59 protein-coding genes and 1 tRNA gene (1 of these 60 cut by a window edge) are annotated in these 56299 nt (G+C 65.1%); 27 read left to right on the top strand and 33 right to left on the bottom strand.

The genetic code is table 11. The features are described from left to right. Window positions 1-687, top strand: the 3' portion of a protein-coding gene (locus PSO31014_RS20305; RefSeq protein ID WP_246176892.1) for a tyrosine-type recombinase/integrase. 267 nt of this gene lie to the left of the window's left edge; only the last 687 of its 954 coding nucleotides appear in the window; its start codon lies off the left edge, out of view; the stop codon is at window positions 685-687. A 76-nt stretch (window positions 688-763) separates the two neighbouring features. On the opposite strand, the gene PSO31014_RS20300 is transcribed toward PSO31014_RS20305, so the two are convergent. The 4 genes from PSO31014_RS20300 to acs all read right to left on the bottom strand — a co-directional run bounded on the left by PSO31014_RS20300 (window position 764) and on the right by acs (window position 5457). Continuing rightward, a tRNA-Ser gene (locus PSO31014_RS20300) sits at window positions 764-854 on the bottom strand. A gap of 87 nt (window positions 855-941) precedes the next feature. Further along, window positions 942-2960: a sodium:solute symporter family protein gene (locus tag PSO31014_RS20295; RefSeq protein WP_174976597.1), complete on the bottom strand. Its 2019-nt coding sequence runs from the start codon at window positions 2958-2960 to the stop codon at window positions 942-944. Further along, window positions 2957-3454 (bottom strand): DUF4212 domain-containing protein, encoded by a 498-nt coding sequence (locus tag PSO31014_RS20290; RefSeq protein WP_150553264.1) that lies wholly within the window; start codon window positions 3452-3454, stop codon window positions 2957-2959. Before PSO31014_RS20290 ends, PSO31014_RS20295 begins: the two co-directional genes overlap by 4 nt. A gap of 20 nt (window positions 3455-3474) precedes the next feature. Continuing rightward, entirely contained in the window at window positions 3475-5457 is a 1983-nt protein-coding gene (gene acs / locus PSO31014_RS20285; RefSeq protein WP_150553263.1) for an acetate--CoA ligase, read from the bottom strand. Between the two features lie 302 nt (window positions 5458-5759). On the opposite strand from acs, the gene PSO31014_RS20280 reads away from it, so the two are divergent. The 13 genes from PSO31014_RS20280 (at window position 5760) to hemP (ending at window position 16118) form a co-directional block, all read left to right on the top strand. Beyond that, window positions 5760-6686, top strand: coding sequence for a DMT family transporter (locus tag PSO31014_RS20280; RefSeq protein ID WP_281349136.1), 927 nt, complete (start codon window positions 5760-5762; stop codon window positions 6684-6686). A gap of 186 nt (window positions 6687-6872) precedes the next feature. Continuing rightward, complete coding sequence (locus tag PSO31014_RS20275; protein WP_150553262.1) at window positions 6873-7445, top strand: TIGR00645 family protein; 573 nt, start codon at window positions 6873-6875, stop codon at window positions 7443-7445. Between the two features lie 15 nt (window positions 7446-7460). Continuing rightward, a complete protein-coding gene (locus tag PSO31014_RS20270; protein ID WP_150553261.1) occupies window positions 7461-8984 on the top strand; it encodes a fumarate hydratase in 1524 nt (507 codons plus the stop codon). 287 nt (window positions 8985-9271) lie between these two features. Next, window positions 9272-9751 (top strand): bacterioferritin, encoded by a 480-nt coding sequence (gene bfr, locus PSO31014_RS20265; RefSeq protein ID WP_017233118.1) that lies wholly within the window; start codon window positions 9272-9274, stop codon window positions 9749-9751. Between the two features lie 112 nt (window positions 9752-9863). Further along, window positions 9864-10742 carry a glutamate racemase gene (murI, locus tag PSO31014_RS20260; RefSeq protein ID WP_150553260.1) on the top strand — a complete coding sequence of 293 codons (879 nt, stop codon included), beginning with the start codon at window positions 9864-9866 and terminating at the stop codon, window positions 10740-10742. 113 nt (window positions 10743-10855) lie between these two features. Next, entirely contained in the window at window positions 10856-11113 is a 258-nt protein-coding gene (locus PSO31014_RS20255; protein ID WP_150553259.1) for a (2Fe-2S)-binding protein, read from the top strand. Between the two features lie 433 nt (window positions 11114-11546). Continuing rightward, window positions 11547-12251, top strand: coding sequence for an energy transducer TonB (locus PSO31014_RS22855; protein ID WP_150553258.1), 705 nt, complete (start codon window positions 11547-11549; stop codon window positions 12249-12251). A 39-nt stretch (window positions 12252-12290) separates the two neighbouring features. Continuing rightward, window positions 12291-13028, top strand: coding sequence for a MotA/TolQ/ExbB proton channel family protein (locus tag PSO31014_RS20245; RefSeq protein ID WP_017233114.1), 738 nt, complete (start codon window positions 12291-12293; stop codon window positions 13026-13028). Between the two features lie 27 nt (window positions 13029-13055). After that, the gene (locus PSO31014_RS20240) at window positions 13056-13481 is read left to right on the top strand and encodes an ExbD/TolR family protein (protein WP_130025013.1); all 426 of its coding nucleotides are present in this window, start codon (window positions 13056-13058) and stop codon (window positions 13479-13481) included. Window positions 13482-13713: 232 nt separating this feature from the next. Next, entirely contained in the window at window positions 13714-14610 is an 897-nt protein-coding gene (locus tag PSO31014_RS20235) for a pirin family protein (RefSeq protein WP_150553257.1), read from the top strand. 168 nt (window positions 14611-14778) lie between these two features. Beyond that, window positions 14779-15189: an OsmC family protein gene (locus PSO31014_RS20230; protein ID WP_017233111.1), complete on the top strand. Its 411-nt coding sequence runs from the start codon at window positions 14779-14781 to the stop codon at window positions 15187-15189. Window positions 15190-15255: 66 nt separating this feature from the next. Continuing rightward, window positions 15256-15726, top strand: a complete 471-nt coding sequence (locus tag PSO31014_RS20225) for an SRPBCC family protein (RefSeq protein ID WP_150553256.1) — start codon at window positions 15256-15258, stop codon at window positions 15724-15726. 155 nt (window positions 15727-15881) lie between these two features. Continuing rightward, complete coding sequence (gene hemP, locus PSO31014_RS20220) at window positions 15882-16118, top strand: hemin uptake protein HemP (protein ID WP_150553255.1); 237 nt, start codon at window positions 15882-15884, stop codon at window positions 16116-16118. A gap of 413 nt (window positions 16119-16531) precedes the next feature. On the opposite strand, the gene PSO31014_RS20215 is transcribed toward hemP, so the two are convergent. The 3 genes from PSO31014_RS20215 to PSO31014_RS20205 form a co-directional block, all read right to left on the bottom strand. After that, window positions 16532-16942: a GlcG/HbpS family heme-binding protein gene (locus PSO31014_RS20215; RefSeq protein ID WP_150553254.1), complete on the bottom strand. Its 411-nt coding sequence runs from the start codon at window positions 16940-16942 to the stop codon at window positions 16532-16534. Window positions 16943-17061: 119 nt separating this feature from the next. Continuing rightward, window positions 17062-17850: a YdcF family protein gene (locus tag PSO31014_RS20210; RefSeq protein ID WP_150553253.1), complete on the bottom strand. Its 789-nt coding sequence runs from the start codon at window positions 17848-17850 to the stop codon at window positions 17062-17064. An 85-nt stretch (window positions 17851-17935) separates the two neighbouring features. Then, entirely contained in the window at window positions 17936-18424 is a 489-nt protein-coding gene (locus tag PSO31014_RS20205; protein ID WP_150553252.1) for a Dps family protein, read from the bottom strand. A gap of 242 nt (window positions 18425-18666) precedes the next feature. Between PSO31014_RS20205 and PSO31014_RS20200 the strand changes: the two genes are divergently transcribed. Then, complete coding sequence (locus PSO31014_RS20200) at window positions 18667-19368, top strand: thiamine phosphate synthase (RefSeq protein WP_246176891.1); 702 nt, start codon at window positions 18667-18669, stop codon at window positions 19366-19368. Between the two features lie 176 nt (window positions 19369-19544). Here PSO31014_RS20200 and PSO31014_RS20195 read toward each other — a convergent pair whose 3' ends face one another. Then, window positions 19545-20489, bottom strand: a complete 945-nt coding sequence (locus PSO31014_RS20195; RefSeq protein WP_017233103.1) for a LysR substrate-binding domain-containing protein — start codon at window positions 20487-20489, stop codon at window positions 19545-19547. 166 nt (window positions 20490-20655) lie between these two features. Beyond that, entirely contained in the window at window positions 20656-22947 is a 2292-nt protein-coding gene (recG, locus tag PSO31014_RS20190) for an ATP-dependent DNA helicase RecG (RefSeq protein ID WP_150553251.1), read from the bottom strand. 102 nt (window positions 22948-23049) lie between these two features. Between recG and queA the strand changes: the two genes are divergently transcribed. The 5 genes from queA (at window position 23050) to secF (ending at window position 28921) form a co-directional block, all read left to right on the top strand. Continuing rightward, the gene (queA, locus tag PSO31014_RS20185; RefSeq protein WP_150553250.1) at window positions 23050-24132 is read left to right on the top strand and encodes a tRNA preQ1(34) S-adenosylmethionine ribosyltransferase-isomerase QueA; all 1083 of its coding nucleotides are present in this window, start codon (window positions 23050-23052) and stop codon (window positions 24130-24132) included. A gap of 137 nt (window positions 24133-24269) precedes the next feature. Beyond that, complete coding sequence (gene tgt, locus PSO31014_RS20180) at window positions 24270-25400, top strand: tRNA guanosine(34) transglycosylase Tgt (protein WP_017233100.1); 1131 nt, start codon at window positions 24270-24272, stop codon at window positions 25398-25400. Window positions 25401-25624: 224 nt separating this feature from the next. Continuing rightward, window positions 25625-25891, top strand: coding sequence for a preprotein translocase subunit YajC (yajC, locus tag PSO31014_RS20175; RefSeq protein ID WP_246176894.1), 267 nt, complete (start codon window positions 25625-25627; stop codon window positions 25889-25891). Window positions 25892-26026: 135 nt separating this feature from the next. Next, window positions 26027-27919 carry a protein translocase subunit SecD gene (gene secD, locus PSO31014_RS20170; protein WP_150553248.1) on the top strand — a complete coding sequence of 631 codons (1893 nt, stop codon included), beginning with the start codon at window positions 26027-26029 and terminating at the stop codon, window positions 27917-27919. A gap of 24 nt (window positions 27920-27943) precedes the next feature. Then, window positions 27944-28921 carry a protein translocase subunit SecF gene (gene secF / locus PSO31014_RS20165; RefSeq protein WP_150553247.1) on the top strand — a complete coding sequence of 326 codons (978 nt, stop codon included), beginning with the start codon at window positions 27944-27946 and terminating at the stop codon, window positions 28919-28921. 185 nt (window positions 28922-29106) lie between these two features. On the opposite strand, the gene purB is transcribed toward secF, so the two are convergent. Continuing rightward, the gene (purB, locus tag PSO31014_RS20160) at window positions 29107-30480 is read right to left on the bottom strand and encodes an adenylosuccinate lyase (RefSeq protein ID WP_150553246.1); all 1374 of its coding nucleotides are present in this window, start codon (window positions 30478-30480) and stop codon (window positions 29107-29109) included. Window positions 30481-30703: 223 nt separating this feature from the next. On the opposite strand from purB, the gene PSO31014_RS20155 reads away from it, so the two are divergent. Then, a complete protein-coding gene (locus PSO31014_RS20155; RefSeq protein WP_150553245.1) occupies window positions 30704-31315 on the top strand; it encodes a glutathione S-transferase family protein in 612 nt (203 codons plus the stop codon). A gap of 8 nt (window positions 31316-31323) precedes the next feature. Here PSO31014_RS20155 and PSO31014_RS20150 read toward each other — a convergent pair whose 3' ends face one another. The 12 genes from PSO31014_RS20150 to PSO31014_RS20095 all read right to left on the bottom strand — a co-directional run bounded on the left by PSO31014_RS20150 (window position 31324) and on the right by PSO31014_RS20095 (window position 42142). Continuing rightward, window positions 31324-32385 (bottom strand): lytic transglycosylase domain-containing protein, encoded by a 1062-nt coding sequence (locus PSO31014_RS20150; RefSeq protein ID WP_246176889.1) that lies wholly within the window; start codon window positions 32383-32385, stop codon window positions 31324-31326. Then, complete coding sequence (locus tag PSO31014_RS20145) at window positions 32382-33533, bottom strand: EscU/YscU/HrcU family type III secretion system export apparatus switch protein (RefSeq protein WP_150553244.1); 1152 nt, start codon at window positions 33531-33533, stop codon at window positions 32382-32384. Before PSO31014_RS20145 ends, PSO31014_RS20150 begins: the two co-directional genes overlap by 4 nt. A 7-nt stretch (window positions 33534-33540) precedes the next feature. Continuing rightward, window positions 33541-34383 (bottom strand): type III secretion system export apparatus subunit SctT, encoded by an 843-nt coding sequence (gene sctT, locus PSO31014_RS20140; protein WP_150553243.1) that lies wholly within the window; start codon window positions 34381-34383, stop codon window positions 33541-33543. Window positions 34384-34388: 5 nt separating this feature from the next. Further along, window positions 34389-34655 carry a type III secretion system export apparatus subunit SctS gene (sctS, locus tag PSO31014_RS20135; RefSeq protein ID WP_017233091.1) on the bottom strand — a complete coding sequence of 89 codons (267 nt, stop codon included), beginning with the start codon at window positions 34653-34655 and terminating at the stop codon, window positions 34389-34391. A 19-nt stretch (window positions 34656-34674) separates the two neighbouring features. Continuing rightward, complete coding sequence (sctR, locus tag PSO31014_RS20130; RefSeq protein WP_150553242.1) at window positions 34675-35325, bottom strand: type III secretion system export apparatus subunit SctR; 651 nt, start codon at window positions 35323-35325, stop codon at window positions 34675-34677. A gap of 79 nt (window positions 35326-35404) precedes the next feature. After that, window positions 35405-36517: a hypothetical protein gene (locus PSO31014_RS20125; protein WP_150553241.1), complete on the bottom strand. Its 1113-nt coding sequence runs from the start codon at window positions 36515-36517 to the stop codon at window positions 35405-35407. Between the two features lie 16 nt (window positions 36518-36533). Further along, the gene (locus PSO31014_RS20120; protein ID WP_150553240.1) at window positions 36534-36980 is read right to left on the bottom strand and encodes a hypothetical protein; all 447 of its coding nucleotides are present in this window, start codon (window positions 36978-36980) and stop codon (window positions 36534-36536) included. A gap of 132 nt (window positions 36981-37112) precedes the next feature. Further along, window positions 37113-37523: a hypothetical protein gene (locus PSO31014_RS20115; RefSeq protein WP_150553239.1), complete on the bottom strand. Its 411-nt coding sequence runs from the start codon at window positions 37521-37523 to the stop codon at window positions 37113-37115. After that, window positions 37499-38863: a FliI/YscN family ATPase gene (locus PSO31014_RS20110; RefSeq protein WP_150553238.1), complete on the bottom strand. Its 1365-nt coding sequence runs from the start codon at window positions 38861-38863 to the stop codon at window positions 37499-37501. Before PSO31014_RS20110 ends, PSO31014_RS20115 begins: the two co-directional genes overlap by 25 nt. 1 nt (window position 38864) lies before the next feature. After that, window positions 38865-40940 (bottom strand): type III secretion system export apparatus subunit SctV, encoded by a 2076-nt coding sequence (sctV, locus tag PSO31014_RS20105; RefSeq protein WP_150553237.1) that lies wholly within the window; start codon window positions 40938-40940, stop codon window positions 38865-38867. Beyond that, entirely contained in the window at window positions 40937-41326 is a 390-nt protein-coding gene (locus tag PSO31014_RS20100; RefSeq protein WP_150553236.1) for a hypothetical protein, read from the bottom strand. The genes sctV and PSO31014_RS20100 overlap by 4 nt, the downstream gene beginning before the upstream one ends. Window positions 41327-41482: 156 nt before the next feature. Then, window positions 41483-42142: a two component system response regulator gene (locus PSO31014_RS20095; RefSeq protein WP_150553235.1), complete on the bottom strand. Its 660-nt coding sequence runs from the start codon at window positions 42140-42142 to the stop codon at window positions 41483-41485. A gap of 314 nt (window positions 42143-42456) precedes the next feature. Here PSO31014_RS20095 and PSO31014_RS20090 point away from each other — a divergent pair, with 314 nt between their 5' ends. From PSO31014_RS20090 to PSO31014_RS20070, 5 genes are all read left to right on the top strand, one after another. Further along, window positions 42457-42984, top strand: a complete 528-nt coding sequence (locus PSO31014_RS20090) for a hypothetical protein (RefSeq protein ID WP_150553234.1) — start codon at window positions 42457-42459, stop codon at window positions 42982-42984. A gap of 2 nt (window positions 42985-42986) precedes the next feature. Further along, window positions 42987-44603 (top strand): EscC/YscC/HrcC family type III secretion system outer membrane ring protein, encoded by a 1617-nt coding sequence (locus PSO31014_RS20085; RefSeq protein WP_150553233.1) that lies wholly within the window; start codon window positions 42987-42989, stop codon window positions 44601-44603. Further along, complete coding sequence (gene sctD / locus PSO31014_RS20080) at window positions 44600-45931, top strand: type III secretion system inner membrane ring subunit SctD (protein WP_150553232.1); 1332 nt, start codon at window positions 44600-44602, stop codon at window positions 45929-45931. Before PSO31014_RS20085 ends, sctD begins: the two co-directional genes overlap by 4 nt. After that, window positions 45906-46145 (top strand): EscE/YscE/SsaE family type III secretion system needle protein co-chaperone, encoded by a 240-nt coding sequence (locus PSO31014_RS20075; RefSeq protein ID WP_150553231.1) that lies wholly within the window; start codon window positions 45906-45908, stop codon window positions 46143-46145. Before sctD ends, PSO31014_RS20075 begins: the two co-directional genes overlap by 26 nt. A gap of 201 nt (window positions 46146-46346) precedes the next feature. Continuing rightward, window positions 46347-46760, top strand: coding sequence for an InvB/SpaK family type III secretion system chaperone (locus tag PSO31014_RS20070; protein ID WP_150553230.1), 414 nt, complete (start codon window positions 46347-46349; stop codon window positions 46758-46760). An 84-nt stretch (window positions 46761-46844) separates the two neighbouring features. Here PSO31014_RS20070 and PSO31014_RS20065 read toward each other — a convergent pair whose 3' ends face one another. The 11 genes from PSO31014_RS20065 to PSO31014_RS20015 all read right to left on the bottom strand — a co-directional run bounded on the left by PSO31014_RS20065 (window position 46845) and on the right by PSO31014_RS20015 (window position 55421). Beyond that, window positions 46845-47906 (bottom strand): TyeA family type III secretion system gatekeeper subunit, encoded by a 1062-nt coding sequence (locus PSO31014_RS20065; RefSeq protein WP_174976596.1) that lies wholly within the window; start codon window positions 47904-47906, stop codon window positions 46845-46847. A gap of 67 nt (window positions 47907-47973) precedes the next feature. Next, the gene (locus PSO31014_RS20060) at window positions 47974-48663 is read right to left on the bottom strand and encodes a hypothetical protein (protein WP_150553228.1); all 690 of its coding nucleotides are present in this window, start codon (window positions 48661-48663) and stop codon (window positions 47974-47976) included. Beyond that, window positions 48639-49325, bottom strand: a complete 687-nt coding sequence (locus PSO31014_RS20055) for a type III secretion system domain-containing protein (protein ID WP_150553227.1) — start codon at window positions 49323-49325, stop codon at window positions 48639-48641. Before PSO31014_RS20055 ends, PSO31014_RS20060 begins: the two co-directional genes overlap by 25 nt. Then, window positions 49283-50065 carry a type III secretion system inner membrane ring lipoprotein SctJ gene (gene sctJ / locus PSO31014_RS20050; RefSeq protein WP_217424931.1) on the bottom strand — a complete coding sequence of 261 codons (783 nt, stop codon included), beginning with the start codon at window positions 50063-50065 and terminating at the stop codon, window positions 49283-49285. The genes PSO31014_RS20055 and sctJ overlap by 43 nt, the downstream gene beginning before the upstream one ends. Window positions 50066-50121: 56 nt before the next feature. Beyond that, window positions 50122-50478: a type III secretion system inner rod subunit SctI gene (gene sctI, locus PSO31014_RS20045; RefSeq protein ID WP_150553226.1), complete on the bottom strand. Its 357-nt coding sequence runs from the start codon at window positions 50476-50478 to the stop codon at window positions 50122-50124. Further along, window positions 50475-50885 (bottom strand): DUF1039 domain-containing protein, encoded by a 411-nt coding sequence (locus PSO31014_RS20040; RefSeq protein ID WP_150553225.1) that lies wholly within the window; start codon window positions 50883-50885, stop codon window positions 50475-50477. Before PSO31014_RS20040 ends, sctI begins: the two co-directional genes overlap by 4 nt. Beyond that, window positions 50882-51100, bottom strand: coding sequence for a type III secretion system needle filament subunit SctF (gene sctF / locus PSO31014_RS20035; RefSeq protein ID WP_017233974.1), 219 nt, complete (start codon window positions 51098-51100; stop codon window positions 50882-50884). The genes PSO31014_RS20040 and sctF overlap by 4 nt, the downstream gene beginning before the upstream one ends. Continuing rightward, the gene (locus PSO31014_RS20030; RefSeq protein WP_150553224.1) at window positions 51097-51897 is read right to left on the bottom strand and encodes a helix-turn-helix transcriptional regulator; all 801 of its coding nucleotides are present in this window, start codon (window positions 51895-51897) and stop codon (window positions 51097-51099) included. The genes sctF and PSO31014_RS20030 overlap by 4 nt, the downstream gene beginning before the upstream one ends. Window positions 51898-52121: 224 nt before the next feature. Further along, window positions 52122-53723, bottom strand: a complete 1602-nt coding sequence (locus PSO31014_RS20025; protein ID WP_150553223.1) for an FMN-binding glutamate synthase family protein — start codon at window positions 53721-53723, stop codon at window positions 52122-52124. A 70-nt stretch (window positions 53724-53793) separates the two neighbouring features. Next, window positions 53794-54948, bottom strand: coding sequence for a tRNA 2-thiouridine(34) synthase MnmA (mnmA, locus tag PSO31014_RS20020; protein ID WP_150553222.1), 1155 nt, complete (start codon window positions 54946-54948; stop codon window positions 53794-53796). Continuing rightward, the gene (locus PSO31014_RS20015; RefSeq protein ID WP_150553221.1) at window positions 54945-55421 is read right to left on the bottom strand and encodes an NUDIX hydrolase; all 477 of its coding nucleotides are present in this window, start codon (window positions 55419-55421) and stop codon (window positions 54945-54947) included. The genes mnmA and PSO31014_RS20015 overlap by 4 nt, the downstream gene beginning before the upstream one ends. Before the next feature lie 461 nt (window positions 55422-55882). Between PSO31014_RS20015 and PSO31014_RS20010 the strand changes: the two genes are divergently transcribed. Continuing rightward, window positions 55883-56299, top strand: a 417-nt coding sequence (locus PSO31014_RS20010; RefSeq protein WP_484555847.1) for a Rossmann-fold NAD(P)-binding domain-containing protein, incomplete at its 3' end; no start/stop codon positions are given.

Raw genomic sequence — 56299 nt, 5'->3', positions numbered from 1 at the left:
GCGAAGGTGGCCGCGCGCCGTGAGGTCGAGGTGTTGTCGCACGCGCTGACGAAGGCTGTCGAGTGGGGCTATATCGACAGGCACCCGTTCAAAGGCGAGTTGCGCCTGGCTAGCATTCCGCCAAGGACTCGGTACGTCGAAGACTGGGAGATCGTCGAATGCTTCTCGCTAACGTCGAAGCGGAAGGCGGGCAGCGTCCTCGCGGTGCATGCCTACATCCGCGTCAAGCTGCTCACAGGATTGCGTCGCGGCGATCTGTTGCGGCTTCGTCTCGATGACCTGCACGAGGACGGGATCCACGTCATGCCAGCCAAAACGGCGAACAGCACTCGCAAGCGGTTGATCATCGAGTGGACGGACGCGTTGCGGGAGGCCGTCGAAGAAGCGAAGACCGTTAGGCCATCGCAAACATCCGAGTGGCTGTTCTGCACTCAACAAGGCGAGAGCTTTCTGAACGAGAGCACCGGCAGGGCCGGCTCATGGGACTCGATGTGGCAAGGATTTATGCGGCGGGTGCTGGCAGAGACAAAGGTCGAAGTTCGGTTCACGGAACATGATCTTCGTGCCAAGTGCGCCAGTGATGCCGAGACGCTTGAGCACGCTCAAACGCTTCTGGCGCATGCAGACAGTCGCCTGACCGCGAGGGTCTACCGCCGGAAGCCAGAGCGCGTCAAACCGCTGCGCTAGGGCGTCTGAATAGTAAACATCCGCCCTATAGTAAACGTACAAAGGGCTTCCACACGGGAAGCCCTTTGTTTATCTGTGGCGGAGAGACGGGGATTCGAACCCCGGATAGGCTATTAACCTATACACGCTTTCCAGGCGTGCGACTTAAACCGCTCATCCATCTCTCCTGAAGGTCGCAAATTATAGCAGATCATCGGCAACATCCCATACCCTTTCGCACGAACCCCACCAAAAAGTGCTTCCGCCCTGCATCCCTATGGGCGGCGAAGATGGTCCACCAGATGCCGGTCGCGCTCGCTCGGACGCCCACCCAGCAGGCTAAATACGATCGCCACCGCAAACCCCGCCGGCACCCCGAACGCCCCCGCTGAAATCGGATCCACCCCCCACCAGCGCGCCCCCACAAACCCCGTCAACCGTGTGAAGAACGGATACGTCGTCACGATGTAATACACACACACCAGCAACCCGCACACCATCCCCGCCGTCGCACCCAACCGCGTCGTGCGCTTCCAGAACACCCCCAGCACCAACGCCGGAAACAAACACGACGCCGCCAACGAAAACGCCGCCCCCACCAGGAACAAAATGTTCCCCAGATTCAGCGACGTCACATACGACGCAAACATCGCCACGCACAACAACAAGATCTTCGACGTCGTCACCCGCTTCTGGCTCGACGCATTGCGATCCACCATGTGAAAGTAGACGTCGTGCGACAACGCATTCGCAATCGTCAACAGTAACCCGTCCGCCGTCGACAACACCGCCGCCAACGCCCCCGCCGCCACCAGCCCCGAAATAACGTACGGTAGTCCCGCGATCTCCGGCCCCGCCAACACCAGCATGTCCGGCTGCATCCAGATCTCGCCCCACTGCACCACCCCGTCGCGATAGACATCCGAGATATCGAGCTGCACCGGCGTCGCATGCCGCCACTGCATCACCCACCCCGGCAGATTTTCATAACGCGCCCCGACCAGATGCAGCAGCACGTCGTACTTGAGCATCACCGCCAACGCCGGCGCACTCACATACAGGAGTGCCACGAAGAACAGCGTCCACCCCACGGAACTACGCGCGCCCTGCACCGTCGCCGTCGTGCCATACCGCGTCAAGATGTGCGGCAAGCTCGCCGTGCCGATCATCAGGCACACCATCAGCAACAGAAAGTTCAAGCGCTGCGCGTTGCGCGTAGCGTCGTCGTGCGCCGGGAACGGCTCGGTCATCGCGTGCTGCGGCTCGCTGCGCTCCACATACTGATTGCGCATCTCCAACCAACGGTTCTGCGCCTCGCCGACGTCGCGCGGGAACGCCTCCAGCTTCGCCTCCAGCACCTTCACGTCGCGCAATGGCCCGTTGCGACGCTTCGTATCCAGCAACTGCCGCTCCAGCTCCGCACGCTCACCATAAAAACTGTCCGGCAACCCGTCCAACCGGCGCTGCATCTGCTCCGCCTGCTCACGGTAGTAATCACGCACCTCGCGCTCAGGCACCGACTGCTGTACCTCGCGCTCCAGCGCCTCGACCTTGGCCAGTGCCGTGCCGTAGCTGAACTGCGGAAACCAACCGTTACCCGTCTGATGGCCGATCATCGCCGTCGGCACCAGAAACGCCGTGATCATGATGATGTACTGCGCCACCTGCGTCCACGTCACGGCGCGCATGCCCCCCAGGAACGAGCACACGAGAATGCCCGCCAGCCCAAAGAAAATGCCGATGGTGAATTCCACACCGATAAATCTCGACGCGATCAGTCCGACGCCCTGAATCTGCGCCACGAGATAGACGAATGAACACAGAATCGTCGAGAAGACCCCCAACGCCCGCACCACGTTGCTGTCGTAGCGCGTGCCAAGAAAGTCCGGCACCGTGTAGCGCCCCATCTTGCGCAAGTACGGCGCAAGCAGGAACGCCACCAGACAGTAACCGCCGGTCCATCCCATGACGTACGCCAGGCCGTCGTAGCCCGACACGTAAAGCGACCCCGCCAATCCCATGAACGACGCCGCGCTCATCCAGTCCGCCGCGCACGCCATGCCATTGAACACCGGCGGCACACGACGCCCCGCAACGTAGTACTCGGCAGCGTCCGACGTCCGGGAGATCAAGCCGATCACGGCATACACGGCAATCGTCACGAACAGGAACGCATAGCCGATCCACACGCCCGGGCCGTTGACCCGCTCGAGCAGACCCATCATCAACACGAACGCCAGGAAGCCCGCCGTGTAATACAGGTAGTAGCGCAACATCCTGCGCGTGAAACTCATCGGGAAGTCGGCGCCGACGCGGCGCGAGAGGGAGCGAGAGAGGAAGCGCTTCGCGATGCCGCAGACGCCGCTGCGTTGTTCATCCCGTCGCTATCCAGGCCGAGACTGTCGCGATGCGCATCGCGCAACGCATGCAGTTCACGATGGTAGCGCGCATCGTTGCGCCGCTGCAGCCACGCGTAGACGGCGATCAGGCCGATGTCGACCAGAATCGAACCCTGGGCGCCCATGTAGAACGGCAGCGGCCACCCGGCAAATCGCGTCTCGGCCCACTCGCGCGCCCAGAACTGCGGCACGAATGTCACCACGAAGCCGATCGCCATGAGCACGGCCACCCAACGCAATGTCCTGCGCCAGTGGCGCGCCGCAATGCCGGCGGCCGCCCCATGCCAGTCGACATCGGGCAGCGAGCCACCGGCAGCAGGCCCCGGCGGTCGGCTGACGCCCACCGGATCGGCCTTGCCGGCCGAGCCGGTCTGCGAGCGATTCACCATAGCCGCCCAGGCGCCCGTGCTTATTGCGCCTGCTTGAGCTGCTCCAGAATGGCCGGATTCTCAAGCGTAGACGTGTCCTGCGTAATCTCCTCTCCCTTGGCAATCACGCGCAGCAAACGGCGCATGATCTTGCCCGAGCGGGTCTTCGGCAGGTTGTCGCCAAAGCGGATGTCCTTCGGCTTGGCGATCGGCCCGATCTCCTTGCCCACCCAATTACGCAGTTCGATGGCCAGTTGCTTGGCTTCGTCGCCGGTCGGGCGCGAACGCTTGAGCACCACGAACGCCACGATAGCCTCGCCCGTGGTGTCGTCGGGGCGCCCCACGACCGCCGCTTCCGCCACGAGGGGATTGGCCACGAGCGCCGACTCGATTTCCATCGTGCCCATGCGGTGACCCGAGACATTCAGCACGTCGTCGATACGGCCCATGATCGTGAAGTAGCCGGACTTGGCGTCACGAATCGAGCCATCCCCCGCCAGATAGATCTTGCCGCCCAGCTCCGACGGGAAGTAGCTCGACTTGTATCGCTCCGGATCGCCCCAGATCGTGCGAATCATCGCCGGCCACGGACGCTTGATCACGAGCATGCCGCCCTGACCGTTGGGCACGTCCTGCCCGGTTTCGTCGACGATGGCGACCGCAACGCCCGGCAGACCCAACGTGCACGACCCCGGCACCAGCGGCGTGGCGCCCGGCAGCGGCGTAATCACGTGTCCGCCCGTCTCCGTCTGCCACCACGTGTCGACGATCGGACAACGCCCCCCGCCAACGTTTTCGTAGTACCACATCCACGCTTCCGGATTGATCGGCTCGCCGACCGACCCGAGAATGCGCAGCGACGACAGGTCGTACTGTTTCGGATGCACCGCCGGCGTCTGCTCGGCCGCCTTGATCAACGAACGGATCGCCGTCGGCGCGGTGTAGAACACCGTCACCTTGTGACGCCCGATCATCTCCCAGAACCGCCCCGCATTCGGATACGTGGGCACGCCTTCGAACACGATCTGCGTCGCCCCCACGGCCAACGGGCCGTAAGCAATGTACGTGTGACCAGTGATCCAGCCAATGTCGGCCGTGCACCAGAAAACGTCGTCGGGCTTGATGTCGAAGGTCCACTGCATGGTGAGCGATGCCCACAGCAGATAACCCCCGGTGCTGTGCTGCACGCCTTTCGGCTTGCCCGTCGAGCCCGACGTATAGAGGATGAAAAGCGGATGCTCCGCGCTGACCCACTCCGGTTCGCACTGATCCGATTGACCGGCAACGAGGTCCTGCAGCACTTCGTCACGCCCCGCGTGCATCGTCACATTGCCGCCCGTGCGACGGTAGACGATCACGGACTTCACATGGTCGCAGCCGCCCATCGCGAGCGCTTCGTCGACGATGGCCTTCAAGGGCAGCGCCTTGCCGCCCCGCATCTGCTCGTCGGCCGTGACGATCGCCACCGCCCCGGCGTCGATCACGCGCTCGTTGAGCGACTTGGCCGAGAACCCGCCGAAGACGACCGAATGCGTCGCGCCGATACGCGCGCACGCCTGCATGGCGACCACGCCTTCGATCGACATCGGCATATAGATGACCACGCGGTCGCCCTTCTTCACCCCCTTGGCCTTGAGCGCATTGGCGAAGCGGCTCACGCGCGCAAGCAGATCACGGTAGGTGACAGGCGTCACCGTACCGTCGTCGGCTTCGAAAAGTATGGCCGTCTTGTCGCCCAGACCCGCTTCGATCTGGCGATCCAGACAGTTATAGGAGGCGTTGATCTGACCGTCCGCGAACCACGTGTAGAACGGGGCATTGGTCTCGTCGAGGACTTGCGTGAACGGCTTGTGCCAGGCCAGATTCTCGCGCGCCTGGCGCGCCCAGAATCCCTCGTAATCCTTGTCGGCCTCGGCGCACAGCGCCTCGTAGGCGGGCATGCCGGAGATCTTCGCGTTGGCGACCAGCGCCTGCGGCGGCGCGAAGACGCGCTGCTCCTGCAATACCGATTCGATTGCTGCCATGAGATGTCCCCTCTTATAGATATGCAAAAATCATTGCAATCAAGCCAAAACAGATCGCTAACGCCACATTAAGACGAGCGACTTACTAACGCCTTACACTGGCCCAAGCGATGTCGTCGCGCCGCGCGCGGGACTCGCGCGAACGCGCTGCCGCATGGCGTCAGACTGTGGCGAATTCGCTACAATCCTACCCGCATCCCCCCTGACTCGCCACCCCGGACTCGCACGGAGCGCCCGTGAATTCGACATCTCCGTCCCAACCGCCCCCGCCTTCGCCCCCGACGACGTCGGCCTCCGACCGCCTGTTTGCGCGCTTTCCGAGTTTCGCCCTGGCCCTGGCGATGACCTTCGTGGGCGCCAACGTCGGCATCGGCAAGACCATGGTTGCCGTCATGCCGGTGGCCGCCTTCGCGCTGTGGCGCTTCGTGATCGCCATCGTCGCCCTCGCGCCCCGCTATCGGCCGTCAGCCATGCGGCGCGTCACGCGCCCCCAATGGCGCAATCTTTTCGTGCAAACGTTCTTCGGCACGTTTCTCTTCACCTTGCTCATGCTCTCGGGCGTACGGATGACGACGGCCACCGCCGCCGGGGTCATCACCGCGACGCTGCCGGCCTGTGTCGCCCTGCTGTCGTGGGGCGTGCTGCGCGAACGCCCGTCACGACGCACGTTGGTGAGCATTGGACTGGCGATTGCCGGAGTCGCCCTGCTCAACCTGTCGCGCGGCGACACGCACGGCGCCAGTGTCTCGGCGGGCGCCGGCAACGCCTGGCTGGGCAATGTGCTCGTACTCGGCGCCGTGGTCTGCGAAGCCATTTACGTGATCGTCTCGAAACGGCTCGCCGCCGAACTCTCCGCCATCGATATCTGCGCCTACACCCACCTGATCGGCGGCGCCATGATGCTCCCCTTCGGCGTGGCGAGCCTGATGGCGGTGAACTACGCAGCGCTGACGCCCGGGCATTGGGCGCTCATCGTCTGGTACGGTCTTGCCGCCAGTGTCTTCTCGTTTTTCCTGTGGATGCGCGGCATTCGGCACGTCAGCGCCCAACTCGCGGGGGTTTTCACCGCCATGGTGCCCGTGGCGGCGACCGCGTACGGCGTGATCTTCCTCGGCGAGCGGCTGGCCGCCGCCCAAGGCGCCGCGCTGGCCCTGACCGTCGCCGGGATCGTGCTCGCCGCGTTGCCGCGCGCCGGTTCACGCAAGACGCTATTACCCGCCCGGGATTGAATCGGACACAGCGCCTTCGGCCAGACGTTGTAAAATGCCCGCCAAGCCGAATGTCGCGACGCGATATCCGTAACCGGCAAGCCGGTCGCCGTATCGCCCGATGTCTTTCGATTTGATTTGCGTATCCAATAATTCCGGTCTGCCGCGGCAAGCGCTGGCCACTGTCACCACTTCGTCAAAACCGCCATGTCGACTCCCGGCCGCCCGTCCGACGCGCCGATGCGCCCCCTGCCCCGCATCATCTTCTTCAGCCGCTGGCTCCAACTGCCGCTGTATCTCGGGCTGATCGCCGCGCAAGGCGTCTACGTCTACAAGTTCCTGGCCGAACTCTGGCACCTGCTCTCGCACGCCACGACGTTCGACGAAACGCAGATCATGCTCGTCGTGCTCGGCCTGATCGACGTGGTGATGATCTCGAACCTGCTCATCATGGTCATCATCGGCGGCTACGAGACGTTCGTCTCGCGCCTCGGTGTCGAAGGCCATCCGGACGAGCCGGAGTGGCTCGATCATGTGAACGCCGGGGTGCTCAAGGTGAAGCTGTCGATGGCGCTCATCAGCATTTCGTCGATCCACCTGCTCAAGACCTTTATCGATGCCGCTCAGCAAACGCCCCACACGATCATGTGGCAGGTGATCATTCATTGTGTCTTCCTGCTTTCCGCCGTCGTCATGGCCGTCGTCAACAAGTTGACGAACGAGAGCCACGCCCCGGCGTACGCGACCCCGCAAGTCATTACCCCCACCCGTCCCCACTAAGTCGAGAGCCGTTTCATGTCTACCGTCATTAAAGAAGACGACGTCATTCAGAGCGTCGCCGGTGCCCTGCAGTACATCAGCTACTACCATCCGGACGATTACATCCAGGCACTGGGCCGGGCGTACGAGGCCGAGCAAAGCCCCGCCGCGCGCGACGCCATCGCTCAGATCCTGACCAACAGCCGCATGTGCGCCGAAGGCCGCCGCCCGCTGTGCCAGGACACTGGCATCGTGACCGTGTTCGTGAAGGTCGGCATGAACGTGCGCTGGGACGCCAAGCGCAACCTCACCGACATGATCAACGAAGGCGTGCGTCAGGCGTACATGCACCCGGACAACGTGCTGCGTGCCTCGATCGTGGCGCCGCCCGAAGCCGGCCGCAAGAACACGAAGGACAACACGCCCGCCGTCATCCACTACGAAATCGTGGAAGGCGACAAGGTCGACATCACGGTTGCAGCCAAGGGCGGCGGCTCGGAGAACAAGTCGAAGTTCGTGATGCTCAACCCGTCCGATTCGATCGTCGACTGGGTCGTGAAGACGGTGCCGACGATGGGCGCCGGCTGGTGCCCGCCGGGCATGCTCGGCATCGGGATCGGCGGCACGGCGGAAAAAGCCATGGTGCTCGCCAAGGAATCGCTCATGGACCCGATTGACATCCATGACGTGATCAAGCGCGGTCCGCAGAACTGGAACGAAGAGCTGCGTATCGAGTTGTTCGAGAAGGTCAACGCCCTCGGTATCGGCGCACAAGGCCTGGGCGGCCTGGCGACCGTGCTCGACGTGAAGATCCTCGACTACCCGACGCACGCGGCGTCCAAGCCGGTCGCCATGATCCCGAACTGCGCGGCCACGCGTCATGCGCACTTCACGCTGGACGGCTCGGGCCCGTCGTTCCTCGCCGCACCGTCGCTCGACGCATGGCCGAACGTGCACTGGGCACCGAATACCGAGACGAGCAAGCGCGTCGACCTGGACACGCTCACGCCGGAAGAAGTCGCCAGCTGGACGCCGGGCCAGACCCTGCTGCTCTCGGGCAAGATGCTCACCGGTCGCGACGCGGCACACAAGCGCATCGCCGACATGATCGGCCGCGGCGAGCCGCTGCCGGTGGACTTCAACGGCCGCGCGATTTACTACGTCGGCCCGGTCGATCCGGTGCGCGACGAAGTCGTCGGCCCGGCGGGCCCGACCACGTCCACTCGCATGGACAAGTTCACCGACATGATGCTGTCGAAGACGGGCCTCGCCGTCATGATCGGCAAATCGGAGCGCGGCCCGGCCGCCATCGAGGCGATCAAGAAGCACAAGGCTGCGTACCTGATGGCCGTTGGCGGTGCCGCTTATCTCGTGTCCAAGGCCATTCGTGCGGCGCGCGTGCTCGCGTTCGAAGACCTTGGCATGGAAGCGATCTACGAGTTCGACGTCAAGGACATGCCCGTGACGGTGGCCGTCGATTCGACCGGCGTCTCGGTCCACCAGACCGGTCCGAAGGAATGGCAAGCCAAGATCGGCAAGATCCCGGTCGCTGCCGAGTAATGCGCCGTAAGGCGACGTAGCGCGAAGTAGCGCGCCACAACGCGTCACCCGGTTGCCCCGGCCGCAGACAGCCGGGGCAGCGCCTGCTGGACCGAGCCCGGCCTTCGCCGGGCTTTTTTCGTCCGCTCGTCGCCGATCCGCGCCATGCCGATCTCACAAGAAGGAGCACGAATGGATCGCATTTCCATTTGCACCTTGGTTCACGAAAGGCCCGGCAAGGCTTGGCTTCCCAGCCTTTTCAGGCTACGCTTCAACCGCTCGCAAACCGAACAAGGCAGGGATTCCAAATGAAAGGCGACAAGAAAGTTCTCGAACTCCTCAACGCGCAGCTCACGAACGAGTTGACGGCGATCAACCAGTACTTTCTGCACGCCCGGATGTACAACCACTGGGGCCTCGCAAAGCTCGGCAAGCACGAGTACGACGAGTCCATCGGCGAGATGAAGCACGCCGACAAGCTGATCGAACGCATCTTCATGCTCGACGGCCTGCCCAACCTGCAAGATCTGCACAAGCTGCTCATCGGTGAGAACACGGAAGAAATCCTGAAGTGCGATCTGAAGCTCGAATACCTCTCGCAAAAGACTTGCAAGGAAGGGATCGCCCATTGCGAAAGCGTGAAGGACTTCGTCTCGCGCGAAATCTTCAACGAGATCCTGCACGACACCGAAGAGCACATCGATTGGTTGGAAACGCAAATCGAACTGATCGACAAGGTCGGTCTGCAGAACTATCAGCAGTCTGGCATGGCGTCGTTCGACGAATAAGGCCGTTCGCCGCAGCACGCGGACGCACCACGCATCGCCGCACCGATATCGGTTCGCAGGCTTTGCGCTAGAATTCCGGGGCCGGCCATTTGCCGGCCCTTTTTCGTTTGCCATGCCCTCCAACGCGCCCATTGGCGTTTTCGATTCCGGTCTCGGTGGCCTGTCGGTGCTTCAGGCCGTGCGCGCGCTGCTCCCGCAAGAGTCCCTGCTCTATGTGGCGGACTCCCGATTCGCTCCGTACGGCGAGCGCCCCGATGCGTTCATCGAACAACGCACACTGGCGATCGGCCGGTGGCTGCGCGAGCGCGGTGCCAAGGCACTCGTCGTCGCCTGCAACACCGCGACGGCGCACGGCGTGGCGGCGCTTCGCGCCGATGCCTCGTGGCCGGTTGTCGGCGTCGAGCCCGGCATCAAACCCGCAGCGGCAGTGTCGAAGCGCGGTGTGATCGGGGTCCTCGCTACCGCGGCCACGCTGCGCAGCGCCCGGTTCGCCGATCTGCTCGCGCGTCACACCGCACAAGGCCAACGCTTCCTTTGCCAACCGGGCCACGGGCTCGTCGAGCGCATCGAGGCCGGCGATGTCGACTCAGCTGACGTCATGGCACTGCTCGAACGATACGTGGAACCGATGGTGTCGCAAGGCGCCGACACGCTCGTGCTCGGCTGCACCCACTACCCCTTCCTGATGCCGGCCATCCAGCGACGCTTCGGCACGACGCTCTCCCTTATCGACACCGGTGCGGCCATCGCCCGGCAGCTTCAGCGGCGTCTCGAATCCGATGCCCTGATCGCCCCTCGTCTGCCCGACACCCGTGGTGACCTCCAATTGTTCGCCACCGCGAACGCGAGCGCGCTGCAGACGATGGCCGATCGGCTACTGCCCAACGCGCCACGCGTTCAGACCATCGAGATCGCCGACATTGCCGAGATCACGTCGGATGGCCCGGCCAGTCTCGATCCGCCTCCAAACCTTCCCATCATCTCCGCCTGAACCCGCGACTGCAAACCCCTGCTCGCGCAATGGAATAGGTCGACGACACTTGCAAAACATCATCACTTGAATAATAATTATTCTCATTAGTGTTACATTTTGACGTTTTCATCATGATCGTCTGCGTCTGCAAATCCGTCTCCGAACGCCAGATCAAGGCCTGCATCGACGCCGGTGCCACCTCGATGGAAGATCTTCAGATCGACCTCGGCGTTGCGCTGTGCTGCGGCAAGTGCGGCCCTTATGTTCAGGAAATGGTGTCCGGTGCGTCGCCGTGCTGCGGTCGCTCGTGCGGTGGTGGCTGCCAGTCGGCCCAAGTGACGACCCCCTCGGACATCGTGGTCGTGCGGGAACTGGCGCTGGCCGCCTGAGACGGCTCGCACCGTCACGCCCTCCCCCGATTGCCCTACGGCATCGGCATCGACTTTGCCGAGTGTTCTGCCTGGCTTTTTTTGATCCGCCTCTGCGGCCAAGTGTCGCATCGGCAACAGCGCCAGCCAACGGCGGCCTATGCGACGATTCGCAAGTGCCGCCCAGCGCCAGCCAGCGACTTCTCACCCACCGGAGGTGTCAAATGGAACTCCTGATTGGCTTTGTGTCGACGCTATGCTTGTCGTTTTTCCTGTTTCGAAAGTGAGTTCGCGCACGGCGCTCGATTCGTGGCGTCGCTGTGTTCGCCGACCGCGCCGCTTGGCGCGGTTTTCCTTTCATCGTACGTCCCGGCCTATCCCGGACGCCGAGTCGTCGCGCATCGCGCGGCGCTCACCGTTCATCGCCGCAATTTAGCGTACCCTAGCCGTTACCATGTCGACCGTGCTCCCTTCTGGCCTCACGCTCATGCCGAGCCGCGATCCGCTGATGTCGCCGCGTGCCGTCGCAATCGCGGCAGCGATCGTCGTCGCCCACATTGCCGCCCTGGTGGGTTTGTCGCACCTGCGCACTGCCCCGGAGCCGGCCACGATTGTGCCGACGGTCTTCACCGCCACCATCGTTCCGCCCCAACCGAGACCTGCGCCGCCGCAGGCATCCCCCCCCAAGCCCGCGCCCGAACCTCCGAAGCCGAAGGTCGCACCGCTGCCGCCCAAGCCTCGCGTATCGGCGCCCAATGCCATCGCGCAAAAGGCCGAGCCGGTGGCGCCGCCGCAACCAAGTGCCGAACCGGTGAAAGACACGGCACCCGTCGCGCCAGCGGCACCGCCCGCACCGGCACAGGCCGTCGCGCCGCCGGGCCGCGTCGAAGGGCTGAAACTCGAATGCCCGGATCCGCCGCTGATCTATCCGACGCAGTCACGCCGGCTCGGTGAGGAGGGCATCGCGACGGTAAGGATGGTCATCAACGTGCAAGGCCGAGTGGCGGAGGCAAACATCGTCAAGTCGAGTGGTTATCCGAGACTCGATAAAGCCGCCATCGAATCGGCCTACAAGATGCGCTGCGCCGCGCCAATGAAAGACGGACGCGCGGTGGAGACCACGGCGACGAAGCCTTTCAGATTCAACATCGACAATTAACGCAACCCTTCACGAATGGGATCTCCCGAGGAAAGCAAAATGCAAGAGTATGGTTTGAGCCACGTCTGGGCGCAGGGCGATTTCGTTACCCGAGCCATCGCAATCGTGTTGTTGGTGATGTCGGTGCTGTCGTGGACGGTCATCCTCATCAAGGGCACCCAGGTCTTCCGCCTGAGCCGCCTGACGCGCACCGCCGAGCCGGATTTCTGGCACTCGGAGAATTTCTCCGCCGGTCTGCAGAAGCTGGGCGAATCCGGGCAGAACAACCCGTTCCTCGCACTGGCCCTCGCCGGCCAGGACGCCGCCGAGCATCACCGCCAGAGTCAGCCGCACCTGCACGACAAGATGGACGTGAGCGACTGGATCACGCGCGCCCTGAAGAACTCGGTGGACGACACGGTGTCGCGCCTGCAAAGCGGCCTGGCCATGCTGGCGTCGATCGGCTCGACAGCACCGTTCGTCGGTCTGTTCGGCACGGTGTGGGGCATCTATCACGCGCTGCTGGCCATCGGTGCGTCGGGTCAGACGACGATCGACAAAGTGGCCGGCCCGGTGGGCGAGGCGCTCATCATGACCGCCTTCGGTCTGTTCGTCGCCATTCCGGCCGTGCTCGGCTTCAACGCCCTGACGCGCGCCAACAAGGGCATCGTGTCGAAGCTCAACCGTTTTGCCCACAGCCTGCACGCCTACTTCCTGACCGGCGCCAGCCTGCACCCGACACAGTTCGCGACCAACGTCTCGCCGGTGCGCAAGTCCACCCCGGCCAGCGCCAGCTAAACCGCCGCGCCAGACAAGGAATTCGCCATGGCTATGGGTTCATACAGCAGCGACGACGGTGCCGACGACGCCATGATGAGCGAGATCAACATGACGCCGCTCGTCGACGTCATGCTGGTACTGCTGATCATCTTCATCGTGACGCTGCCGGTCCTCAATCAATCGGTCAAGCTCGACCTGCCGCAGGCAAGCAGCCAGCCGGAAGACACCAAGCCGGCCAAGATCGATCTCTCGATCCAGGCCGACGGCACCGTTTTCTGGGACAAGCAGGTCGTCGACGAGACCGCGCTCAAGGCGCGTCTGGCGCAGGCCGCCGAAGCGCAGCCGCAGCCGGAACTGCACCTGTTCGCCGACAAGAACGTGCGCTACGAGAGCGTCGCCAAAGTGCTGTCGCAAGCGCAGACGGCCGGCATCACCAAACTCGGCTTCGTGACCGCACCCGACACGAAATAGGTTCGACGCCTTCACGAATCGCGCAAGCGCGGTGCTCGTCACCGCGCTTTTTTTCGCCGATCGAATTCGCAAACGACGTCGTGCGGCCACGTTTGGTCTGCATTGTTCCAATCGGGTAACAATCCTTCCTGCGTTACGGGCTACTCCCGGGGTCATGCGCCCCGATATAGTTTGGGCACGACATTGGACGCACAACGCCACCTCGGCGTGCGCCCCCACAGGAGGTTTCCCCATGAGCACCCCGTCCGCCCGCCCGATCGCCCGGGTCTTCACGGCAGCGCAAACGCAGGAAGGCGCCGGTTTTCACGTCAATCGCCCGTTCCCCACGCGCATGATGGCGGACTTCGATCCGTTCCTCCTGCTCGACGAAATGGGGCCAATGCAAGTCGCCCCCGGCGACGCCAAGGGCGCGCCCGATCACCCGCACCGCGGCTTCGAGACCGTGACGTACTTGCTTGCCGGCGAGATGGAGCATCGCGACTCACAAGGCCACGCGGGCAAGCTCACGCCGGGCGACGTGCAGTGGATGACGGCCGGTGCGGGCGTCATCCACTCCGAAATGCCCTCGCAGGCCTTTCAGCAGCGTGGCGGCGAGATGCACGGCTTCCAGCTCTGGGTGAACCTGCCGCGCACGGACAAGATGATGACGCCGCGCTACCAGGAACTCCCGGCGGCCGGCATCCCGAGCGCGACCAGCGAAGACGGCAAAGTGTCGGTGCGCGTGATTGCGGGCGAGGCGCTTGGCACGCGCGCCGCCATCGAAACGCGGACGCCGATTCTGTACCAGCACTTCACGCTGCAATCGCAGGGGGTGCTCGATCATTCGGTGCCCACGGACTTCAACGTGTTCGCCTATGTGATCGACGGCGAAGGGCAATTCGGCGACGACGCCACTGTGGCCAAGACGCATCAGATGGTCGTATTCGGCGACGCCGGCGAGCGCATTGCCGTGCGCAACGTTAGCGACAAGCCGATGTCGTTCCTGCTGATCGGCGGCAAGCCGCTGGGTGAGCCAGTGGCCCGCTACGGCCCGTTCGTGATGAACACGGAGGGCGAGATTCGTCAGGCGATTCTCGACTTCCAGGCAGGCCGCATGGGACGGATTCCGGCCTCGAGCACCACAGACTGAGGCGGCGGCGTCGGGGAGATCCCTGCCGTTCGTACCGGCCCGGTGAATTTGGGTCACAATGGCACGCAGAGTGCGCTGTGGCTCAACGTCTTCACCGGGCCGTTCATCATCTCTCGATACGTTCCATGACGTTCACCACAACGTTCATTTGCCCCCACAGGAGCTGCCATGGCTGCAGAAGCGATAGTCACCGCCCATTTGGGCGCCGCAGGTTTTACCACACCGCTCTCGGACGGCAAGCATGAATGGCTGGCCGACGAGCCCGCGGCGCTCGGCGGCGGCGACCTCGGCCCCGCCCCGGCGGCGTTGCTGCTCTCCAGTCTCGGCGCCTGCACCTCGATCACGTTGCAGATGTATGCGAGGCGCAAGGAATGGCCACTCAAGGAAGTGACCGTGACGCTCGCAATGAATCCGGACGGCAAACCGCCCGTCGGGACCACCCAAATCACGCGCAAAATCGAACTGGCCGGAGATTTGTCGGAGGAGCAGCGTCAGCGCCTCTTGGAAATCGCGAATGCGTGCCCAATTCACAAGGTGTTATCGGGCACCATTGCCATCGACAGTCTGTTGGTCGAGTAATATTCGGCGCGACGCCAGCATGCTGTCACTGCATGCCGGCCCGCACCGATGGACGGGGAGACTTTCTTGCAGTACGAACACCTGATCGAGGTCAACGACCTCCTGAATCCGCTGGCCTTCGCGTTGACGCGCAATCAACTGTGGCGCGGTCTCGTGCTGCGCGCCGAGCAACCGGAAACTTTCGTGCTCGGACTCGACAAGTGCATCGTGCACGAACGCACCGACGACTCGCTGACCCGCGAGCTGCGTTTCGGTGAGGCGGTAGTGCACGACCGGGTCGTCTTCGAGGCCCATCAGTCGGTGCGCTACGAGACGGCGGCCACCGATCAGCACGCAGGTGGCACCCTCACCATGCGTATCGAAGAACCGACGCCGACGCATTACTTCGTGCGCTTCATCTACAGCACCACACTGCAGGAAGACGCCGCCACGGCAGACACACGCTATAGCGAGTTCGTGAAGTCCGCTTATCGTGAGGCCGACATCGACACCGTCGGGCAGATCCGGGCGCTCGCCGAACAAGGCGCGCTTGGCTAAGCGGTCATCGACAAGCCATTCGCCGGACGTGGCGTGCCACCGTCCGGTGAATCCTCGATTAGGCACACCCTATTCTGAAACTACGGCGATAGCCATATTTCAATATAAATAGTAATGATTCTCATTTAATATTTGTCTCACAGTCAGCCATACGGATGAGCGAGATGACCGCAAGCCACACCCCTGCCCGCCCGACCCCGCCCGCCATGGAACCGCGCCGCACGTTGTCGGCGTCACGTGCGCAAACGGCAAAATCGGCCAGCCACACCACGGGCCGCGCGCTCACGAGCGATCACCTGCTGCAAGGCACGCAATGCGTGAATATCCTGCACAACGGACAGACGTATCAGTTGCGCGCCACGCGATACGGCAAGTTGATCCTGACGAAATAAGGCGCGCAATCCGTCACGAATTTTGGCGGTGGCACGACCACGACCGTGCCGCCCCCGTTACCGAGTTTTGTGGGGACCACCTCGCCTAAGAGGTGTTTGGCAGTAGCCAGCGAACGCAACGCAATCCCATGTAGTTACGGCAAGCCCCTCTCTACCTGCGTTGCGCGCCAGCCAAGCCACTTTTTTTGTCCATCCACACGCGTTTCATGAGTGTTCTCCTCGTGGCCCATCCTGCCAAGCCTCAGGGGGTGGCCATCCGGCCTGACAAGCCTTTGACCCGTCCGCGAGGGCGGGTTTTTCTTTGGTGCCGTCGAAAAAAAAGCATCGCCGAACCCATCGACGATGCTTTTTGTCCCTACGTTCCTACGGAACCCGGCGAGCGCGCGGGGGCGCTTATACCCGCCTATACGCGCTTATGCGCGCTTGACGACCGCCGCAATCCCTGCCCGCGCAATCTGGGCATCCTGCGTCGACTTCACTCCGGACACACCGACGGCGCCAATCACGTTGCCGTCGACCACGATAGGCACGCCGCCTTCGAGCATCGCGGTGTTCGGTGCGCTCAGGAACGCAAAGCGGCCGCCATTGATCATCTCCTCGAACGCGCCGCTTTCACGACGGCCGACCGCGGAGGTCTGCGCCTTGCCCAGCGACATCATGGCCGTGCTGGGCGCCGCACCGTCCATACGATACAGCGACAGCGCGTGACCGCCGTCGTCGACGATCGTGATGCACACGTTCCAGCCGTTCGCGGTGGCTTCGGCCACGGCGGCGGCGTTGATCTTCTGCACGTCTTCAACGCTCAGGACAGCTTTCGTCTTCATACGTCTCTCTCGTTTGAGGTTGGCAATTCACGGAGCCCGCACCCATGCGTGACTCCGGTTCGTTCATCGTCCCGCCTGCGATGCCGGTGCTTCGTGACGTCTCAACGGGGATGGAAAGCTCAATGTCCCACGGCTAGGGCCATCCATTCGCGCAGCGCCTGATGCGTGGTGCGCAAGCCACCGACGGTGGGCCACCAGCCGGGAATAACATCCGGTTCGAACGCGTTCGCATTGCAGCACGGTGCGGGTACCACCGTAAGTCCAGCACGTTCGAACTGGTCGCGAGCCCGGCGCATATGCCAGGCGCTCGTGACCAGATAAACGCGCGACACGCCGACGTTCGCCAGCATACGCGCGCTGAAAGTGGCGTTTTGCGCCGTATTCAACGATTGTCCTTCGATCCAGCGCACCGGGATACCGAATTCTTCGGTCGCGACTTGCGCCATCATGCGCGCCTCGACCACGTCACCAGTCGGACTGCCGCCCGAGACGAGCACCGGCAATTGTGTACGGCGAGCGAGCAGCGCACCATACCGCACGCGGGCCAACGTGGGGGCCTTCAGATCGGAATCGCGTTCCCGCCCGAATTCTGGCGCGTGACGGGTCGCCCCGCCACCAAGGATCACCACCGCCTGCGGCAGCGTCGCTGCCGCCCCCGGCGCCCCGCGCGCGGCATCGAGCGACTTGAGATCGATTGGGGTTCCGGCCTCCAGCGGACGGGCCAGTTGGCGGGCAAACCAAGGCATCGCCTGCACCCATAGCGCAAGTATCGCAACCACCGCCAGCGTTTTGCCTGCGCGCGGACAGCGCCGCCAGATGGCGAGGGCGCAGCCCGCTAGCAGCAGTACGTTGACCGGCGGCAGGAACAGGCTGACGAGAAGGGTGCGGGCAAGCCAATCGAGGGACATCCGGCCAGTGTACTGGACTGCACCGCCGTGCGCACCCTTTCTCTATGACATTTCCCGTTCGATAGCGGGGGCTGACGTTACGCGCTCAGGCCAGCAGGCTGCGCAGCATCCATGCGTTCTTTTCGTGCAGTTGCATGCGTTGCGTGAGCAGGTCGGCGGTCGGCTCGTCGGAGGCGGCGTCGACCGTCGGGAAAATGCCGCGCGCGGTGCGCGTCACCGCTTCCTGCCCGTCGACCAATTGGCGAATCATCTCTTCGGCAGCCGGCACACCGTCGGCTTCGGGAATCGACGACAGCTTCGCAAACTCCTTGTAGGTCCCCGGCGCCGGGTAACCCAGCGCGCGAATGCGCTCGGCAATCAGGTCGACGGCCAGGGCGAGTTCGTTGTACTGACCTTCGAACATCAGATGCAGCGTGTTGAACATCGGACCGGTCACATTCCAATGGAAGTTGTGCGTCTTCAGGTAAAGCGTGTAGGTGTCGGCCAGCAGATGGCTCAATCCTTCCACGATACGCTTGCGATCCTTCTCGCTGATGCCGATGTTCACGCTAGCCACATTGTTTTTCTTTGCCATGTTCCGACTCCGTTGGTTATGGTGCCCCCCGTCGTACTGCGGGGGACAGCTGGACTGAAATGAAAATGCCGGCGCAGGCCGACGAATCCCGGCTTCGGCAGGCATCGATCCAGTCTATCGGGATCGTGTGACGATACCCGGCACGTCTGGGTGTGATGCCTCTCACCCGCCGATGTTCCGCGCGAGCGCTCTCCGTACTTTCCTCGAGACGTGCGCGCCGGCATTCCGGTTACACTGCGCGCATGTCCGCAGACCCCGCAGATTCCGCCTACCGCCTGTCGATGCCCGACCGCCCGGCCGAGCACGACAAAGTGGACCGTGCCACGCCTCCCGCGCAAACGCCTCTGCCGCGCCAACTCCTGGTGACGCCCGATATCGCGTCGCGCACACAGATCGCCGGGTTCGCGTCACAACTCGCTCAAGCGCTCGCCCGCGGCATCCGTCTGGTACAGCTTCGCAATCGTTCGCTCGATGCCGACAGCTACCGGGCCTTGGCAGAGAGCGCCCTGGCATTGACCCATGCGGCAGGTGCGCAACTTATCCTCAACCCGCCGCAAAGCGTTGCGGATCTCTGGCTCGACGCACCGAACGGCGTGCATGCCAGCACCGTCCCGCAGGCAGACGGCTGGCACCTGACGAGCGCACGACTCATGGTCTGCGATGTTCGTCCCGCCGGCTGGAAGCGCGTCAGCGCCGCCTGTCACAACGCTGCACAGGTCGAACGCGCCACGCGTCTGCGCCTCGACTTCATCACGCTCTCGCCCGTGCTCGTCACCGCGACGCATCCGGACGCCAAGCCGCTTGGCTGGCCCGCGTTCTCCGCGCTCGCCGCGCAAACGTCGCTGCCGGTGTTCGCTCTCGGCGGCATGCGGGACGACGCCTTGTCGAGCGCGCGCCACGCCGGGGCCTACGGCATTGCCGCCATACGCGCCTTCTGGCCGTAGTCGACGCGCTCGGTCACGGCTTGCCGGGTTTCTGGGCCCTCCAGATTAATTCGCATTATGAAAACGGTCGAGTTAATCGTTTTTATGCGTTCGATAGCTAAAAACCATACGCCGCAGCACCAAGCTACGGCGTATTGCGCCTTCAAGCGGTAATGGAACGGGTGGGCCCCGGCGTATCAGTTCGACGTTGCCGGCAGATCGAGGGGAATCACGCCCGGCAGATGGCATCGGGCGATGGCTTGCGCCACGGCGTCGATGGCAGGCAGCCGCGTGAAGCTCTTGCGCCACGCCAGCACGACGCGACGGTCAGGCACCGGCGCCGAGAACGGCACATAGCGCAGCAGACTGTCGGGCGCCTGCGTCTCGGGCACCGACGTCTTCGGCAGCACGGTGATGCCTACGCCGCTCGCGACCATATGGCGAATGGTCTCCAGCGAGGAGCCTTCGAACGTCTTCTGGATACCGTCGGCATTCTGCGAGAAGCGCATCAGCTCCGGACACACGCCCAGGACGTGATCGCGGAAACAATGCCCGCTGCCCAGCAGCAGCATCGTCTCCTGCTTGAGATCGCCCGCGTCGATATGTTCACGCTCAGACCACGGATGCGAACGCGGCAGCGCCACGACGAACGGCTCGTCGTAAAGCGGGCGCACCATCAGGCCGCTCTCAGGGAACGGCAACGCCATGACCGCCGCATCGATTTCGCCCTGCTTGAGCAACTCGATGAGCTTGAGCGTGTAGTTCTCCTGCAGCATGAGCGGCATCTGCGGGGTGGTCTCGATCATCTGTTTGACGAGGGACGGCAGCAGATACGGTCCGATCGTGTAGATCACGCCCAGGCGCAGCGGCCCGGCAAGCGGATCGCGCCCCTGCTTGGCGATTTCCTTGATGGCGATCGTCTGCTCAAGCACTCGCTGCGCCTGGGCAACGATCTGCTCGCCGAGCGGCGTCACGCTCACTTCGGCGGCGCCACGCTCGAAAATCTGTACGTTCAGCTCGTCTTCGAGCTTCTTGATGGCCACCGAGAGCGTCGGCTGGCTGACGAAACAGGCTTCCGCTGCGCGACCGAAATGGCGTTCGCGCGCCACCGCCACGATGTACTTGAGTTCCGTGAGGGTCATGTCGTCCTAACCTGTGTAAATTAATCGAATCACCGCAATCGATAGATTTTGTTTTTTATAGCACAATCGAGCGGCGATTGCCCGTTTTCGGTCGACGTCCGCGTTGATGCCAGCGCGGAGGCTTCCGTCGATGCCGGGCCGCCCTGCCGTCGCGCAGACACCGGGGTCATGCCTTCAGATAGTCTTCCCGCGCCCCGAGCCAGCGCTCCAGGTGCGCCGCCACCGCGCCGGGATGCGACGCGAGCAGCACATCGGCCGCTTCCTGCGCGCCCGGGATCAACCAGGCGTCCTCGTTCAGATCGACGAAGCGCAACATCGCCGCGCCCGACTGCCGCGCGCCGAGAAATTCGCCCGGGCCGCGGATTTCCAGATCGCGCCGCGCAATGACAAAACCGTCGGTGGTCTCGCGCATCGTCTGCAAACGCGCCTTCGCGCCCATCGACAACGGTGACGCATACATCAGCAGGCACACCGATTCCGCCGAGCCGCGCCCGACGCGTCCGCGCAACTGGTGCAGTTGCGCGAGCCCAAAGCGCTCGGCGTGCTCGATCACCATCAGCGACGCGTTGGGCACGTCCACGCCCACTTCGATGACCGTGGTCGCCACCAGCAGATGCATGTCGCCACGCGTGAAGGCGTCCATCACGGCCGCCTTCTCCGCCGGCGCGAGCCGCCCGTGCACGAGTCCCACGCGCAACTCGGGCAGCGCCGCGACCAGTTGCGCATGCGTGTCGACGGCCGTCTGCAATTGCAGCGCCTCGCTCTCCTCGATCAGCGGACAAACCCAGTACACCTGACGGCCGGCCAGCGCCGCCGCCCGCACGCGTTCGATCACTTCCGGGCGCCGCGTGTCACTGATCAGCTTGGTGACAACGGGACTGCGGCCCGGCGGCAGCTCGTCGATCACCGAAACATCAAGATCGGCGTAGTACGTCATCGCGAGCGTTCGCGGAATGGGCGTCGCGCTCATCATCAACTGATGCGGCATGGCGTTGCCGCCCATGCCGGCGGTTTGCATCTTGCTGCGCAGCGCCAGACGCTGTGCCACGCCAAACCGATGTTGCTCGTCGACGACGGCCATGCCCAACCGCGCAAACGTGACGGTGTCCTGAATGATGGCGTGCGTGCCGATGACCAGTTGCGCGTCGCCGCTCGCCACACGTGCCAGGGCCTCGCGCTTCTCCTTTGCCTTCATGCTGCCCGCCAGCCACGCGACCTCGACGCCCAACGGCGCAAGCCAGCCCGAGAGTTTGCGCAGATGCTGCTCCGCAAGGATTTCGGTCGGCGCCATGATCGCCGCCTGATACCCCGCGTCGATGGCCTGTGCCGCGGCCAGCGCCGCAATGATCGTCTTGCCGCTGCCCACGTCGCCCTGCAGCAGACGCTGCATCGGATGGGGTTCGGCAAGATCGGCGCGGATCTCGGCCCACACGCGTTGCTGGGCGCCGGTCAGGCGAAACGGCAGCGCAGCCTCGAAGCGTTCGAGCAAGCCGCCCGGCACACGGGTGCCGAACGCAGGGGCCGCGAGCCGTCGACGCGCCGCCTGTGCCCGTTTGAGCGACAGTTGCTGCGCGAGCAACTCCTCGCACTTGATGCGCAGCCATGCGGGGTGCGAGCGCTCGATAAGCGCTGTCTCAGACACATTGGGCGGAGGGGCGTGCAGCAGGTGGACGGCGTCGGCCAGCGCCGGGAGCGGATGCTCGGGCCCCATGACACGCTGGAGCAGTCCTGGCGGCAGCAACTCAGGCAACGGCGTGCGCGCCATCGCGTTGTGGATCGCTTTGCGCAAATACGCTTGCGACAGGCCCGCCGCGCTCGGGTACACCGGCGTGAGGGACTCGGGCAGCGGCGCGGCGGCGTCCTGCACCACGCGATATGCGGGGTGCACCATCTCCAATCCGAAGAAGCCGCCACGCACTTCGCCGCGTACTCGCACACGCGTGCCGACGGCGAGCTGTTTCTGCTGGCTGCCGTAGAAATTCAGAAAACGCAGCACGAGTTCGTGGCCGTCGTCCGCAATACGTACGACCCACTGACGGCGGGGTCGGTAGGCCACGTCGCTTGACGTGACGACACCTTCCACCTGCGCCAGTTCGCTCGGCAGCACTTCGCCGATCTTGCGCAGGGTGGTTTCGTCCTCGTAGCGCATCGGCAGATGCAGAATCAGATCGATGTCGCGCTTCAGGCCGAGCTTGGCGAGCTTATCGGCCGTGCCCGAGCCGGTCGTCTTGCGCGCGGCGGCCTTCGCGTTTTTCGGTGACTTGGCGGATTGGGTGGACCTGGCGGGGGCCGCCTCATCCGCCCCTGTCGGTGGCTGGGCCGGTGCGGCCGGGCGCCGACCGCGCTTCGCTGCGGGACGTGGCGCGGCATCGGCCTGTGCACCGGCGGCATCGGCAAGATCCACGAGGTCGGCAGGGGCGTCGTCAGGCGCGGTGGCGGGCATTCTGCGTTCGGTCATGCAGTCGCGAGTCGGGGACGTTCGGCCGTGAGGCGCACACCGTGCCGGCAGGCCTTCGGACGAACCAAGTAAAATGTCGGTTGCTACGCATTGTAAACGCTGATGTATACCCTTTCCGATTTCGATTTCGACCTGCCGCCCGAACTGATCGCGCAGACCGCGCTTACCGAGCGCACCGCCAGCCGCCTGCTGGAGGTCGACGGCAGCGTCACGCCGCCGCATCTGTACGACCGGCGCTTCGCCGACCTGCCCAGCCTGCTCGCCCCTGGCGACCTGATGGTGTTCAACGACACCCGTGTCATCAAGGCGCGCCTGTTCGGCCAGAAGGCGAGCGGCGGCAAGATCGAGGTGCTCGTCGAGCGTGTCGTCGACAACCGCACCGTGCTCGCGCAGATCCGGGCGAGCAAGAGTCCGACGCCCGGCACCGTGCTGCATCTGGCCGATGCGTTCGACGTGACCGTTGGCGAGCGCGTCGAACCGTTCTACACGCTGCACTTCCCGGACGACTGCTATACGCTGCTGGAGACCTACGGCCGCCTGCCCTTGCCGCCGTATATCGCACACGACGCCGACGCCGCCGACGAAACGCGCTACCAGACCGTATATGCCCGCAACCCGGGGGCCGTGGCCGCACCGACCGCGGGGCTGCATTTCGACGACAGCCTCTTCGCCCGCCTCGACGCGCTGGGCGTGCACCGCGCCACACTGACGCTGCATGTGGGCGCCGGCACGTTCCAGCCGGTGCGCGTGGAGAACATCGGCGAACACAAGATGCACTCGGAGTGGTACGAGATCACGCCGTCGCTGGTCGACGCCATCGCCGCCACCCGGGCGCGCGGCGGCCGCGTCGTGGCGGTCGGCACGACGTCGATGCGCGCCCTGGAGTCGGCCGCGCAAGCTACGCTGTCTGCGGGTGGCGCGCCGGGCACCTTGCGCGCCGGCAGTGCCGAGACGGACATTTTCATCACGCCGGGCTACCGTTTCCAGTTGGTCGATCGGCTCATCACCAACTTCCATCTGCCCAAGTCGACCTTGCTCATGCTGGTGTCGGCGTTCTCGGGGATGGAGACGATCCGCGCGGCCTACCGGCACGCCATCGAGCAGCGCTACCGCTTCTTCAGTTACGGCGACGCGATGATCCTCTCGCGCGTGGCGCCTCACGACGCGCCGAAAGCCGCCGCCTGACCCGGCACGGCCGTCGGAACGGCGGCCGTGCGACCCGGTACAATAGCGCCTTGGCCGCGCATGGGGCGCCGGCCGCTTTTTTGACGTCCTGTGCGGGCGCCGGCTTGTGTTGCCGGTGGTGCCGGGGCGCACGACACATGCTCAAGTTCGAACTCATCACCACCGACGGGCAAGCCCGCCGGGGGCGCGTCACGCTCAACCACGGCGTGGTCGAGACACCCATCTTCATGCCGGTCGGCACTTACGGCTCGGTCAAGGCGATGTCGCCGGCCGAATTGGTCGAGAACAACGCCCAGATCATCCTCGGCAATACGTTCCACCTCTGGCTGCGCCCCGGGCTGGAGACGATTGCCGCGCACGGCGGGCTGCATCGCTTCATGGGTTGGGATCGTCCGATTCTCACGGATTCCGGCGGTTTTCAGGTATTCAGCCTCGGTGAGCTGCGCAAGATCAGCGAGGAAGGCGTGAAGTTCGCGTCGCCTGTGAATGGCGACCGTCTCTTCCTCTCGCCCGAAATCTCGATGCAGATTCAGCACGTGCTCAATTCGGACATCGTCATGCAGTTCGACGAATGCACACCGTACGAGATCGACGGCCGCCCGGCCACGGAAGTCGAGGCCGGCCAGTCGATGCGCATGTCGATGCGCTGGGCCAAGCGCTCCATTGACGAATTCAACCGTCTCGAGAACCCGAATGCGCTGTTCGGGATCGTGCAAGGCGGTATGTACGAACATTTGCGCGACGAATCGCTCGCCGGGTTGTCGGAACTGGACTTTCACGGCTATGCGATCGGCGGGTTGTCGGTCGGTGAGCCGAAGGAAGACATGATGCGCGTGCTCCAGCATGTGGCACCGCGGCTGCCGGCGAACAAGCCCCATTACCTGATGGGGGTTGGCACGCCGGAGGACCTCGTGGCCGGCGTGGCGGCGGGCGTCGACATGTTCGACTGCGTGATGCCCACGCGTAACGCCCGTAACGGTTGGCTCTTCACGCGATTCGGCGATCTGAAGATCCGCAATGCGTCGCACAAGACCGATACGCGCCCTCTGGACGAAACTTGCGGCTGTTACGCCTGTCGAAACTTCTCGCGCGCCTACCTGCACCATTTGCAGCGAGCCGGGGAAATTCTGGGCGCGCGGCTCAACACCATCCACAACCTGCATTACTATCTCACGCTGATGCAGGAAATCCGGGATGCCATCGAAGCGCACCGTTTCGACGCTTTCGTCGCCCAGTTCCGGGCCGATCGCGCGCGCGGCGTGCATTGACGGCCGGCGCGCGCCAGCGGGCACCGAAACCCCGGAGACCGGGGTTGGGCAGTGGTAAAATGCCGGGCTTGGATCCTGCATCCACGCACCGAAACACACGCCGCGCGTGTCCGGAGTTCCGGCCACACGTGGCTTTTACACGTCTTACATAAGGAGAACCGAACGTGCTGATTTCCAATGCCTTCGCTCAGACGGCAGGCGCCGCGAGCCCGACCAGCAACCTGATGAGCTTCCTGCCGCTGGTGCTGATGTTCGTGGTGCTGTACTTCATCATGATCCGTCCGCAAATGAAGCGCCAGAAAGAAACGCGCAACATGCTGTCGGCCCTCGCCAAGGGCGACGAAGTCGTGACCTCGGGCGGCCTGGCCGGCCGTATCACGAAGGTCGGCGAAACCTTCCTGACCGTGGAGATCGCCGAGAACGTCGAAATCAACGTGCAGAAGGGTGCGATCACCACCCTGCTGCCGAAGGGCACCATCAAGGCGCTCTGAGCCTTCGCGCCACTGCACGCGGCCGCCTTCAACGGCGGCCGCCGTGCATGGCGACGCCGGCCGTGGCGACCCACGTTGCCATGCCTGCCGGTCTGAAGCACGGTTTGCCACATGGCATCACCCTAGCCCGCTGCTATGAATCGCTATCCTCTCTGGAAGTACATCCTCATTCTGGTGGCGCTTGCCATCGGGGTGTTCTATACGCTGCCCAACCTGTTCGGTGAAACACCGGCAGTACAGATTTCCAGCGTCAAGGCGACCGTCAAGGTCGATGCCTCGACGCTCGCGCGCGCCGAAGACGCGCTCAAGGCGCAGAACATCGCCTATCAAGGCGCCGTGTTCGACAGCACGGGCAACAACCCGAGCGTGCGCATTCGCTTCGCCGACACCGACACGCAATTGCGGGCCAAGGACATGCTCCAGACGGCGCTGAACAGCGACCCGACGGACCCGACCTACGTCGTCGCGCTCAACCTGCTCTCGGCCTCGCCGGAATGGCTCACCCGAATCCACGCGCTGCCGATGTATCTCGGCCTCGACCTGCGTGGCGGGGTGCACTTCCTGCTGCAAGTCGACATGGCCGGCGCCATCACCAAGCGTCTGGACGCAAGCGCCGCCGATGCCCGCACGCTGCTGCGCGACAAGAACATCCGCCACAGCGGCGTGACGCGCACGGACAGCGGCATCGAAGCCGTCTTCAGCGACCAGAACGACGCCGAGCGCGCGCGCGGTGCCTTGACCGACGGCCTGCCCGATCTTTCCTACACGACGCAAGCCGGCCCGAACGGGACGTTCAAGGTCGTGGGCGCCTTCACGGAAGCCGCCCGTCGTGCGGTACAGGACAACGCCGTCAAGCAGAACATCGTCACGCTGCATAACCGGGTGAACGAACTCGGTGTGGCCGAGCCGGTGATTCAGCAGGAAGGCCCGGACCGCATCGTCGTGCAGTTGCCTGGCGTGCAGGACACCGCCAAGGCGAAGGACATCATCGGCCGCACGGCAACGCTCGAAGCGCGTCTGGTCGATCCGGACGCGCCGCGTCTCATCACGGCCGACACGCCGGTGCCGCCGCAGGACGAACTGTTCCTGCACGGCAACGGCGCGCCGGTGATGCTCAAACGTCAGGTGATCTTCAGCGGCGATCGCATCACCAGCGCCTCCGCGGGCTTCGACGATCACCAGCAGCCGTCGGTGAACATCAAGCTCGACGCCGCCGGCGGCCGCGTGCTGCGCGACGTCTCGCGCGACAACATCGGCAAGCCGATGGCCATCGTGCTGTTCGAGAAGGGCAAGGGCGAAGTGCTGACGGTGGCGAACATCCGCAGCGAACTGGGTCAGAGCTTCCAGATCACCGGCATGGGCTCGGCGCAGGGCGCCAACGATCTGGCACTGCTGCTGCGTGCCGGTTCGCTCGCCGCCCCGATGGAGATCATCGAAGAACGCACGATCGGCCCGAGCCTGGGCGCCGATAACGTGCATAAGGGTGTCGACTCGGTGATGTACGGCCTGATCGCCATCGCCGTGTTCATGATGGCGTACTACATGCTGTTCGGCGTGTTCTCGGTGATCGCCCTGCTGTTCAACCTGTTGCTGCTGGTGGCCGTGCTCTCGATGATGCAAGCCACGCTCACGCTGCCGGGGATTGCCGCTATCGCGCTCACGCTCGGTATGGCCATCGACGCGAACGTGCTGATCAACGAACGCATTCGCGAAGAACTACGCGCCGGTGCGTCGGCACAGAAGGCGATTTCGCTGGGCTTCGAGCATGCCTGGGCGACGATTCTGGACTCGAACGTGACCACGCTGATCGCTGGTCTGGCGTTGCTGGCGTTCGGTTCGGGCCCGGTGCGCGCGTTCGCCGTGGTGCACTGCCTGGGTATTCTGACCTCGATGTTCTCGGCCGTGTTCTTCTCGCGCGGTCTGGTCAACCTGTGGTACGGCGGCCGTCGCAAGCTCAAGACGCTGGCGATCGGTCAGGTCTGGCGCCCGGACGGTGCGAAAAACGCACCCGACGCAGGCGAGCAATAATCGCAGGCGCGAGAGGAAACAGTCATGGAATTTTTCCGCATCAAGAAAGACGTGCCGTTCATGCGGCACGCCCTGATCTTCAACATCATCTCGGCGCTCACGTTCGTGGCGGCGGTGTTCTTCCTGCTCACGCGGGGCCTGCACATGTCGATCGAGTTCACCGGCGGTACGGTCATGGAAGTGGCCTACACGCAGGCAGCCGATCTCGAGAAGATCCGTGACGAAGTCGGCAAGCTCGGCTATCGCGACGTGCAGGTGCAGAGCTTTGGCACCTCGCGCGACGTGATGATCCGCCTGCCGATCCAGAACGGTTCTGACGGCAAGCAGGTCACCAGCGCGCAGCAAAGCGACGCCGTGATGTCCGCCCTGAAGGCCGACGCCCCCGATGTGCAGTTGCGTCGCGTGGAATTCGTCGGTCCGCAGATCGGCCACGAGTTGTTCACGGATGGCCTGCTGGCGCTGACCTTCGTGGTCATCGGCATCATCATCTACCTGTCGTTCCGCTTCGAATGGAAGTTCGCGGTGGCCGGCGTGATCGCCAACCTGCACGACGTGGTGATCATTCTGGGCTTCTTCGCCTACTTCCAGTGGGAGTTCTCGCTGGCGGTGCTGGCGGGGGTGCTGGCGGTGCTCGGCTACTCGGTAAACGAATCGGTCGTGATCTTCGACCGGATTCGTGAGACGTTCCGCAAGATGCGCAAGGCGACGGTGCGCGAGGTGATCGACCACGCCATCACGACGACCATGTCGCGTACGATCATCACGCACGCGAGCACGGAAATGATGGTGCTGTCGATGTTCTTCTTCGGTGGACAGACGCTGCACTACTTCGCGCTAGCCCTGACCGTGGGTATTCTGTTCGGTATCTACTCGTCGGTGTTCGTGGCCGCGGCCATTGCGATGTGGCTCGGCGTGAAGCGTGAAGACCTCATCAAGCACAGCAACAAGGATGGTGAAGAAGGCGTCGATCGCAACGACCCGAACTTCGGCGCCCGAGTCTGACCGACTCACTGCGCTCCGTCAGGAAGACCGCCGGCATGTCCGGCGGTTTTTTTTCGCCGGTCCATTGCGCGCTCCGCGTTGGACAGTCGCTTTCCACGTTGCCCTGCGTCAGGCTGCCGTCACCATGCAAAACGGGCCGCAGAAGCGGCCCGTTTCGTTGAAGCGGGAAGGCGTGCTGGGCGCGCTCAGACCCGCTTGGCGAGCGATTCGGCGATACCGATGTAGTTCGCCGGCGTCATTTGCAGCAGACGCGCCTTCGCATCGTCCGGAATGGCCAATTGCTTGATGAAGTCCTGCAGCGCTTCGCGCGTAATGCCCTTGCCGCGCGTCAGCTCCTTGAGCTGCTCGTACGGGTTGGGAATGCCGAAGCGGCGCATCACGGTCTGTACCGGCTCGGCCAGCACTTCCCACGTATTGTCGAGATCGTCGTTCAGACGCTGCGGATTGACTTCGAGCTTGTCCAGGCCCCGCTTGCACGAGTCGTACGCCAACAGACTGTAGCCGAACGCCACGCCGATGTTACGCAGCACGGTCGAGTCGGTCAGGTCACGCTGCCAGCGCGAAACCGGCAGCTTGTCGGCCAGATGGCGCAGCACGGCGTTCGCAAGACCGAGGTTGCCTTCCGAATTCTCGAAATCGATCGGGTTCACCTTGTGCGGCATGGTCGACGAACCGATCTCTCCGGCCTTCGTCTTCTGCTTGAAGTAGCCGACCGAGATATAACCCCAGATGTCGCGATTCAGATCGAGCAGGATGGTGTTGGCACGCGCAACGGCGTCGAACAGCTCGGCCATGTAGTCGTGCGGCTCGATCTGGATCGTGTACGGGTTGAACGTCAGACCCAGGCGCTGCTCGATTACGGCCTTCGAGAAGGCTTCCCAGTCGTATTCCGGGTAGGCCGAGAGGTGGGCGTTGTAGTTACCCACCGCACCGTTCATCTTGGCGAGCAGCTCGACGCGGCGAACGCGCTCGAGCGCACGCGCCAGTCGTACGGCCACGTTCGCGAGTTCCTTGCCAAGCGTGGTCGGCGACGCCGGCTGACCGTGCGTGCGCGAGAGCATCGGCTGTGCGGCATGTTCGCGTGCCAACTCGCCAAGCTTGGCGACCAGCGATTCGAGTGCGGGCACGACGACCTTGTCGCGCGCGCCCTTGATCATCAAGCCGTGCGAGGTGTTGTTGATGTCTTCCGACGTGCAGGCGAAGTGGATGAATTCGCTCGCCTTTTCGAGTTCCGCCTGGCCCTGCACCTTCTCCTTGAGCCAATACTCGACAGCCTTCACGTCGTGGTTCGTGACCTTCTCGATGTCCTTGATGCGCTGCGCATCGGCGTTCGAGAACTGGGTGGCCAGGCTCAGCAGGAACGTCTCCGCTTCGGCCGAGAACGGGGCGATTTCGGCGAAACCGGCCTTGGACAGGGCGATCAGCCAATGGATCTCGACCGTCACGCGGTGGCGCATGAACGCGGCTTCGGACAGCCACGGACGCAGGGCGTCGGTCTTGCTGGAATAACGGCCGTCGAGCGGAGAAAGCGCGGTCAATGGGGAGAATTCGTCGGACATGGCACTGGGCACCGAAAAAGAAAATCGGGGGAGCCGGCGAGCCGCCAACTCGGAAAGGCCAGCATTTTACCATTCTCGGCCTCGCCCATCCCGGGACGAATCGATTTCACCGCAATTCGGGCAGGGCTCGCCCCATGGTGCGGCATACGCAACACGCATGCGCGAGCGCCCGGAGCCCACGTTATACTCTCCCCCGCCCTACCGCGATTTATCAAGGATTCACATGAAGTTGATCGGTGCCCTCGCCAGTCCCTACGTTCGTAAAGTCCGCATTGTGCTGGCTGAGAAGAAGCTCGACTACAAGCTCGAGCTGGAGAACGTGTGGGCCGACGACACCTGCATCCAGCAGTCCAACCCGCTGGGCAAAGTGCCGTGTCTGGTCATGGAAGACGGCGAAGCCGTGTTCGACTCGCGCGTGATCTGCGAGTACCTCGATACGCTCTCCCCGGTGGGCAAGCTCATCCCTCCTTCGGGCCGCGAACGCGCCGAAGTGCGCTGCTGGGAGGCCCTCGCCGATGGCGTGACGGACGCCGCCGTGCAGATTCGCGTCGAGGCGATGTTCCACGACGAAGCCTCGCGCTCGCTGGCGCTCATCGACCGCCAGCGCAGCAAGATCGACGAAGCGCTGCGAGCGATGGCGCGTGGACTCGACGAACGCCAGTGGTGCGCGAGCAACCGCCTCACGCTGGCCGACGTGGCCGTCGTCTGCGCGCTCGGCTACCTCGATTTCCGGTTTCCGGAGATCGCCTGGCGCGACGCACACCCCAATTTAGCCGATCACTTCGAACGCATGTCCGCGCGCCCCTCGGTCGTCGACACCGCCCCCACGCTCTAGTCCTGCTCCTATCCGCCTATTGCCGGGCCAGCGCCGCGCGACTGCCCGCGCGCGGGCAAGACGACCGCTGGCCGGTCGCGTCCGCGGCTGTCGGAGGCTTCCGCCGACGGGCTGCGTGTCAGCAGCGCCCCCACCCCTCGTAGCAAACGCCAGGCGCGTTCCCTCGCGGCCCCGTCCGAGGCGGCATCGCCGTGTTCCGTGGCAGGCGTTGTCGTGGTCTGCGCATTGGCATCGGCGAAGGCGGCAGCGGGCTGCATCGGCTGCACGCGGGGCGTGGGCGGTGTGAGCCCCGCAGGCGCCGGGCTGGCGTCGCGCAAGCGCGTATAGCCGGCCATCACCTTGCGCACGTAATTCTGCGTCTCCGGGAACGGCGGGATCTGACGCCCGTAACGCAGCACCGCACCCTCCCCCGCGTTGTAAGCGGCCAGCGCAAGCGTCAGGTCGCCATCGAAGCGCGACAGCAGCCAACGGACGTACGACGCCCCGGCGCGCACGTTCTCGGCGGGGTCTTCGAGACGTCGCACGCCGAAGCGCTCGCCGGTGCGCGGCAGCACCTGCATCAACCCAATCGCCCCCCGCGCGGACACCGCCTGCGGGTCATATCCCGACTCCGTGTCGATAATGGCGTGCAGCAGCGCCGCATCGACCGACGCTACCTGCGCCGCGCGTTGCACTAGCGAGTCGAAGGGGAGTGCGGGCTCGGCAGACGTCGTCGGTGCCACCGGGGCGCTGGCGACGATAGACGTCGGTGCGTCTGTGTTGCGGACGCTGGCGACGGTAGACGTCGGTGCGTCCGTGTCGCTGCCGCTGGCGACGGTAGACGTCGGGGCGTCTGTGTTGCGGGGGCTGGCGACGACAGGCGCTTGCGCGGGCCGCGCCAACGCGTCTGGCGTAGCGCGCAGCACGGGCACCACGAGCTGCGCGTCAGCCACTCGCGGGTGACGCGGCAGCAATCCCCCGTCCATTGCCCATGCGGACATCGACGGCCCCAGCACGCTCAACACGCTCAGCACGCCCCCCGCGAGCCGTGTGCGCCACCGGCGCGAATCCCGAATCCGGCGCCCACTCATGCGCCGTCTCCCGAGGACGAGCGCGTGGGCGTATCCTGCGCGTCGCTTCCGACGCCACCGTCCTGCGGCATCGCATCGGCGTCCGGCGTGGCGTTCGCCGCTTGCACCTCATAAGGCAGGTCGAGCGCGAGCCGCAGAATCGCGGCCACCGCGTCGAACAGATCGGGGGGAATCGGTGCGTCGATCTCGACGTCGTCCATCAGGCGGCGAGCCACGGGCACATGCTCGACGATCGGCACGCCTTCGCGCTCGGCGAGCCGGACGATGGTCCGCGCGCGTTCGTTGCGGCCCTTCTCGATCACCATCGGCACGGCCGTCTCGCCGGGCACGTAGCGCAGGCAAATCGCGATGTGGGTCGGGTTGCGCACCACGGCCGTCGACCGCTTCACGTTGTCCGACAGACTGCCGCTTTCGATCGTCTGCCGATGAATGTCGCGCCGCTTGTTCTTGATCTCCCGGTTGCCCTCGACCTCCTTGGATTCCCGCTTGATCTCGTCGTGGGACATCATCAATTGCTTGCGAAGTTGATACTTCTGATACGCGAAGTCGAGCCCGCCGAACACCACATACGCGATAACCAACACCGCCATCAGCCAGAACATCAACCGCACCGTGAGGGCAAGACCGCACGACGGCCCGCACTGCGGCAGCGCGGCGAGCGACGGCGTGTACTGCCGGATGAGATAGAAAAAGACCACGGCCAGCACGGCCACCTTGACGAGCGACTTGCCGAACTCGAAGAGCGACTGCATCGAGAACAGTTGCTTCGCCTTGGCGATGGGATCGATCCGTTCATACTTGGGACGAACGCTCTCGGGCGCCACGAGCATGCCGACCTGCAACACCATCGCGAGCCAAGTCGTCACGATCAACAGCACGGCAAGACCGCCCACGAAACGCACGAAGAGCAGCAACGACGGTCCGAGCATGCCGCGCACGGCGTCGTCAATCGGATCGTTGAGCCCCCCTAACATGCGCGCGACGAGCGCTTGCAGCGCATCGTGAAGCGCCGGGCCTTCGAACGTCAGCCACGCCAGCACCACGCCGAGTTGCATGCACACGGCAAGATCGGCGCTCTTCGCGACGCGTCCCTTCTTGCGCTCGTCTTCGATCTTCTTGGGGGTGGGCGGCTGGCTCTTTTCGCTCATGTCGGCCTCAGGATGCGGGCAGCGCGAGCGCGGCCCAGGCGCGAAACACGTCGGGCAGCCGATACCAGCCCTGCAGCGGCACAGCAACGGCAAACGGCAGACTGGCCACCGTCACCAGCAGCGCCATCGCGCTTTTCACCGGCATGGCGAGAAAAAAAACGTTGAGCTGTTGCGCGGCCCGGTTGATGAAGCCCATCGACATATCGACCAGCACCATCACGACCATCGCCGGCAGCGCCACCGCTACGCACATCACCTGCATCGCCTGCCAGAGCGCGAGCAGCCAGGCCACGCTGTCGTCATGCCATTGCCACGGCTGGCCAACCGGCAGCGCGGCGTAAGAGTCGTATAACGCGGTGAGTAAGGCCTGCGCCGCCGGGGTGACGAAGAACAACACGCAGAGCATCTGGGTGAGCGCGATGCCGAAGACCGACGACTGCGCCCCCATCAGCGGATTGAGCACGCTCGCCATGGACGCGCCGCGCATCGTGTCGATCACGTACCCCGTCATGTCGACGGCCCAGAACGGCAGCGCGGCGGCAAAGCCCAGCAGGCCGCCGATGCACAACTCGCGCAGCACCAGCATGCCCCAGGCGCCCCAGTGCGCCGGCATTTCCGGGCTTGCATGCACGAGCGACACCACCGGCAACGCCAGCGCCAGTACCAGCGCATTGCGCAACATGCCGGCGCCGAGCATGCCGACGGAGAACACCGGCAGCAGCATCGCAATGCCCAGCGGGCGGAGCATCGCCACGCCCCACGCCACCAACCAGCCGTACAGGTCGGCCCAGAGCGGCGAGAGCAAGGTGTCGACGACGGGCGCCATGCCCTGCACGAAGGAGGACGTCATGTCGCTCACCGCATCCGGCTGATCTGCTCGAACGCGTTACCCGCGTAATGCAGCAGCACGTGGCCCATCCACGCATAGGTGGCAGCCAACGTGACCGACACCGCGATGAGCTTGATGAGGAACTGCACGGTCTGGTCCTGCACCTGCGTAAGCGCCTGCACCAGCGAGACCAGCACGCCGACGGCCGCCGCCACCACCACGGTGGGCAGCGACAGGAGGAGCGTGAGCCAGAGCATCTCGCTCGTGAGATTGACGACGATGGCTTCACTCATGGGTGCGCTCCAGGCCGCGTCATGCGTAGGAGAGCATCAACTGTCGCACCAACTGCTCCCAACCGTTCATCATGACGAAGATCAGTAACTTGAACGGCAGTGCGATGGTCATGGGCGAGACCATCATCATGCCCATCGCGAGCAGGATGTTCGAGATCACCAGGTCGATCACCACGAACGGCAGGTACAACAGCAGCCCGATCTTGAACGCTTCGGCGAGTTGGCTCAGCGCGAACGCCGGCATCAGGACGAGCAGCGAATCGCTGCCCAGACGGTCGCGATGCGCCTCCGGCCATGTTTCACGGCCGACGCTCGCGAAGAAGTCGCGTTGTCTCGCATCGGTGTGACGGGTGAGAAACGCGCGGTAAGGCGTCAGGACGCTCGCATCGACATCGGCCACGAAATCCTTGGACGACAACGACACCGGACGCGCCTCGAGGTTGGCCTCGATGTCGAAGGCCACCGGGGCCATGATGAAACAGGTGAGCACGAGCGATAAGCCGTAAATCGCGATGTTGGGCGGAATCTGCTGCGTGCCGAGCGCATTGCGCAACAGGGCGAACACGACCGCCAGCTTCAGAAACGCGGTTCCCAGCACCACCAGCAACGGCATGATCGAGAGCAGCGAAAGTACGACAACGAGCTGCACCGGGTGGTCGAGCAGGGACATGCAAACTCCAATGAGCGTCGTTGACTACCGGGTTGGGCATCCGAGAGGTTAAGTCGTCTCCGGATGCACGCCCATCCGGTCACGACCCCAAATAGCGCGGGGGAGAATCGCGCTCACCGGGCGCATCACGCTCGGTGAGCGCGACCTCAAACGAAGCGTTCGCGGTGGATGCGTCGATCATGCTGTCGATGCACACCGCGAGTCGTCCGTCGTCGAAACGCAGCAAACGTCCGGCGGCCCACGGTGAGTCGTCATGCAGGAGCGTGATTCGATCGGCCGACAACGCGCAGGCGATTGCCTCGCTTTGGGAAACGGCATCGTTGCCGGAACGCCAGGCCGTCAGCAATGGAATGGGAAATTGCCTTTCCGCGACGAGAGCAGTCAAATGCACGGTGGCTGCATCCTGGCGCGCCCCTGCGGCCGTCGACAGGGTGTCGTGGGGTGAACTGGCGTTCGTGCCGTCGAGTTGCAGGACGCGCCGATCCAGCGGCCGGCCGTCACGCATGGGCATGGCGCAGTCGCCGTCCACGAGCCAGTACTCACCGCCTGCGATGTGAGCCGCCGCATCGAGTAGCACAGCGTCTCCCACCTGGAGCCGCTCACATTGCGCGCGGGGCAACGTCGCCCATCCCGCTACCAGCGCACATCGACGCGTCGGCAATCCCGACGGATCGAGCGCGATGTCGTCTGGTGTCGCCCGCTGGCAGCGTTCACGCAGCCATGACGTCGCACCGTCGAGATACATCAATGCCAACCGACGTCCCTCTCGCTGCAACACCATGCCCACACGCCACGTTGTCTCCACATCGGCGGGTGCGAGGGCCGTTGCGCGCGGCCATGACCCGGTATCGCGGGCGGCGTCGGCCGCACTGACCGCCGCGTCGAGCGACGTGTCCGCGCTCACGTCGCCCGTCGCCAGCGTGAGCGACGCCGCGCTGGCCCGCCACGCGGGCGGCAGCGCGTCCCACGACGGGACCGGCAGGCTCGGCGCGAGCCAGTCGCACCACTGCTGCGCGTCGCACCAGAAGCGCGTCTGGCCGACAACACCTTCGTCGACGCGCGCCGTCACGACCAGACCGTCCCCGCCCGCGAGTAGCCAGCCGACGCGGACTTGGGTATCGCCTTCGACAAAGGCCACGCAGCCGACGCCCATGAGCGCCGCGTCCAACGGCCCCGGCAGCGGGCCCGTCATAAACCCGACGTCCGACTCAGGGAACATATCGCGCCTCGACTTCGATCGTGACGGGCAACTTCAGGCGCGACGTCAGTGCGCGCTCGAGTCGCCCCCGATGCGCCAGCAAGCGCCGGTACATCGTGAGCCGCACGCAGAGCAGGCTCACCGTCACGCCCAGCCGTCCGCGCCGAGCTTCGACGACCAACGCGTCGAGCGCGCCACCATGCACCAACACGCGCAACGAACTGCCTCCGTCCCAGTTGGCATCCTGACGCGCGTGCCAGACACGCAACCAGCGCAGCACATCGGCGGGTCCGGACACGCACGCGGCAGGCTCGCATGACAGGGTGAATGTCCGTTCGTGACGGTCGCCGCTTCGCCTGCCATCGGGCGTAGGGGTGTCGCGCCGCTGAGACGACGATCGGTCGGACAAGCCGACGAGCGCATCGGCTGACGGGCCACTTCGTTGAATGGTACGCATCTTGAAGTCCTTTTGATGGCAATGGTGGTGAGCGCGTTTCGTTCGACGTAGGTGCGCAATCCCTTTGGCGCCGGGGAACGGAGCGAGCCCGTTCCGCGTCCTGCGGCCCATTGCCCGTTGCCCGTTGCTCATTTACCGGCGGTAAAGCGTCAGCAACTCCCGTAGCTTTTCCTGCTTACGTGCATTCGCTTGTAGACGCTCGCGTTGCTGACGCACTTCGGCGTCGGCAAGCTTCGCGTGCGCGAGCGCAGCGCTGTGCTGGTTGCGCGCCTCGCCAAGGGCGGCACGCTGCACTTCCACCGCACCCGGCGCGTCAGCGGCCTCGCGTCGCCCGTAGACGCCGCCGCGCGACAGCGCGTCCTGCCACACGCGACATTGCGCGTCGCACGCGCGCTCGCACGCAACGACCGTGTCGTTGGCATCGCGCGCCGCGGCCGTCACGCGGGCCAATGCGGCACGCAGGCCGGCTTCGCGGCGCCGGGCGAGGGCAGCCAACGCCACCAGGCCCTCGTCGTCCTTCAGTTCGCGAGATGTTCGAGCCATGCGCGCGTGTCGTCGAATGGCGCCACATCGTGCTGCGCCTGACAAAGAAAGGCACGGATGTCCGGGGCGCGGGCGAGCGCGTCGTCGGTCTCCGGATCGTTGCCTGGCTGATATTCGCCAACACGTACGAGCAACTCGACCTCCGCCGCCAGCGCCATCGCGCGCCTGACACGCGCCGCCGAGTCGACATGCTGCGCATCGGTCACCGACGACATCACCCGAGAGAGGCTCCTCCCGACGTCGATGGCGGGATAGTGATTTTCCTGCGCAAGACGCCGCGACAGCACGATGTGACCGTCGACGATCGAGCGCACCTCGTCGGCGAGCGGCTCGTCCAGGTTGTCGCCTTCGACGAGCACCGTGTAGAACGCGGTGATGCTGCCGCGCACGCCGGTGCCCGCGCGCTCCAGCAACCGCGGCAGGCGCGCATAGAAGCTCGGGGGCAACCCACTCGTCGCCCCAAGCGGCTCTCCGGCCGCCATCCCGATATCGCGCACGGCGCGCCCGAAGCGCGTCAGCGAATCCATGAGCAACAGCACGTCTTTGCCGTCGTCGCGAAATGCCTCGGCAATGGCCGTTGCGGTGTAGGCGGCCTTCATCCGCTCGAGCGCGGGACGATCGGACGTCGCTACGACACACACCGTCCGTGCACGCGCCTCGGGGGTGAGGGCCGTCTCGAGAAACTCGCGCACCTCGCGCCCGCGCTCCCCGATCAGCGCGACGACGATCACATCGGCCTGCGCGCCCTGGCACATCATCGCCAACAGCGTGCTCTTGCCGCCCCCCGCCGCCGCAAAGATGCCGAGTCGCTGGCCGCGACCGCAGGTGAGCATGCCGTCGATCGCGCGAACGCCGATGGGCAGGCACGCGGACACGAGCGCGCGCTTCATCGCGGGCGGCGGCTCAGTGTCCAGCGAGCGCCATGCCACGCCAGACGTCGGCGCCTCGTCGGCCGCCGTCGCGGGGACCAACGGCCGCCCCAGGCCATCGAGCACCTCGCCGATCAGGTGATCGCCGACGGCCACGCGCGACGACGTTCCCAGCGCCTGCACCAGCGCGCCATTGGCCACGCCGTTCGGCTCGGCATACGGCGCCAGCCAGACATGCCGCCCCTCGACCGCGATGACCTCGGCGTCGAGCAACGGCGAGACCACGCGGCATTGCTCGCCGAGCGCCGCGCCCGGCAATCGGGCGCGCATCGCATTCGGGGTGATCTTGTCGATGCGCCCGTAGCGCGCTTCACCGCCGGACGTCCGCCGCCACTCGTCACATGCCTCGCGCCGCGCGTCGAGCGTTCGACAAAGCGCATTGGCGATGCCTGCGGCGTCCGGGCGACGCATCTCAGTAGGCTCCCTGCACGTCGATCGTGCCCAGCACCCGCACATGCGGCTCGTCGGCGACTTCCTGGAACGACAACACGGCGAGATCGGCGCGCTCGCGCTCGACGAGCTTGCGCAGAAAACGCCGAACGTCCATGGCGGTGAACAGCACGGCTGGCGTGCCGTCATGCGTGGTCAATGCGCCGTCGATGGCGTTCAGAATCGCGTCGGTCTGCGCGGGATTCAGATCGGCATAGGACCCCGACGCCGTCTGCCGCACGGCGGCCCGCACGGTATCTTCGATGCCGCGTCCCACGTTCCATCCGGTGATGTGTTCGGCGCCTCGTCGAAAGCGTCGGGTGATGTGACGTCGCAGACTGAGCCGCACGTATTCGGTCAACATGATCTGATCTCGCTCGCGCGGGGCCCATTCGATCAGGGCCTCGAACACGCGCCGCAGGTCGCGAATCGACACGCCCTCGGCGACCAGTCGCTGCAGCACTTCCGCCGTCCGGCTGATTGGCAATTGGCGTTGCAGCTCCTTGACGAGTTCGCCGTAGCGATCTTCCATCGCATCCATCAGGAAACGCGCTTCCTGCACACCGAGGAAATCGGCCGCATGCGCGTCGATGACCAGCGACACGCAGTGCGCCACACGGTCCGCGCCCACGATCACGGTGCCGCCTTGCGTCTGCCACGCCTGGCGTTGCGCGTCGTTCAGCCAGAAAAGGATCTGCCCGCCGAACGGCAACGGCATCTCGCGCGGCGCACCGGCATCAAGGCTGCGCAGCGCGGGAATCGGATGCGCCGCGTCGTGCTGCGCCAATGCGGCGTCAGCGGCCACATCGATCGTCATCACGCTCTCGTGATAGAGCTGAATATCCAGCGTCTCGCCCGGCAGGCCGGCGTCGACGACCACCTGCACCTCGGGCATTGGCACGCCGAACTGCTCGAACTTCTGATCGCGCAGGGCATCGATGCGCGCGGCGAGCGCCGCAGTGCCGCCCGCTGCCTCGGCTAGTGCGGCCCCCACCCGTGCCTGCAGCGGCAGCGCGCCCGGACGTCCCGGCTTCGCTTGCGCGCCGCCGGCGTCCCCCTGCGCGCCATCCTTGTCCCCTTGACCTTCGCTCCCGCCCCGCCCCACCCACCACGCGGCGGTCCCCGCCAGCGCGGCGAGCAGGAGGAAATAGTGCATCGGAAAGCCAGGGATCAGACCGAAGAGCACGAGCACCACGGCCGCCAACGTCAGCGAGCGCGGCTGTGCGGCAAGCTGATCGGTGAGTTCGCGTGCCAGGTTGCGACGCTGCTCGCCAGGCACCCGCGTCACGATGATGCCTGCCGTCACGGAAATGAGCAGCGCCGGGATCTGCGACACCAGCCCGTCGCCGATGGAGAGAATCGCGTAGATCGCCGCCGCATCGCCCGCACTCATGCCGCGCATGAAAACGCCCACCCCGATGCCGCCCAGCAAGTTCACCACGATGATGACGAGTCCGGCGATGGCATCGCCCTTGACGAACTTCATCGCGCCATCCATCGCGCCGTAGAACTGACTCTCCTTCTGCACGACGCGGCGCAGGCGCTTGGCCTCGGCGGCGTCGATCGTGCCCGCGCGCAGATCGCCGTCGATGCTCATCTGCTTGCCGGGCATGCCATCGAGCGAAAACCGGGCGCCGACTTCGGCCACGCGCTCGGAGCCCTTGGTGATGACAATGAAGTTGACCACAGTGATGATCAGAAACACGATCATGCCGACGACGATGTTCCCGCCCGCGGCGAAATCGCCGAACGTGTAGACGATGTCGCCCGCGTCGGCGCGCAGCAGAATCAGGCGGCTGGTGCTGATCGTGAGCCCCAGCCGGAACAGCGTGGTCATCAGCAACACGGATGGGAACGCCGAGAAATCGAGCGGCTCGTTGATATAAAGCGCCACCATCAGCAGCAACAACGACAGCCCGAGATTGAGCGCGATGAGCAGATCCATCACCGACGGCGGCATCGGGATGATGATCATCAGCACCGTGACCAGCAGCAGCGCGGCCAGCACGATGTCCTGCCGGCCGGCAGCGACACGAAGCCAGGGCAGCAGGCGCGTCACGGGCGAACCTCCTGCTGCTGCCGGGCATCGATTCGCTCCAACAGGCGCCGCATGCGGCCGAGGCAGGCGAACCAATCGACGGCCTGTGAGTTGCCGCTCGCCGGCGGCGTCGCGATCAGCATCGGGCGTCCCTGCGCCACACAGGCCCGCACGGGAAGGCCGAGACTCCACTCCGGCGCGCAGGTTTGCAGCAACATGGGCAACCACCGCTGCGCGCGGGCGGCGCGATCGATCAGCGTCAACACCAACGTCACGCCCTGCGCATCGACCTCGATCATCAGCACGCAGGGTGCGAGCACCACGCGCATGCGAGGGGCCACACGTTGCGGCGGTAGCGCCAGCAGTTCGAAGAGCTGCTCGAGCTTGCGTTGAGTCTGGGTGTCCATCGGCGATCTTGCGTTGGGAACGTGCTGGCGGCGCACGCGCGGCTCGGAGGGCGCTCAGGTAGCGGCAGCGGGCATGGTCGCGCATCCACGGCCGCGGGGGCTATCCGGCGCATACCTGAATTTCGCGGTGGGTGTTCCGACGAGGGTCCGCCTTCGTCACAGCATCATGCGCAGCCGATGTGCCCAATTCACGATATCCGCCACGTTGTGCGCATCGAGCTTGCGCATCATGTTCAGCCGGTGGGTCTCGACCGTCTTCACACTGATCGATAACAGTTGCGCAATGTCGCGATTGCGTTGCCCTTCCGCGACCAGCTTGAGCACCTGTCGTTCACGCAGCGTCAGCAGCCGCTCGGGCATCTCGACCGCGCATGGGCGGGGCACGTGGCGCCCGCCCTCCGGATCGTGCATGCCACCGAACACGGCCGGATCGACGAAACGCTCGCCACGAATGACCTGGTACGACGCGTGGATCAACGTCGCGCGAGTACTGCTCTTGAGCACGTATGCCGCCGCCCCGGCCTCCAGCGACTGGCGCGCACGCTCGCTGTCGTTGCTGGCCGAGTTGACGACGATGCGCAGGTCGGGCCAGCGCTGGGCGCATTGGCGGATCACGTCCACGCCGTCCATGCCAGGCAGGCCCAGATCCAGCATCATCAGGGTCGGTCGATGCACCACGCAGGCCCGGTAGACATCGAGCCCGTTGACGACCCGGGCAAGTACGCGCCAACCGAGATCGTGCTCGATCAGGCAGCAGAGTCCGTCGGCCAGTAATTCGTGGTCTTCGACAACGACGACACCGATACACCCCGTCATTCGCAGCTCCTCGACAGTTGGTCATAAGCACTCACGCAAGCACTCATACGGATTTTTGTTCACTTTCTATCGACTTCGGGCCACTTGCGCGAATCTTGTGCCTTCGCCTGACGCCGAACGTGGGAAAGCCCCCCAAACCACGCCGCCCGAGCGTCACTTCAGGTCTGCGCCGGATTGTGCCGGCACCTCAGCGCTTGATAATGAGGAACCTTGTGCGCCGCCGTGTCGATCGACGGCGACCCGTGATGGCGTGTGCCGCCGATGTCGCATGCGCTTCGTTCCCCGTGTCCGTGCACTGCCTCCTTCAGATACCTATGCGTTTGCCATTTGCGCTTGCCGCGCTCGACTGGATTGCCCCGCGCGACGTACAGGGCGCGCGCATCGCGCTCGATCTCGACGGCCAACGCGGCTGGACGTGCCGAGCCAACGGCGGCTATTGCGTCGCAACGGCGCTGACGCTGCCATCGCACGCCCGCATGCCTGGCGATATGCGCGCTCATCCCCATGCGCAACCGCTCGCCACCGCGCTCGATGACGACCCCGCGCTCGCCCGGTGGCTCCTGCGGCTTTCCCTCGCGCTGGCCGGTCAGCCGGCGTTGCGCGACGACAGCCTGTGCCTTGCGAACGACGCCGTCTGGTGGGTTCACCGCTTCGACGACAGCGAACCCGCCGCACGCGTGGAAGCGCAGCTTCGCCGCCAACTGCTGGCCTGCACGATGGTGACGTCGCAGGGCCTGCGCGCCGACGCAGTGCCACCCGCATCATTCATGCCTCACGCGGCCGGTCGTCCCGCCGGGGCGGCAGACGCCAGCCGCCGTCTTCAAGCGCTGCGCCGCTGCTGACCATGCCGTCTTCCTTCACTTCGCGCGCCGTCGCGCTGCTTGCCGGGAGCCTGTGCGCCACGCTGGCCACCGCATCGTTTGCCGCGCCCCTCACGGCGCCTGCGCCCCGGGTCTCGCCGGGCACGCCGGTTTGGCGCGGCGGCCCGTTCGTCTTCCAGAGCGCAGGCACGCCTCTCGCGGAGTTGTTGCGTGACTTCGGGGCGCACCACGGCATTCCGACGGTCGTGAGTCCGCACGTCGACGATCGCTTCATCGGCACGCTACCTGCGGGTTCCGCTCAGGCAACCCTCGACGCACTATCGGAACGGTATCGGCTTTCGTGGTACTTCAACGGCCAGACGCTCAACGTCTATAAGTCCAGCGAGGCCACGCGGCGCGTCATGTCCGTGCGTTACGCCTCGCCCAGCGACTTGCTCGGGCACCTGCGCAATGCCGGTGTGCTGCACCCGCGGCACTGCGTGGCACGGGCGATTCCGGCCACTCACGCGCTTGAAATCGCTGGCGTTCCCGCCTGCATCGAGACGGTCGCCATGCTCGCAGACCACCTCGAACGCGACGCACGCGATCAGCAGGAAAGCGAAGAGACCATCAAGATATTTCCCCTGAAATTCGCGACGGCGGACGACACGAGGTACTTTTATCGCGGGCAGGAAGTCGTCGTGCCGGGCGTTGTCAGCGTACTGAAGGATTTGATTCTCGGCGCCGGTCCGCTCGGGGCCACCGCGGCGGTGTTTGCCTCGCCGGGCGCGTCGGCAGGCGCCGGCCTTGACGCCCGCCTTCCCCTCGCCACCGGCTCGCGCTCCGGCACACCGCGCTTTTCCGCCGATCCGCGTCGCAATGCGGTCATCGTGCGTGAGCGGCGACGCAATCTGCCGATCTATGGCGACCTGATCGCGCAGCTCGACATCCGGCCCCGCCTGGTCGACATCTCGGTGGCGATCATCGACGTCAACGCCAGCGATATCGCCGAACTTGGCGTCGACTTCTCCGGCAGCGCCCGGCTGGGTGGCTTCGGCGCCGTGTCGCTGAACTCGCAGACACAGAGTGGCGACTCCGGCACGTTCACGACATTGGTCGGCGACACCAACAAGTTCATGGTCAATTTGAGCGCGCTGGAGCGAAACTCCAAGGCGCGCGTACTATCCCGCCCATCCATCGTCACCCTCGACAATATGCAGGCCGTGCTCGATCGCAGCGTGACGTTCTATACCAAGGTCTCAGGCGAGAAGGTCGCCAAACTGGAGAGCGTGACGTCGGGATCGCTATTGCGTGTCACGCCGCGACTCGTTCCGCAGGAAGGCGATGGTCGCGAGCAGGTGATGCTCACGCTCAATATCGAAGACGGCGGCGAAGTGCGCAGCGAACGCAACAGCCGCAACGAGGTCCCGACGATCCGCAACTCCTCGATTTCGACGCATGCCACGCTCCAGGCGGGACAAAGCCTGCTGCTCGGCGGCTTCGTGCAAGACGCGCAGCACGAGCAGGAGCGCAAGATCCCCCTGCTGGGGGATCTGCCGCTCATCGGCCGTCTGTTCAGTTCGACGAGCAACCGGAGCGACAGTGTCATGCGTCTGTTTCTGATCAAGGCCGAGCCGGCGGCCGACCTGCCGAGCGCATGAGCATGCTCACGCTCACGCTGCTCGATGGCCCTCTCGCCGGACGTCCCATGCCGCTGCCGCCGGGCACGCTCACGATCGGCGACAGTGATTCCGATATCGCGATGACGCTCGATCATGGCGCGCAGATCGCGCTGGGCGTCGACGACGATGGCGTCCGGCTGCTCACGCCGGCGCCGGTCTGGGTCGACGGCGCGCCCATCGCCGCATCGGATGATCGCGCGACCGACACGCTCAGGCTCCCGCTGCATACCGCGATCGATCTTGCAGGCCTCGGCGTTTGGCTCGGCGACGGCAGCGAAAGCGCCCCCGTGCCCATGCCCAAACGTCCCGAGCGGCGTCCCGAGCACGCGTCTTCGCTTCACGTGCCCCTCGCGCCGCTGGCCCCCCAAGCGACCGAAGCGCCTGCGCTGCGCGCTCGCGCCCCGACTGCCTGGATTGCCGTCACGGGACTATCGTTGTTGATCGCGGCGGCAGGCGTAGCGATCTGGCGCACGGGAACCGCCAACGTCATCGCCGAGCCGCCGCCGCCCGATGCGCTCAAGGCGCTCGCGGCACGCGTCGCGCCTGGCGTCGCACTACATCACAGCGGCAATGCGGTACGCCTGTCCGGCGGCTGCATCGACGACGACGCGCTCGCACGACTGCGCGCCGAGGCGCGTTGGCTGGGCAAAGCGTTGAGCGACGAGACCTGGTGTCCCGCGAATTCGATACAGACGGTGAGCACGTTGCTACGGTTGCACGGCTTCGGTACCGCACAGGTGAGCGTCACGCCGGACGGCGAAGTGCTTATCGGTGCGCCGACGGTCGCCGACGCCCGCTGGCGGTCGGCCGCCAACGCGCTCGATGCATTGGCGCTGCCGCATGGCTGGCGCGTGGCCGAGGGCACGGCCAACAGCTTCGAGCGGCTGGTGAAGACGCTACGCGACGCCGGCCAGTTGCGCGGCATCGATATCGCCCGCGATCGCAACGGATGGCGGCTCACCGGGGCACTGACCGTGGGACGCCAGGCGTCGTTGAAGGGCATCGTCGACACATGGAACACCGGCGACAACGCGATGCCCGTGCGCATCGAGCCGCTGCCGCCCCAGATCCCGACGCTGGCCGAAACGGGCTTCTCCGCGCCGCTCGTGAGCATAGGCGGCTCGCCCAACGCCCCGCAGATCACCCTCGCCGACGGCACGCGCCTGGCGCAAGGGGCGCGTCTGCCCGGCGGCACCCGCGTGATCGCGATTCATACGGGCGGCGTGTCGATCGGCTCCCACGACCGGCTTTTCTACCTACCCCTGTCTCCGGAGACGCTGCATGACGATTCGCCTGACCCGACTTGAGGACCGCCTCGCCGCCGCACCGGAGGCTGTCGCGCGCGACATCGGCACACAGCTCGATGTCGCGCGCCGGGCGCTCCAGCAGGCACTGCACACGCCACTGACGCCCGCACAGCACGCGCTTGCGCAAACACAGATGCAGGCGGTGCGCGCCGCCGAGGTGATTCTCGAGGGCGTCGCACGACGGTATGGCACGTCTTACGGGGCGTCGTCATAACGACAAGCGCAACGGCAAGCGTCGACCGATGCGCGCGTGTGCGCAGAAGCGACAACCCGGCTCGCGCGACCAAAGTCCGCGCAACCCAATCGTGGGAACCTTCGGCATCGCGCGCCCCGCGCGAGCGGTTTTCGTCCTCGCGTTGTCGCATGACGCCGACTCGGGGCGCGATGTCGATTTCTTCCACTCTCCACGCATATCATGCCAAGTTACGACCTAGCGCAAACTCTCGTCGAAGCTCTGAAGTTGATCGGCTGCGACCCAGGCAAGATTGATGCCGTCGACAATCACTCCCCCATCGAGCTGACGTTCACCGCGTCGCCCAGCATCATCGTGGAAACCTTGAAAAACCAGGCGTGCAGTATTCACGCCGTCGTGGCCACCGACGAAGCCGCGCGCCTGCATCGTGCCAACAGTGAGCGGCTTCTGCAATTTCTCATTGAGCCGGCCGAATGGGCTGTCACCGGGCACGTGCAGCTACGCGAGCGAGACCGTCGTCTAATTCTTCATGCGCAGGTCACGGAAGAAGCCGCCGCCGAGCCCGAGCCGTTCGCGCAAGCGCTCACCGATTTCTACGACCGTATCAAGCTCTGCCGGGAGCACCTGCGCGCCTGAGCGCCGCCGCGGCACCCTTTGGCGCATCCGTTGTGCGCCAGCCCATCCCCCCGATCCTCGCTTTCTCGCTTCCCCACTTCCTCGCTACCCCCCGTTCACCTCCCCCTCGTGGGCGATCTCCGCGCGCCAGCCATCCAGTGCCTCGCCGAGCGTCTCGCGTTGTGTCTCGTCGCGAAAGCAACCGTCATGCGCCGACTGCACTAGCCGCGTCAATTCGCGCGCAAACGCGTAGCGCGCGTCGACCGTCACCATGCCTAGATAGGCCGCGCGTTGCGCAAGCCATTCCGCGCCCACCCACGGTTGATCCAGCAACGTGAGCATCTCCGAGATCATCGTGTCCGTCTCGAACGCGCGCGCCCCTGCGGCGCGCAGTGTCTGCGCCGCTTGCTCGCACGCCGACTCCAGCGTAAGAAACAGCACCACGCGACGAAGATCGTCGATGACGGCCGCCAGACGCGTGACGTCCACATCGGCCTGCCGCGCGCCCAGCTCCAACCCCAGCGCCTGCATCAGCGCGCGCAACCGTGCACGACGCTGCGCAAAGCGTCGGCACTCGTCGAACCATTGCGTCAACGAGCGCTGCGATCCCTGGGACTGGCGGAACAGCGACTTGAGTTGTTGCAACAGCGCCATGCCCGGGTTTTGCCCGCTACCGCATTCCAGCGCCGCGAAGGCCTCGATCGCCCACGTCTCGGATGACGTCAGTTCGTCCAACGTCCGGCGCAAGCGGCTGCGCGTTCCGCTGTCGAGCCCGCCATCGGCCAACCAGGCGGCAACGACCAATGCCGCATGCCCGGCCGACAGGTGGGCCTGGCGAATCAGTTGGTGCGGGTCGGGAACGAACGGGAGATCGCGCAACTGCCCTCGCAGCCTCTCGAATTGCGCCCCGTTCACGCGCGCAAACCGATGCATCTGCTGCTCGAACAGGGCGCGCGCGCGCTGCTTGTCGTCGCGCACATCGCGATCGCCCGTCCTGCGGAATCGCACCCCGAGGGCGAAGCTGAGATTCTCTTGGGATTCGGCGACCGCCGCCTCTTCGTTCTGTGCGATGGCCGCTTCGATAAGCGCGATATGCCCCGGCACGTCGGCAGGCAACCCGCGCGCCGCAGTTCCCTCGCCATCCAGCGGCAGCCATTCGTCCGCCATCCGGCGCTCAACGGCCTCGTTTTGCTGGGGGGCCCGAACGGCCGAGGGACCCGACGATGGCAAGCGCTCAACCATCAGCGATCTCCCGATCGGGACGCGCGTTCAGGCGCTCGATCACGGCCGCGAGATCCGCGTCGAGATCCAGGCATACCGTCACCCATTCGCTTTCGATGCGGGCCTGCCGGCCGACCAGCGTGGCATCCGCCGTGCAGGCCAGCACAATATCGGCCGCTCGCAAGGCATCGGCCACGCCGTCGCGATGAGCGGGCGGCACTCGCAGCACGAGCGCCCCTTCGCGCACCAGCGCGGGTAACGCACGTGCGACGCTTTGCGCGAAACGCTCACCGACATCGAGCGGGGCGACGAAATTCGACAGCGCGGCGCTCAAGGCGTCTGTCACGCGACGCTCCAACGAGCGAGCGATATCGCGCTCGAGCGACGCCTCGTCGACCAGCCATGCCACGGTCTGCGCCACGGCGTCGCGGCGGGCCGCTTCCGCAAGCGCCGCCGCCTCCTGTCGGGCCTGCTCGCACGCCGCTTCCCGCCACGCGTCGCGCAGCGCTTGCGCATCGACATGCGCCTGCTCGCGTTCGTCCCGCGCGGCGTCACGTTCGGCCTGTGCCTCCGCCATCCAGCGAGCCCGCAGGCTTGCCTGTTCGCGAAGCCCCTCGAGCGCCTGGCGGGAAATCACCGGCCCCTCGGGTGCGGGGCCGCCCATCGCTTCGATGGCCGTCAAGGCGAAGTCGACGACATACATAGCATCTTCTCCAACGCTGCAAACCGCAGCCAGATGTCCTCATTCGTCACGCGCGCGCCCGACGCAAACGGTTCGATATCAGCCGGTGGGGGAAGCAACAATCTGGCGGCCTTGGTCACCGTCGCCACGTCGACGGACGGCAGTTCAAGTGCGTCATCCAGGCACGCGCCGGTGGCCGCCAGCGCCGCAGGAACGACCTGCTCGGGCGACAAGGTGGCACTGGCCGGCCAATCGCGGCGCGTGAGCAGCAAACGGTCGCATTGCCAGGCATCGAGGCATGACGACAACGCACGGCGGTACGTGCCAAGCAGGAGATAGTCAGGACATCCCAGCGTGCGCAAGCCGTGGGCCAACGACAGACGTCGCAGGTTCGGCAACCGCCTCAACATCGCGTGTGCCGTGTTGCTTTGCGGGGGGGCGCAATCGCCCGCCGCCGCGCTCGGCCAGCCGCGCCGGGCGATGACCAGAGCGTCGATGGACTTGCGGCACGCGGCCTGTCTCCGGTACGTCTCTCGCCAAGGCAACATATCGAACGCGCGCCACCAACCGACATCCATATGCATGCCGGGCTGCCAGATCAGGCGCGCAAGTTGGGTAACGCCGTCGTTGTGCGCAGGCGTCACGATGCCTTCGATACGCGGGCGCGCAAGCGCGGCACCCATGCTGCGCGCCGACGCCACGCCACCGCCGCGGCCGCGGCCACCCCGATACACGCCGCCGCGACCATGCCCCGCGCCAACGTTGGCACGCCGCGTCCGCGATCCGTCGATGTGCCGGCGGGCACACCGGTCGACGCGTCGATGGACGCGCGGGGCAAGCGATAGTCGGCGGGCTGCAACACGATGCTGATACGTTCGGGCGTCACCCCTGGCACGCTGTCGTGCACCAGACTGCGTATGTCGGTCATACGCTGCGTCATATTGATCTCGGGGCTGTACTTCACGAAGACGGCCACGCCGGGCGGCAAGGTCGTGCGCCCTGCGGAATCCGTCGGCACCTGCGCGATCGAGACTTCGGCCACCATCACACCGTCGAGCGACGCGAGCATGCGCTCGAGTCGCTGTTCCTTGAGATAGATGAGCTTCGCCTGCTCCTGCACGGGCGAACTGACGAGTTGTCCAGGTGGAAAGACGTCCTCGACGGACGCGCGCTTCTGTCGCGGCAAGCCGTGCTGGCGCAGCACCTCGACACCGCGCACGAAATCGCCGCGATCGATGCGAACCGTCATACCCGCGGTGTCGGCGCGCTTGTCGGCCTGCAGCCCGGAGACCAGCAACAGTGCCAGCATCTGGTTGGCCTCCGTCTCGCTCAGCGAGCGATGCAATTCGACCTTGCATCCGGCGAGCGAGATCACGAGCATGCCGCCGAGCAGCCATCGGCCGCGCCAAGGGCTTTGTGCCACGGATACGGCGCGTCCCGCCGATCTCGTCACGATGTCAGCGATGCCACGGCCGCACGTCATTGCATATGCACCAGCTTGTTCACCCCTTGCGTGGCGGCGCCCGCCACCTTCGCCACGAACTCCAGCGCCAACACGCGCTCGGTCAGGACTCGCTGCACCGCGAGCATGCGGGTTGGATCGTCCAGCGTGCGCCCGTCAATCGCCACCCGCTCCACCAGCCGCTCGGTGTTGCCCGCGAGTTTGCCCGCTGCGCTGAGCAAATGATGCTCCGGCAGCGACGGCACCCTCGCAAGGGCCTGGCCGAAACGAACGGCGTCGTGCTCGCTGGCGTTGGCCGGCACGAGCGCGGCGTTCGCTGGCGTCGCAATGGCAGACACGTGCGCAAGTACCTCGGGGATCTGGGAAGTCGTCATGTCGTGGAAGTTGGAGAGGGGCAAGAGGACGGGGTGGAAGCGGGCAGCGCGGGCGAAGTCGGCGACGTCGGCGACGTCGCGTTGGTGGACTGGCTGGCGTCCATCGCGTCAAGCCAGCGCGTGAGCACGTCGCCTGTCGGATCGGCGTCATGTCCGGCCGCCACGATCTCCGCGAGGTGCGCGCGCGCCGCGCGCGCATCGCCGAGTGCGATGAGAAGCGCCGTGTGCAGCCATTGGCGCGTCTCACGATCCGTCACGAGCGACGGCAAGGCATGAAGGATCACGCGGGCTTGCGAATGCATGCCGTGATGCGCGCCCGCCAGCGCCAGTTCGACGACGATTTGCCGGATCGACGCGTCCAGCCATGCATCGGCGTCATTGCGCGGTACGCGGTCCGCGCACGTCATGCGATCTTGGCGATGATGCCCATCAGCGTGTCCTTGATGAGCTTGATCGCCGCGCTATGCAGCCCGACCATCGTCGAGAACTGCTGCAACTTGAATTGGACATCGAGCATATGCCGAGGGTCGTTGGTTTCCGGCGCGCGCACGGCCTGAGTGGCCTCGTCCGACATGCGTCGCACCCCTTCGGACATCCCGCGGTGAATCTCTTCGACGTTCATTGCCCCCCCCCCTCGGTGAGGGCGCCGTGTCCCGCCACCAGATCGGCGCGCATCGCGGCATAGGCGTCGGCTTGCGGCATGGCCACACGACGGCTACCGCGCTGCGGCGGCGTGCCGAGGCGGATTTCCGTCGGCGCGCAGTCGAAGCGCTTGCGGAAGGTATCGGTGAAATGCGCGTGGTTGGTGAAGCCGCATTCGAGCGCGATATCGAGCACCTTGTGTCGCGTGGACAGCAGCAGATCGCGTGCCAGCCGAAGGCGCCGCTCCAGCAGCCACTGCTTCGCGGGCATGCCATACGTCTGTTGAAACAGATAGCGAAATTTGCGTAGCGGCATGCCGAACTCTTCGGCCAGGCGGCCGACCGGCCATGGCCGGTGAAAATTCGCTTCGACGAAATCGAACAGCGAATGGCTGCCCGCAATCGTCTGACGCAACATGGCCGAGAAGTACCGCTGATCGCGACACAGGCAATAGACGTAGAAGAAGCGCAGCATCGCCATGCGGTCGACGTTTTGCAACGTCATGGCCACGTCGACCATGCTGGGTTCGAGAATCAACGTGCGTGCCGCTTGTCGATGAAAAACGCCGAGCGGTCGACGGTCGAGCAGATCGACGACATCGGGGTACAGCGCCTGCAGGTCGCAGGCGTGAAAATCGTGTGACATCACCGGCCCTGGGGCATCGATCGTCGCATCCGAATGGGTGGCGGTCATGCCGCCGGCGGGCAGCGTGTGTACGAGACCGTTCACATTCAGCTTGACGTCGTGGTGGCTGATCAGAAATCGCACCGTACTCATAGGCTCCTCCTCTGACGACGAGCGGTCGCCGGGATGACAAAGTCGAAGCCCACACCATAGGCGAGTCCGCCCGCCAGCATCATCCGGTGGAGACCTTAATGTGCGACGCCGGACCTCGGCGTTATCGGATTTGGGAAGAAAACTGTCGGAAAGCGCAAAAAAACCCGGCGCGGCATCGCGTCGGGTTTTTGTGGAAGCAGCTTGCCCAGGCTTGCGCCGTTCGGTCAGGCAACTTCGGCCGGAGAGAAACTGTCGGCGCGCGCCATCGGCCAGTACTTCTCGTAGAGCTGGTAACGGAACTGCCCGCGCAGCAGATCGCCCGGCGCGAGGTACTTGAGCGATTCCGACATCAGGCGAATCTCGTTGGTCGACACACGCTCGACGATGTGATGCGCTCGCAGGTCCGACGGATGCGACAACCCCGCCGCCTGAATCAACTCCTGCAACGCATGCAACGTATGCGCGTGGAACTGATGCACGCGCTGCGCCTTGTCCGGCACCACCAGGGCGCGCTGACGCAACGTATCCTGCGTTGCCACGCCCGTCGGGCAGCGGTCGGTGTGACATTTCTGCGATTGAATACAGCCGATGGCGAACATGAAGCCGCGCGCGGAGTTGCACCAGTCGGCGCCGATGGCCAGCGTGCGGGCGATGTCGAATGCCGTAACGATCTTGCCCGATGCACCGATGCGAATCTTCTCGCGCAACCCGGCCCCCACGAGCGTGTTGTGCACGAGCAGAAGTCCTTCCTGCAGCGGCGCGCCCACGTGATCGGTGAACTCCAGCGGCGCGGCGCCCGTGCCGCCTTCCGAGCCGTCCACGACGATGAAGTCGGGCAGGATGCCGCTCTCGAGCATCGCCTTCACAATGCTGAAAAATTCCCACGGATGGCCGATGCACAGCTTGAACCCGGTCGGCTTGCCGCCCGAGAGCGTGCGCAGACGCTCGATGAATTGCAGCAACCCGAGCGGCGTCGAGAACTCACTGTGACGCGACGGCGAAATGCAGTCCTGCCCCATCGGCACGCCGCGCGTGGCGGAAATCTCAGGCGTGATCTTGGCCGCGGGCAGCACGCCGCCGTGTCCCGGCTTCGCGCCTTGCGAAAGCTTCACCTCGATCATCTTCACCTGAGGCGTCGTCGCCTGCGCCGCGAATTTCTCCGCGTTGAAGGTGCCGTCGTCGTTGCGGCATCCGAAGTAGCCCGAGGCCACTTCCCAGATCAGGTCGCCGCCCTGCTCGCGGTGATGCGGCGAGATGGAACCCTCGCCGGTGTCATGAATGAAGTTGCCGAGCTTCGCACCGCGATTGAGTGCGCGGATGGCGTTGGCCGACAGGGCACCGAAACTCATGGCGGAGATGTTGAAGATCGACGCCGAATACGGCTGCGCGCGATCCGCGCCAATGGTGATCCGAAAGTCGTGATCCTTCAGGACAGTCGGCGCGAGCGAGTGGGCGATCCATTCGTAGCCCGTCGCCTTGACATCGATCTCGGTGCCAAACGGCCGGCTGTCGACATCGCCCTTGGCGCGCTGATAGACGATGCTGCGCTGGGCACGCGAGAAGGGTGTCTCGGACGTATCGTCTTCCACGAAATACTGGCGAATTTCGGGGCGGATGAATTCGAACAGGAACCGGAAATGTCCCCACAACGGGTAGTTGCGCAGCACGGCGTGACGCTGCTGCACGATATCCCACACGCCGAGCGCCACCAGCGCTGCAAACGGCAACGGCCAGAGCGGATGCCAACCGTCGAACAGCACACCCGCCAACGTTGCCAGGAGCAACGCCACGACGAGCCACAGAGCCAGGAATCGGCGCGAGAACATGAAATCTCCTTGCTTTAGGGGGACACTCGCCGGCACGCGGCCGGGGGTCCCCCGGCGCGCGCCGGCGGATTCAATGCGTATTGAGGATGGCGTGTTTGGCGGCCACGGCGGCCTGGGCGTTAGCGCTGCCGGTGGCGGCCGGCGTCGTGGCCGCGATGATGCCGCCCCCCAGACAGACCTCGCCGTCATACAGCACGGCCGATTGCCCCGGCGTGACAGCCCACTGCGCCTCGGAGAACGACAACGTGAGCGCGTCGGCGTCGGCACGCACCACTTCGCATGCGGCGTCGGCCTGCCGGTAGCGCGTCTTGGCGCCGCAGCGCGTGCCCTCGGCCGGCGGCTCGCCCGCGACCCACGACAGGTCTTCGGCATCGAGCGTGTCCGAGAGCAGCCACGGATGATCGTGGCCCTGAACCACATACAGCGTGTTGCTCGCCATGTCCTTGCGTGCAACGAACCACGGCTCGCCGGAGCCTTCGCGGCTGCCCCCGAGTCCGATGCCCTTGCGCTGGCCCAGGGTGTAGAACGCCAGGCCCACGTGCTCGCCCACGACTGCACCGTCAGGTGTTTTCATCGGGCCCGGTTGGGTCGGCAGATAGCGATTGAGGAAGTCGCGGAATGGACGCTCGCCAATGAAGCAAATGCCGGTCGAGTCCTTCTTCTTCGCGTTCGGCAATCCAATCTGGGCGGCAATCTCGCGAACCTTCGTCTTTGGCATTTCGCCAAGCGGGAACATCGTGCGCGAAAGCTGTTGCTGGTTAAGCCGGTGCAGGAAGTAGCTCTGATCCTTGGTGTGATCGAACGCCTTGAGCAGCTCGAAGCGCCCAACGCACTCGCGCACGCGGGCGTAGTGACCGGTGGCGATGGTCTCGCCGCCCAGCGCCACGGCGTGATCGAGAAACGCCTTGAACTTGATCTCGGCGTTGCACAGCACGTCCGGATTGGGTGTGCGGCCCGCCGAATACTCGCGCAGGAATTCCGCGAACACGCGGTCCTTGTACTCGGCGGCAAAGTTCACGGCTTCGACGTCGATGCCGATCAGATCCGCGACCGAGACCACGTCGATCCAGTCCTGCCGGGTCGAACAGTATTCGCTGTCGTCATCGTCTTCCCAGTTCTTCATGAACAGGCCGACGACGTCATAGCCTTGTTGTTTGAGCAGCCATGCCGTGACCGACGAATCCACGCCGCCCGACATGCCGACCACTACGCGTTTTTGACTCATGTGTTGCCTTGCCCGCCGGCGCTCGCCGGATGGGTCAGAAGTAGGGCGAGGTCGTAACGTACCCCCCGCAGGTAATCGTCCACGCAGCGCTCGAGAATCGGCGAACGATGCCGCGCGCGCTGGGCACGCACTTCGTCCGGCGTCAGCCAGACGGTGCCGACAATGCCGTCGTCGAGCGTGCGCGACGCATCGAACTCGCCCAGTGTGCCGGTGAACGCGAAGCGCAGATACGCGATGTCGCCGGGGCCGGGGGCGAGGTAGATGCCCAGCAGATGCTGGGGCGCGAACGCGTAGGCCGTCTCTTCCAGCACTTCACGGCGCACCGCGTCGAGAATCGACTCGCCCGGCTCCAGATGACCGGCCGGTTGGTTGATCAACAGGCCCTCACGCTTTTGCTCTTCGACAAACAGAAAACGGCCGTCGCGCTCGACGACCGCGGCAACCGTCACGTTGGGCTTCCAGCGTGCATTCATGGCACATCCTTGCGGGACAGGGGAGCCTGATGGACCCCATGGACCTTGGCCGCGGACGTTGGCCCCCGCGGTCGGTCCGGGACGTCACCCCGATAAAAGCAGCATTTTACCGTCTGGCGGGGTTTGGCGCTGAAGACGGGCGGCCGTCGTGACCGTGGCGATCGAGACGACCGACCGGTCGGTCGGCCGCAACGACCGCGATCCCGGTGCGTCGGCATATCCATATGCGGTTTCGTGCAATAGGCGCGTCAGTCATCTTCGGGTAAGCTTCCAGCACCAGCAATGTGCAGCATGCAGTGGCAGTACCGCATCACCGGTTTGCGCAGTAGTTCGTTTGCAGTGGTTTGTGCAGGACTAATGTCATCAGCGGCGAAGCAGGTAATGCGCCTGCCCCGGCAGCGCACGCGCTGCGGCTCCTTGGCCGCTGATGAGATCAGTTCACAAACCCAAGGAGAGACGTAATGAGAATCGGCATCCCCGCCGAAACGCTTACCGGCGAATCCCGTGTCGCGGCCACGCCCGAGACGGTGAAGAAGCTGGTCGCGTCAGGACATCAGATCGTGGTCGGACGCGGTGCAGGAGACGCCGCAAGCGTGCCCGACGCGGCCTTCGAAGCCGCCGGCGCCACATTAGGCAACGCCGCCGACGCCCTAGGTGCAGAACTCGTGCTCAAGGTACGGGCCCCCTCCTCCGAAGAACTCGCGCTCATTCCGCGCGGCAGTGTCGTCGTCGGCATGCTCAACCCGTTCGATGCGGAGAACAACGCGCGCATGGCGGCCGCCGGCATTACGGCCTTCGCCCTGGAAGCCGCGCCGCGGACCACGCGTGCGCAAAGCATGGACGTGTTGTCCTCGCAGGCCAACATCGCCGGCTACAAG

It is taken from the genome of Pandoraea soli (assembly GCF_902459595.1).
GTDB classification, from domain to species: domain Bacteria; phylum Pseudomonadota; class Gammaproteobacteria; order Burkholderiales; family Burkholderiaceae; genus Pandoraea; species Pandoraea cepalis.
This window is presented reverse-complemented; position numbering and strand designations above follow the sequence as displayed.

Coding starts and splice junctions, on each gene's coding strand:
- hemP (WP_150553255.1), top strand. CDS start 15,882: ATGAGCGAGATGACCGCAAGCCACACCCCTGCCCGCCCGACCCCGCCC.
- PSO31014_RS20230 (WP_017233111.1), top strand. CDS start 14,779: ATGGCTGCAGAAGCGATAGTCACCGCCCATTTGGGCGCCGCAGGTTTT.
- PSO31014_RS20215 (WP_150553254.1), bottom strand. CDS start 16,942: ATGAAGACGAAAGCTGTCCTGAGCGTTGAAGACGTGCAGAAGATCAAC.
- recG (WP_150553251.1), bottom strand. CDS start 22,947: ATGACCGAACGCAGAATGCCCGCCACCGCGCCTGACGACGCCCCTGCC.
- PSO31014_RS20075 (WP_150553231.1), top strand. CDS start 45,906: ATGACGATTCGCCTGACCCGACTTGAGGACCGCCTCGCCGCCGCACCG.
- PSO31014_RS20200 (WP_246176891.1), top strand. CDS start 18,667: ATGTCCGCAGACCCCGCAGATTCCGCCTACCGCCTGTCGATGCCCGAC.
- PSO31014_RS20120 (WP_150553240.1), bottom strand. CDS start 36,980: ATGCGTACCATTCAACGAAGTGGCCCGTCAGCCGATGCGCTCGTCGGC.
- sctT (WP_150553243.1), bottom strand. CDS start 34,383: ATGACGTCCTCCTTCGTGCAGGGCATGGCGCCCGTCGTCGACACCTTG.
- sctS (WP_017233091.1), bottom strand. CDS start 34,655: ATGAGTGAAGCCATCGTCGTCAATCTCACGAGCGAGATGCTCTGGCTC.
- PSO31014_RS20195 (WP_017233103.1), bottom strand. CDS start 20,489: ATGACCCTCACGGAACTCAAGTACATCGTGGCGGTGGCGCGCGAACGC.
- purB (WP_150553246.1), bottom strand. CDS start 30,480: ATGTCCGACGAATTCTCCCCATTGACCGCGCTTTCTCCGCTCGACGGC.
- sctI (WP_150553226.1), bottom strand. CDS start 50,478: ATGACGACTTCCCAGATCCCCGAGGTACTTGCGCACGTGTCTGCCATT.
- PSO31014_RS20155 (WP_150553245.1), top strand. CDS start 30,704: ATGAAGTTGATCGGTGCCCTCGCCAGTCCCTACGTTCGTAAAGTCCGC.
- tgt (WP_017233100.1), top strand. CDS start 24,270: ATGCTCAAGTTCGAACTCATCACCACCGACGGGCAAGCCCGCCGGGGG.
- secD (WP_150553248.1), top strand. CDS start 26,027: ATGAATCGCTATCCTCTCTGGAAGTACATCCTCATTCTGGTGGCGCTT.
- yajC (WP_246176894.1), top strand. CDS start 25,625: ATGAGCTTCCTGCCGCTGGTGCTGATGTTCGTGGTGCTGTACTTCATC.
- PSO31014_RS20275 (WP_150553262.1), top strand. CDS start 6,873: ATGTCGACTCCCGGCCGCCCGTCCGACGCGCCGATGCGCCCCCTGCCC.
- PSO31014_RS20070 (WP_150553230.1), top strand. CDS start 46,347: ATGCCAAGTTACGACCTAGCGCAAACTCTCGTCGAAGCTCTGAAGTTG.
- bfr (WP_017233118.1), top strand. CDS start 9,272: ATGAAAGGCGACAAGAAAGTTCTCGAACTCCTCAACGCGCAGCTCACG.
- PSO31014_RS20115 (WP_150553239.1), bottom strand. CDS start 37,523: ATGGCTCGAACATCTCGCGAACTGAAGGACGACGAGGGCCTGGTGGCG.
- murI (WP_150553260.1), top strand. CDS start 9,864: ATGCCCTCCAACGCGCCCATTGGCGTTTTCGATTCCGGTCTCGGTGGC.
- PSO31014_RS20030 (WP_150553224.1), bottom strand. CDS start 51,897: ATGAGTACGGTGCGATTTCTGATCAGCCACCACGACGTCAAGCTGAAT.
- PSO31014_RS20205 (WP_150553252.1), bottom strand. CDS start 18,424: ATGGCAAAGAAAAACAATGTGGCTAGCGTGAACATCGGCATCAGCGAG.
- PSO31014_RS20240 (WP_130025013.1), top strand. CDS start 13,056: ATGGCTATGGGTTCATACAGCAGCGACGACGGTGCCGACGACGCCATG.
- PSO31014_RS20255 (WP_150553259.1), top strand. CDS start 10,856: ATGATCGTCTGCGTCTGCAAATCCGTCTCCGAACGCCAGATCAAGGCC.
- queA (WP_150553250.1), top strand. CDS start 23,050: ATGTATACCCTTTCCGATTTCGATTTCGACCTGCCGCCCGAACTGATC.
- PSO31014_RS20015 (WP_150553221.1), bottom strand. CDS start 55,421: ATGAATGCACGCTGGAAGCCCAACGTGACGGTTGCCGCGGTCGTCGAG.
- PSO31014_RS20095 (WP_150553235.1), bottom strand. CDS start 42,142: ATGACGGGGTGTATCGGTGTCGTCGTTGTCGAAGACCACGAATTACTG.
- secF (WP_150553247.1), top strand. CDS start 27,944: ATGGAATTTTTCCGCATCAAGAAAGACGTGCCGTTCATGCGGCACGCC.
- PSO31014_RS20150 (WP_246176889.1), bottom strand. CDS start 32,385: ATGAGTGGGCGCCGGATTCGGGATTCGCGCCGGTGGCGCACACGGCTC.
- PSO31014_RS20090 (WP_150553234.1), top strand. CDS start 42,457: ATGCGTTTGCCATTTGCGCTTGCCGCGCTCGACTGGATTGCCCCGCGC.
- sctR (WP_150553242.1), bottom strand. CDS start 35,325: ATGTCCCTGCTCGACCACCCGGTGCAGCTCGTTGTCGTACTTTCGCTG.
- mnmA (WP_150553222.1), bottom strand. CDS start 54,948: ATGAGTCAAAAACGCGTAGTGGTCGGCATGTCGGGCGGCGTGGATTCG.
- PSO31014_RS20025 (WP_150553223.1), bottom strand. CDS start 53,723: ATGTTCTCGCGCCGATTCCTGGCTCTGTGGCTCGTCGTGGCGTTGCTC.
- PSO31014_RS20245 (WP_017233114.1), top strand. CDS start 12,291: ATGCAAGAGTATGGTTTGAGCCACGTCTGGGCGCAGGGCGATTTCGTT.
- PSO31014_RS20065 (WP_174976596.1), bottom strand. CDS start 47,906: ATGGCGGACGAATGGCTGCCGCTGGATGGCGAGGGAACTGCGGCGCGC.
- PSO31014_RS20085 (WP_150553233.1), top strand. CDS start 42,987: ATGCCGTCTTCCTTCACTTCGCGCGCCGTCGCGCTGCTTGCCGGGAGC.
- PSO31014_RS22855 (WP_150553258.1), top strand. CDS start 11,547: ATGTCGACCGTGCTCCCTTCTGGCCTCACGCTCATGCCGAGCCGCGAT.
- PSO31014_RS20270 (WP_150553261.1), top strand. CDS start 7,461: ATGTCTACCGTCATTAAAGAAGACGACGTCATTCAGAGCGTCGCCGGT.
- acs (WP_150553263.1), bottom strand. CDS start 5,457: ATGGCAGCAATCGAATCGGTATTGCAGGAGCAGCGCGTCTTCGCGCCG.
- PSO31014_RS20055 (WP_150553227.1), bottom strand. CDS start 49,325: ATGGGTGCCGCGCTTGCGCGCCCGCGTATCGAAGGCATCGTGACGCCT.
- PSO31014_RS20290 (WP_150553264.1), bottom strand. CDS start 3,454: ATGGTGAATCGCTCGCAGACCGGCTCGGCCGGCAAGGCCGATCCGGTG.
- PSO31014_RS20100 (WP_150553236.1), bottom strand. CDS start 41,326: ATGGACACCCAGACTCAACGCAAGCTCGAGCAGCTCTTCGAACTGCTG.
- sctF (WP_017233974.1), bottom strand. CDS start 51,100: ATGAACGTCGAAGAGATTCACCGCGGGATGTCCGAAGGGGTGCGACGC.
- PSO31014_RS20110 (WP_150553238.1), bottom strand. CDS start 38,863: ATGCGTCGCCCGGACGCCGCAGGCATCGCCAATGCGCTTTGTCGAACG.
- PSO31014_RS20145 (WP_150553244.1), bottom strand. CDS start 33,533: ATGAGCGAAAAGAGCCAGCCGCCCACCCCCAAGAAGATCGAAGACGAG.
- PSO31014_RS20210 (WP_150553253.1), bottom strand. CDS start 17,850: ATGTCCCTCGATTGGCTTGCCCGCACCCTTCTCGTCAGCCTGTTCCTG.
- PSO31014_RS20235 (WP_150553257.1), top strand. CDS start 13,714: ATGAGCACCCCGTCCGCCCGCCCGATCGCCCGGGTCTTCACGGCAGCG.
- PSO31014_RS20040 (WP_150553225.1), bottom strand. CDS start 50,885: ATGACGTGCGCGGACCGCGTACCGCGCAATGACGCCGATGCATGGCTG.
- sctD (WP_150553232.1), top strand. CDS start 44,600: ATGAGCATGCTCACGCTCACGCTGCTCGATGGCCCTCTCGCCGGACGT.
- PSO31014_RS20125 (WP_150553241.1), bottom strand. CDS start 36,517: ATGACGGGCCCGCTGCCGGGGCCGTTGGACGCGGCGCTCATGGGCGTC.
- PSO31014_RS20295 (WP_174976597.1), bottom strand. CDS start 2,960: ATGAGTTTCACGCGCAGGATGTTGCGCTACTACCTGTATTACACGGCG.
- PSO31014_RS20060 (WP_150553228.1), bottom strand. CDS start 48,663: ATGTATGTCGTCGACTTCGCCTTGACGGCCATCGAAGCGATGGGCGGC.